At 69.0% G+C, this 57,671-nt stretch carries 40 protein-coding genes and 3 pseudogenes (1 of these 43 running past the window's edge); 35 read left to right on the top strand and 8 right to left on the bottom strand.

Annotated elements, in window-relative coordinates:
• The 6 genes and pseudogenes from ACFC0D_RS19600 to ACFC0D_RS19575 all read left to right on the top strand — a co-directional run.
• Positions 1–74, top strand: the final stretch of a protein-coding gene (locus ACFC0D_RS19600; RefSeq protein WP_376437250.1) for an LLM class flavin-dependent oxidoreductase. Its footprint begins 1,279 nt before the window's first position; only the last 74 of its 1,353 coding nucleotides appear in the window; the start codon falls outside the window, past its left edge; its stop codon occupies positions 72–74.
• Complete coding sequence (locus tag ACFC0D_RS19595) at positions 71–3,982, top strand: ABC transporter ATP-binding protein (protein ID WP_376437248.1); 3,912 nt, start codon at positions 71–73, stop codon at positions 3,980–3,982. The genes ACFC0D_RS19600 and ACFC0D_RS19595 overlap by 4 nt, the downstream gene beginning before the upstream one ends.
• On the top strand, positions 3,979–5,016 hold the full coding sequence (locus ACFC0D_RS19590; protein ID WP_376437245.1) for an aldo/keto reductase: 1,038 nt from the start codon (positions 3,979–3,981) through the stop codon (positions 5,014–5,016). The genes ACFC0D_RS19595 and ACFC0D_RS19590 overlap by 4 nt, the downstream gene beginning before the upstream one ends.
• A 554-nt stretch (positions 5,017–5,570) precedes the next feature.
• A complete protein-coding gene (locus tag ACFC0D_RS19585) occupies positions 5,571–6,149 on the top strand; it encodes an O-methyltransferase (RefSeq protein ID WP_376437242.1) in 579 nt (192 codons plus the stop codon).
• 543 nt (positions 6,150–6,692) lie between these two features.
• Positions 6,693–7,040: pseudogene (locus ACFC0D_RS19580) on the top strand (ABC transporter ATP-binding protein); the annotation flags it as partial.
• A 98-nt stretch (positions 7,041–7,138) separates the two neighbouring features.
• Positions 7,139–9,208, top strand: a complete 2,070-nt coding sequence (locus ACFC0D_RS19575; protein ID WP_376437240.1) for a SpoIIE family protein phosphatase — start codon at positions 7,139–7,141, stop codon at positions 9,206–9,208.
• Between the two features lie 25 nt (positions 9,209–9,233).
• Here the strand turns inward: ACFC0D_RS19575 and ACFC0D_RS19570 are convergent.
• Positions 9,234–9,569 (bottom strand): annotated as a pseudogene (locus tag ACFC0D_RS19570) (carboxylesterase family protein); the annotation flags it as partial.
• Positions 9,570–9,760: 191 nt separating this feature from the next.
• Positions 9,761–10,732, bottom strand: a pseudogene (locus ACFC0D_RS19565) (carboxylesterase family protein); the annotation flags it as partial.
• Between the two features lie 33 nt (positions 10,733–10,765).
• On the opposite strand from ACFC0D_RS19565, the gene ACFC0D_RS19560 reads away from it, so the two are divergent.
• The 3 genes from ACFC0D_RS19560 to ACFC0D_RS19550 are packed head-to-tail and all read left to right on the top strand — an operon-like array spanning position 10,766 to position 13,699.
• The gene (locus tag ACFC0D_RS19560; protein WP_376437237.1) at positions 10,766–11,689 is read left to right on the top strand and encodes an MBL fold metallo-hydrolase; all 924 of its coding nucleotides are present in this window, start codon (positions 10,766–10,768) and stop codon (positions 11,687–11,689) included.
• 3 nt (positions 11,690–11,692) lie between these two features.
• On the top strand, positions 11,693–12,586 hold the full coding sequence (locus tag ACFC0D_RS19555; protein ID WP_376437234.1) for a LysR family transcriptional regulator: 894 nt from the start codon (positions 11,693–11,695) through the stop codon (positions 12,584–12,586).
• Between the two features lie 57 nt (positions 12,587–12,643).
• Entirely contained in the window at positions 12,644–13,699 is a 1,056-nt protein-coding gene (locus tag ACFC0D_RS19550) for a tartrate dehydrogenase (protein WP_376437231.1), read from the top strand.
• A gap of 79 nt (positions 13,700–13,778) precedes the next feature.
• Here the strand turns inward: ACFC0D_RS19550 and surE are convergent, their stop codons facing one another.
• Positions 13,779–14,591 (bottom strand): 5'/3'-nucleotidase SurE, encoded by an 813-nt coding sequence (surE, locus tag ACFC0D_RS19545; RefSeq protein ID WP_376437228.1) that lies wholly within the window; start codon positions 14,589–14,591, stop codon positions 13,779–13,781.
• Positions 14,592–14,791: 200 nt separating this feature from the next.
• Here surE and ACFC0D_RS19540 point away from each other — a divergent pair, with 200 nt between their 5' ends.
• A complete protein-coding gene (locus ACFC0D_RS19540) occupies positions 14,792–15,799 on the top strand; it encodes a LacI family DNA-binding transcriptional regulator (protein WP_376437225.1) in 1,008 nt (335 codons plus the stop codon).
• Between the two features lie 5 nt (positions 15,800–15,804).
• Here ACFC0D_RS19540 and ACFC0D_RS19535 read toward each other — a convergent pair whose 3' ends face one another.
• Together ACFC0D_RS19535 and ACFC0D_RS19530 are read right to left on the bottom strand one after the other, a co-directional pair.
• Complete coding sequence (locus ACFC0D_RS19535; protein ID WP_376437280.1) at positions 15,805–16,011, bottom strand: phosphatase PAP2 family protein; 207 nt, start codon at positions 16,009–16,011, stop codon at positions 15,805–15,807.
• Positions 16,008–16,937: an alpha/beta hydrolase fold domain-containing protein gene (locus ACFC0D_RS19530; RefSeq protein ID WP_376437221.1), complete on the bottom strand. Its 930-nt coding sequence runs from the start codon at positions 16,935–16,937 to the stop codon at positions 16,008–16,010. Before ACFC0D_RS19530 ends, ACFC0D_RS19535 begins: the two co-directional genes overlap by 4 nt.
• Before the next feature lie 275 nt (positions 16,938–17,212).
• On the opposite strand from ACFC0D_RS19530, the gene ACFC0D_RS19525 reads away from it, so the two are divergent.
• From ACFC0D_RS19525 to ACFC0D_RS19485, 9 genes are all read left to right on the top strand, one after another.
• Positions 17,213–18,835, top strand: coding sequence for an AMP-binding protein (locus ACFC0D_RS19525; RefSeq protein WP_376437218.1), 1,623 nt, complete (start codon positions 17,213–17,215; stop codon positions 18,833–18,835).
• Positions 18,836–18,857: 22 nt separating this feature from the next.
• The gene (locus tag ACFC0D_RS19520; RefSeq protein WP_376437215.1) at positions 18,858–19,355 is read left to right on the top strand and encodes an acyl-CoA thioesterase; all 498 of its coding nucleotides are present in this window, start codon (positions 18,858–18,860) and stop codon (positions 19,353–19,355) included.
• Positions 19,356–19,458: 103 nt separating this feature from the next.
• Positions 19,459–21,861, top strand: a complete 2,403-nt coding sequence (locus tag ACFC0D_RS19515; protein WP_376437212.1) for a bifunctional salicylyl-CoA 5-hydroxylase/oxidoreductase — start codon at positions 19,459–19,461, stop codon at positions 21,859–21,861.
• Positions 21,862–21,873: 12 nt separating this feature from the next.
• Complete coding sequence (locus tag ACFC0D_RS19510; protein WP_376437210.1) at positions 21,874–22,908, top strand: carbon-nitrogen hydrolase family protein; 1,035 nt, start codon at positions 21,874–21,876, stop codon at positions 22,906–22,908.
• Positions 22,905–24,017 (top strand): cupin domain-containing protein, encoded by a 1,113-nt coding sequence (locus ACFC0D_RS19505; RefSeq protein WP_376437207.1) that lies wholly within the window; start codon positions 22,905–22,907, stop codon positions 24,015–24,017. The genes ACFC0D_RS19510 and ACFC0D_RS19505 overlap by 4 nt, the downstream gene beginning before the upstream one ends.
• A 190-nt stretch (positions 24,018–24,207) precedes the next feature.
• Positions 24,208–25,113 (top strand): fumarylacetoacetate hydrolase family protein, encoded by a 906-nt coding sequence (locus ACFC0D_RS19500; protein WP_376437204.1) that lies wholly within the window; start codon positions 24,208–24,210, stop codon positions 25,111–25,113.
• Positions 25,114–25,185: 72 nt separating this feature from the next.
• Positions 25,186–25,893: an Asp/Glu racemase gene (locus ACFC0D_RS19495; protein ID WP_376437277.1), complete on the top strand. Its 708-nt coding sequence runs from the start codon at positions 25,186–25,188 to the stop codon at positions 25,891–25,893.
• 112 nt (positions 25,894–26,005) lie between these two features.
• The gene (locus ACFC0D_RS19490; RefSeq protein ID WP_376437201.1) at positions 26,006–26,845 is read left to right on the top strand and encodes a PaaX family transcriptional regulator C-terminal domain-containing protein; all 840 of its coding nucleotides are present in this window, start codon (positions 26,006–26,008) and stop codon (positions 26,843–26,845) included.
• A 148-nt stretch (positions 26,846–26,993) separates the two neighbouring features.
• A complete protein-coding gene (locus ACFC0D_RS19485; protein WP_376437198.1) occupies positions 26,994–27,830 on the top strand; it encodes a class I SAM-dependent methyltransferase in 837 nt (278 codons plus the stop codon).
• Positions 27,831–27,970: 140 nt separating this feature from the next.
• Here ACFC0D_RS19485 and ACFC0D_RS19480 read toward each other — a convergent pair whose 3' ends face one another.
• Together ACFC0D_RS19480 and ACFC0D_RS19475 are read right to left on the bottom strand one after the other, a co-directional pair.
• Positions 27,971–29,551: a carboxylesterase/lipase family protein gene (locus tag ACFC0D_RS19480; protein WP_376437195.1), complete on the bottom strand. Its 1,581-nt coding sequence runs from the start codon at positions 29,549–29,551 to the stop codon at positions 27,971–27,973.
• Between the two features lie 12 nt (positions 29,552–29,563).
• Complete coding sequence (locus ACFC0D_RS19475) at positions 29,564–30,910, bottom strand: M20/M25/M40 family metallo-hydrolase (RefSeq protein ID WP_376437193.1); 1,347 nt, start codon at positions 30,908–30,910, stop codon at positions 29,564–29,566.
• A gap of 276 nt (positions 30,911–31,186) precedes the next feature.
• Here ACFC0D_RS19475 and ACFC0D_RS19470 point away from each other — a divergent pair, with 276 nt between their 5' ends.
• Complete coding sequence (locus ACFC0D_RS19470; RefSeq protein WP_376437190.1) at positions 31,187–31,966, top strand: class I SAM-dependent methyltransferase; 780 nt, start codon at positions 31,187–31,189, stop codon at positions 31,964–31,966.
• A gap of 83 nt (positions 31,967–32,049) precedes the next feature.
• Here the strand turns inward: ACFC0D_RS19470 and ACFC0D_RS19465 are convergent, their stop codons facing one another.
• Positions 32,050–33,675 carry a carboxylesterase/lipase family protein gene (locus tag ACFC0D_RS19465; protein ID WP_376437188.1) on the bottom strand — a complete coding sequence of 542 codons (1,626 nt, stop codon included), beginning with the start codon at positions 33,673–33,675 and terminating at the stop codon, positions 32,050–32,052.
• A gap of 409 nt (positions 33,676–34,084) precedes the next feature.
• Between ACFC0D_RS19465 and ACFC0D_RS19460 the strand changes: the two genes are divergently transcribed.
• The 15 genes from ACFC0D_RS19460 to ACFC0D_RS19390 all read left to right on the top strand — a co-directional run bounded on the left by ACFC0D_RS19460 (position 34,085) and on the right by ACFC0D_RS19390 (position 57,626).
• Complete coding sequence (locus ACFC0D_RS19460; RefSeq protein WP_376437185.1) at positions 34,085–35,143, top strand: ABC transporter substrate-binding protein; 1,059 nt, start codon at positions 34,085–34,087, stop codon at positions 35,141–35,143.
• Between the two features lies 1 nt (position 35,144).
• Positions 35,145–36,023: a branched-chain amino acid ABC transporter permease gene (locus tag ACFC0D_RS19455; protein ID WP_376437183.1), complete on the top strand. Its 879-nt coding sequence runs from the start codon at positions 35,145–35,147 to the stop codon at positions 36,021–36,023.
• The gene (locus ACFC0D_RS19450) at positions 36,020–37,024 is read left to right on the top strand and encodes a branched-chain amino acid ABC transporter permease (protein WP_376437180.1); all 1,005 of its coding nucleotides are present in this window, start codon (positions 36,020–36,022) and stop codon (positions 37,022–37,024) included. The genes ACFC0D_RS19455 and ACFC0D_RS19450 overlap by 4 nt, the downstream gene beginning before the upstream one ends.
• Entirely contained in the window at positions 37,021–37,782 is a 762-nt protein-coding gene (locus ACFC0D_RS19445) for an ABC transporter ATP-binding protein (RefSeq protein ID WP_376437177.1), read from the top strand. The genes ACFC0D_RS19450 and ACFC0D_RS19445 overlap by 4 nt, the downstream gene beginning before the upstream one ends.
• On the top strand, positions 37,779–38,486 hold the full coding sequence (locus ACFC0D_RS19440; RefSeq protein ID WP_376437174.1) for an ABC transporter ATP-binding protein: 708 nt from the start codon (positions 37,779–37,781) through the stop codon (positions 38,484–38,486). Before ACFC0D_RS19445 ends, ACFC0D_RS19440 begins: the two co-directional genes overlap by 4 nt.
• A 42-nt stretch (positions 38,487–38,528) precedes the next feature.
• Positions 38,529–38,945, top strand: a complete 417-nt coding sequence (locus ACFC0D_RS19435; protein ID WP_376437171.1) for a VOC family protein — start codon at positions 38,529–38,531, stop codon at positions 38,943–38,945.
• A gap of 502 nt (positions 38,946–39,447) precedes the next feature.
• Positions 39,448–40,002, top strand: a complete 555-nt coding sequence (locus ACFC0D_RS19430; RefSeq protein ID WP_376437168.1) for a GNAT family N-acetyltransferase — start codon at positions 39,448–39,450, stop codon at positions 40,000–40,002.
• Between the two features lie 743 nt (positions 40,003–40,745).
• The gene (locus tag ACFC0D_RS19425) at positions 40,746–41,654 is read left to right on the top strand and encodes a tyrosine-type recombinase/integrase (RefSeq protein WP_376437165.1); all 909 of its coding nucleotides are present in this window, start codon (positions 40,746–40,748) and stop codon (positions 41,652–41,654) included.
• Positions 41,651–41,809, top strand: a complete 159-nt coding sequence (locus ACFC0D_RS19420; RefSeq protein ID WP_376437163.1) for a hypothetical protein — start codon at positions 41,651–41,653, stop codon at positions 41,807–41,809. Before ACFC0D_RS19425 ends, ACFC0D_RS19420 begins: the two co-directional genes overlap by 4 nt.
• 2,089 nt (positions 41,810–43,898) lie before the next feature.
• On the top strand, positions 43,899–44,747 hold the full coding sequence (locus tag ACFC0D_RS19415; RefSeq protein WP_376437161.1) for a hypothetical protein: 849 nt from the start codon (positions 43,899–43,901) through the stop codon (positions 44,745–44,747).
• Positions 44,747–46,834 (top strand): CHAT domain-containing protein, encoded by a 2,088-nt coding sequence (locus ACFC0D_RS19410; protein WP_376437159.1) that lies wholly within the window; start codon positions 44,747–44,749, stop codon positions 46,832–46,834. Before ACFC0D_RS19415 ends, ACFC0D_RS19410 begins: the two co-directional genes overlap by 1 nt.
• A gap of 11 nt (positions 46,835–46,845) precedes the next feature.
• Positions 46,846–51,954 (top strand): hypothetical protein, encoded by a 5,109-nt coding sequence (locus ACFC0D_RS19405; protein WP_376437156.1) that lies wholly within the window; start codon positions 46,846–46,848, stop codon positions 51,952–51,954.
• 44 nt (positions 51,955–51,998) lie between these two features.
• A complete protein-coding gene (locus ACFC0D_RS19400) occupies positions 51,999–53,279 on the top strand; it encodes a hypothetical protein (RefSeq protein ID WP_376437153.1) in 1,281 nt (426 codons plus the stop codon).
• Between the two features lie 704 nt (positions 53,280–53,983).
• A complete protein-coding gene (locus ACFC0D_RS19395) occupies positions 53,984–54,748 on the top strand; it encodes a hypothetical protein (protein WP_376437150.1) in 765 nt (254 codons plus the stop codon).
• Positions 54,749–55,388: 640 nt separating this feature from the next.
• Complete coding sequence (locus ACFC0D_RS19390; protein WP_376437147.1) at positions 55,389–57,626, top strand: FG-GAP repeat domain-containing protein; 2,238 nt, start codon at positions 55,389–55,391, stop codon at positions 57,624–57,626.
• Positions 57,627–57,671: the final 45 nt, after the last annotated feature.

The following is a 57,671-nucleotide window of genomic DNA, read 5'->3' as shown; positions in this document are numbered from 1 at the left end:
TGCGCGAGCACTACGGACTGCCCCGCCCCGCTGACTCGTTCACGACCGCACCGGCCGTCGGAGCGTCCGCGTGACGGTCACCCCCTGTACGACCGCGGACCGTACGTCCCAGGCATCCCACGGACCGGGTGCTCCGGGATGGGCACGTCGGCTCACCCGGTACTGCCTGGCATACCGCGCCGACCTGGCATGGGCGTACGGCGCCGCGCTGGTCGCCGCGGTCGCCACGGCCGTACTGCCGCTCGTCCTGCGCCATGTCGTGGACGGGGTGGAGGCCTCGACGGCGCATCTGACCCCATGGGTCGTGCTGCTGCTCGGCATCGGCGCGCTGCGGTTCGGGGCGAGCTTCCTGCGCCGGTACTGCTCCGGACGGGTGTCCCTCGGCGTGCAGTACGACCTGCGCAACGACGCCTTCGCCGCGTTGCTGCGCCTCGGCGGCAACCAGCAGGACGATCTGCACACGGGGCAGGTCGTCAGCCGCGCCATCTCCGATGTGACGCTCATTCAGATGCTGTTGCAGTTCCTGCCGAACATGTTCGGCAACGCGCTGATGTTCGCCATGTCGGTGGCGCTGATGGCGTCGCTGTCGCCGCTGCTGACCCTCGTCGCCCTCGTCGTGGGGCCGGTGCTCTGGCTGATCGCGTTCCGCAGCCGCCGTGACCTGTTCCCTGCCAACTGGCATGCGCAGCAGGAGGCGGCAGAGGTCGCGTCGACCGTGGAGGCGGCGGTCGCGGGCGTCCGCGTCGTCAAGGGGTTCGGGCAGGAGCAGCGCGAACTGGCCGAGCTGGAACGGCGGTCGCGCAGCCTGTTCTCCTCCCGGGTCCGCGTCGCCCGGCTCACGAGCAAGTACAACCCGGCGCTCCAGGCCGTCCCGGCACTCGGGCAGGTCGCCGTGCTCGCACTGGGCGGCTGGCTGGCGCTGCACGGCAGGATCTCCCTCGGCACATTCGTGGCGTTCACCGCGTACCTCGGTTCGTTCGTGACACCCGTGCGCCAGGTGGCCATGCTGCTCACCGTGTGGCAGCCGGCGCGCGCCGGAGTGGAACGGGTGCTCGACATCGTCGACGCACCCTCCGACATCACCGACGCACCCTCCGACATCACCGACGCACCCTCCGACATCACCGACGCACCGAACGCCGTCGACGTGCCGGACGGGCCGCCGGCCCTTGCGTGGGACGGTGTGGTGTTCGGCCGCGACCGGACGGCCGACCCGCTTCTGGACGGGTTCACGCTGCGGGTCGAACCGGGGGAGACACTGGCCCTGGTCGGTGCGGCCGGGTCGGGCAAGTCCACGGCGGCATCGCTGCTGCCGCGGTTCTACGACCCCACCGCCGGGACGGTCCGGGTCGCCGACATCGACGTACGCGATCTGCGGCCGGCCGATCTGCGGGCCCGGATCGGCTTCGTGTTCGAAGAGCCGCATCTGTTGTCCGACACGGTAGGGGCGAACATCGCCTACGGTCGCCCGGACGCCCTGCCCGCGGAGATCCGTCACGCGGCGCGGCTGGCCCAGGCGGACGGATTCATCACCGCGCTGCCGGACGGCTACGACACCGTGATCGGCGAGCAGGGCCTCACGCTCTCCGGCGGGCAGCGCCAGCGGATCGCGCTGGCCCGGGCGATCCTGCACGACCCCGCCGTGCTGGTGCTCGACGACGCCACCTCCGCGATCGACGCCCAGGTCGAGGCGGCCATCCACACCGGCCTGCGCCAACTGGCCCGGCAGCGTACGACGCTGATCATCGCCCACCGGGCGTCGACGCTGGAGCTGGCCGACCGGGTCGCCGTACTCGAGCGCGGCCGGGTCGTCGACATCGGAACGGCCGCGGAGCTCCAGGCGCGCAGTCCGCTCTACCGGTCGCTGCTGTCCCCCGACGAACAACCCGGCGAGCTCGGCGTGGACGAGGCGTCCGCGGCACAGGCTCCGCGCCCGCGCGGCGTGACCGAAGAGCTCTGGCGCGGCGGCCCGGACACACCCACGACCGGCCGGGACATCGGCGTGCGGGTCGCCGCCGCCTACGCGCAGGCCGCCGCGACGTCCGGACCTGGCCGGACGGGGCACGGTGCGGGTCTGCTCGGCGGTGCCCCGCCGAGCGAGGAACTCCAGAACCGGCTGGCCGCGTTGCCGCACGAGGACGCCGACCCGAAGGTCACGCCCGAGCAGGCACGCGCCTGGGACCCGGACTTCGGGCTGGGGTCGCTGGTGCGCTCGTTCAGACTGCCGCTGTTCGCCGGTCTTGCGCTCGTCGGCGCGGACGCGCTCGCGCAGATAGCCGTCCCGGTGCTCGTCCGGCACGGGGTCGACAGCGGCGTCACCCGGTCCGCGCCGACGGCGCTGCTGCTGATCGCCGCTGTCGCGGCGGCGGTGGTGCTGCTCGGCTGGCTGGTCAACGTCGCGCAGGTGCGGGTGACCGGCCGCACGGGTGAGCGACTGCTTCACACCCTGCGGGTGCGCACGTACGCCCAGTTGCAGCGGCTCGGCCTCGACTACTACGAGCGCGAGCCGGCCGGGCGGATCATGACCCGGATGACCACGGACGTGGATGCGCTGTCGACGTTCCTGCAGACCGGTCTGGCGACCTTCGTGGTCTCTCTGCTGACGATCCTCGGTGTGCTCGCCGCCCTGCTGGTGATCGATGCCGGTCTCGCCGTCACCCTGCTCCTCATACTGCCGATCCTGGCCGCCGCCACGGCGCTGTTCCGCTCGCGGTCGTTGCCCGCGTACCTCGACGCGCGGGAGCGGGTCAGCGCGGTCAACGCGTACCTCCAGGAGAACGTGACCCTGATCCGGGTCACCCAGGCGTTCGGCCGCGAGGCGCACAACGCACGGGACTTCGCCGAGCTGGCCTGGGCGTTCCGCGACGCCCGGCTGCGGGCCCAGCGGCTGATGGCGACGTTCTTCCCGTTCGTCGAGTTCCTGAGCACGGCCGCGACCGCCACGGTGCTGGTGATCGGCGCCGGGCAGGTGCGCGACGGTCGGCTCACGGCCGGAACCCTGATCGCGTTCCTGCTCTACGTCGAGCTGTTCTTCTCGCCGATCCAGCAGCTGTCCCAGGCGTTCGACGGCTACCAGCAGGCGGTCGTGGGACTCGGCAGGCTGCGCACTCTGATGCGCGAACCGGTCGGCACACCGATCGCCGCGCGCCCCCTGCCCGTGCGCGAGCTGCGCGGTGCGATCGAGTTCGACCGGGTGTCCTTCGCCTACCGGGACGGCGAACGCGAGGTGCTCCACGAGGTGACCCTGCGCGTCGCCGCCGGGCAGACGGTGGCCCTCGTCGGCACGACCGGCGCGGGCAAGTCGACGATCGTCAAGCTCGTCGCCCGTTTCTACGACCCGACAACCGGGACCGTACGGGTCGACGGCACCGACCTGCGCGCACTGGATCCAGCCGGATACCGGCGTCGGCTGGGAATCGTCCCGCAGGAGACGTACCTGCTGGGCCGGACGGTGCGGGACGCGATCGCGTACGGCCGCCCCGACGCCACCGACGCGGAGGTGGAGGCCGCGGCGCGCGCGGTCGGCGCGCACGAGATGGTGGCCGGGCTGCCGTCCGGCTATCTGACCGAGGTCGGGGAACGCGGCCGCGGCCTCTCCGCGGGCCAGCGGCAACTGCTCGCGCTGGCGCGGGCCGAACTCGTCGACCCGGACATCCTGCTGCTGGACGAGGCCACCGCGTCTCTCGATCTGGCCAGTGAACGCCGGGTGGCCGCCGCGACGGCCGCGCTCACCCGGTGGCGCACCACCCTCGTCGTGGCGCACCGCCTCACTACCGCCGCCCGCGCGGACCAGGTGATCGTTCTGCGGGACGGCACGGTCGCCGAGGTCGGCACCCATCAGGAACTGCTCGCGGCACACGGCCCGTACCGCCGGCTGTGGGACGCGTTCCGCGCCACCGGCGCCGCAGCGAGCGTCGACCAACTCGCCGAATCCGGGGCAGTGCCCGGACGGCTGTCCATTCCCACGGAAGGAACGTCATGACCATCCCGTACCGACCCTTCGGCCGCACAGGCGTGCAGGTGAGCGCGCTCGCACTCGGCGCGATGAACTTCGGCGCCCGGGGCAACCCGAGTCACGAGGACGGGGTGCGCATCATCCACCGCGCCCTCGACGCCGGGATCAACATCATCGACACGGCGGACGTGTACTCGCAGGGCGAGTCGGAGACGATCGTCGGCGAGGCGCTCGCAGGCCGCCGGGACGACGTCTTCCTGGCCACCAAGTTCCACGGCCGAATGGGGGAGGACGTCAACCGGTTCGGCAACTCGCGACGGTGGATCTTCCGCGCGGTCGAGGACAGCCTTCAGCGGCTGCGGACCGACCACATCGACCTCTACCAGGTGCACCGTCCGGAGGACGACACGGACTTCGACGAGACCCTCGGTGCGCTCTCCGACCTCGTCCGCCAGGGCAAGGTCCGTTACCTCGGCACCTCCACGTTCCCGCCGTCCCGGATCGTCGAAGGGCAGTGGACCGCGGAGAAGCGAGGCCGCGAGCGGGTGGTGTCCGAGCAGCCGCCCTACTCGATCCTGACCCGCGGCGTGGAGGCCGAGGTACTCCCGGTGGCACAGCGGTACGGCCTGGCGGTGATCCCGTGGAGCCCGCTTGCAGGCGGCTGGCTGACGGGGCGCTACCGAGCCGGCCGGCCGCAACCGGAGTCCAGCCGAGCGGCCCGCCAGCCGGGACGCTTCGACGTCGACAGCACGGAGAACGCGGCCAAACTGGAGGCCGTCGAGGCGCTCGCCGTCCTGGCCGAGCAGGCCGGGATCACCCTGATCGAGCTCGCCCTCGGCTTTGTGCTCTCCCACCCGGCAGTCACCGCGCCGATCATCGGCCCGCGCACGCTGTCCCAGCTGGAGGAGCAGCTCGGGGCGGCGGACAGCCCGCTGCCGTCGGACGTGCTGGACGAGATCGACAAGATCGTCCCGCCGGGTGCCACCCTCTCGGCGCGGGACGCGGGGTACACACCGCCGGGCCTGCACGACACGACAGCACGACGGCGGGTCGGCCACTGACCGGCCAACCTGCGTCGTGTGCCGGCGCGGCGACAGTCGTGCTGATCCCGTGCCCTCGAAGCGGAGGGCTGCGGGACGGCGCACCCCACCGGCATGGTGCCGGCATCAGAAAGGTCGGCGATCAGTCGGCGTGAGCCCTGCAACACCTGGGGACAGCTGACCAGGCATGGATGCGTTGTACGCTCCGAAGAACGCCTTTGACCTGCGCGAAACAGGCAGGCAGGGAGCAGACAACTCGGGATCCAAGATCTAGCGTTTGAGTGTTTCCGCAGGTCAGTGCCCTCCAGAGCGCCGGTTCCCCACTTTTCGTGGTCAGGGGAACTGGTGCGGCTGGTACTGGTCGGCGACCTGCGGCGGGCATGTGGGCCATGAGTCGTGGCTGGAGCGCGACCATCTGATGCTGCTCGACTTCGATCCACTGATGACGGGCATTGCCAGGAGCCGAGTGAGACGCGACAGGGCAGGTCACTCGATACTTCCGCGGCCTGCAACTACCGGCACGGCGATGAGAAATGACCTTGCCCGCAGGGACATGGTCCTCGCATCATCTGCGGATGGACGACACGCCGTGCCGCCTCCCGACCACTCTGCCCGTGTTGCGCTCCAAGGCGCGCGACGCGGGCTTCATCATGTCCTGCGAGGACCGCACAGGAAGCCTCCTGGCAGCACTCGCCGCCGCCCGGCCCGCGGGCCGGATCCTCGAACTCGGCACCGGAGCCGGGGAGGGCACCGCCTGGCTCCTCAGCGGCATGGACCCCGCCTCCCGCCTGACCACCGTCGAACTCGACCCCACCATCCAAGCCGTCGCCCAAGAACAGTTGGGCGCCGACCTGCGGGTGACCTTTGTTTCCGGGGACGGTGGCACATGGCTGCAGGAGTTCGACGGCGCTCCCTTCGACCTCGTCTTCGCGGACACCTGGCCAGGCAAGTTCACACACCTCGACCGAGCCCTGGACCTCGTGGCTCCCGGCGGGACCTACCTGATCGACGACCTCTTCCCCCAGCCTGGCTGGCCGGAGGGCCACGAAGCCTCCGTCGAGCGCCTTCTGGCCGAGCTGGACGAGCGCGAGGACTTCCGATGCGTACGCCTGGCATGGGCAAGCGGACTACTGATGGCGGTGCGCACAGCCTGACGACCTGGAACCGACCCAGGCTTTCTCGCGATTGGATCGCTGGACTAGAGATGGGCGACGCCGTGGCTACCACCGGCCACCTGTCCCCGTAGCCAGCGCGTTGCCTTAGAGCGTCGGGCGTCTTCCAATGCGGCGATGGAATCCGTGACCAGCGCGGCGGGTTGTGGGAGCCCGTTCTGCGGCGGCCAGGAGTAGGCCGATGGCCGGGCTGTCGTCGTCGTATGAGGCGGTGGCCGCACGCAGGGCCTGCTCATACGCGACCAAGCACTGTCCCGCACCTGACGCGGCAGTCCGGTTCTGACAATCGACTGCCGGCCGCGTGGCCTGGTCAAACGGGTGCTCCGGATGCTCGCCCGATCCAGTGACTTCTGGGCTCGGCGACTGCTGGATCGCGGACTCCATCCTGGTGGCCTGCAGCATGTCCCAGCCCAAGCTGAAGCCCGCGGTCTGCTGATGGGCCCGGGGCCCGGGATGGCTGCGTGGCCTCACGCATCATGAAGCCGGAGCCTCCGACCCCATCGGAGGTGGCGGGGACGGGCCCGCGCGCTCATCGCCGACCCGTCCCTGATGCTCCTCGACGAGCCGTTCAACGCGCTCGACCTGGCCTCCCGCGAGGACCTGATCGACGCCCTGCACCGACTCGCCACCGGGCGCCCGGACCTGGCGACCGTCACGGTCACCCACCACGTGGAGGAACTGGCCCCGAGCACCAGCCATGCACTACTGCTGCGCGAGGGCCGCGTCCAGGCGACGGGCCAGGTCGCGGCCGTCCTGACCGGCGACCTGCTCACCACGTGCTTCGGCCGACCGATCGAGGTCAGCCGCCACGACGGCCGCTGGGCGGCCCGGTCCGGCCACAGGCAACGGTCACTGAGCGCCGAGGCGCGATGACCGGCCCGTAGCCCGAAGGGCACCTGGCGACGTCGCGCTGCGGGTCGCCGGGTCTTCCCTCGGGGACGATACTGAAGGTCACGGTGCGTGGAGGCGACATGCGTGAACCGGAGCATCGTGGCCCGGGGCCGACCTCGGTGCCCGTAAGTGAAACGGCAGCGGTCGTACTGGACGACGCAGGCGTCGTCGTCGCCCGTTCGGAACTGGCCGCGACGCTGCTGGAGTGCTCGCCGGGTCAGACTTGTGCGCCCTTGCTGGGGCTGTTGCCGCGAGCCGGAACCGATGCGGGACCGGTCGGGCACCTGGTGACCATTCCGGGTGGCGATCATGCGGGTCAAGAGGCCCCTCTGCTCTGCACCGTTGTCCGGCTGACGGCTCGCACCCCTGGCGATTCCGGCACCGACGCGCAGTGGCTCGTCCTGGTCACCCCGGCGGAAACCGAGGCGGAGGCAGCCGAGCGAGATGCGTGGCGACGCCGGAGCGGGCTGTCCCACGCCGCCGCCGCGGGCATCGGAGCCTCTCTGGACGTGACCGAGACGGCCGAGACCCTCGTGGATCTGCTCGTCCCTGATTTCGCCGACCTGGCGACGGTGGACATCGCCGAGCAGGTGCTGGTGGGCGACGAGCCCCCGCACCTCGACACCAGCGGCGACGTACGCCTGCGCCGGACCGCTGCCGCGCAGAGCCCGGAGATATCCGCCGAGGACCTCCTGGCGGTGGGAGAGGCGCTTCCTCCCGTACCGGACAGTTCGTTGATGCGTCCCCTCATGAAGGGGCTGCCCGTGGTGGTGCCGGACGTCGCGACCCTGCACGTGAAACTCGGTGTGGATCCGGAGACCCTGACGTTGTTCGTCCCGAGGGGGGCGCACTCCTCCGTAGCGGTGCCGCTCTACGCGCGAGGTCTGATCCTCGGCTGCGTCACGGTCTGGCGCAGTCAGTTGCCTTCCGCCTTCGGCGAGGAGGACGCCGCCCTGCTGCTGGACGTCGTCTCCCGGGCCGCACTCGGCGTGGACAACGCGCGCCGCTACACCAAGGAGCACCGTTCGGTGGTGGCCCTGCAACGGAGCCTGCTGCCGCGCGCGGCCCTGGACTCGGCCGCCGCGGAGACGGTGGGGGTCTACCAGCCGGCGAGCGGCGGCTTGGGAGTCGGCGGGGACTGGTTCGACGTGATCCCCCTGCCTTCTTTGCGCGTCGCGTTCGTCGTCGGGGATGTCGTCGGCCATGGCCTCGATGCCACCGCGGCCATGGCGCGACTGCGGACCGCGGTGCAGGCCCTCGCCGACCTCGATCTGGATCCGGGTGAGCTCCTCACGCACTTGGACGACCTGGTGCTCGGTCTCGCCGGCGAGGAGGTGACCGGCGATTCGCGCTCCGAGACGGCTGTGCTCGGAGCGACGTGCCTCTACGCCGTCTACGACCCGGTGACAAGGGAGTGCGCCGCCGCCACAGCGGGCCATCCGCCGCCGGCCGTGCTGTCACCCGGTGAGGAGCCGATCTTCGTCGACACGATGCCGGGACCACCCCTGGGCGTCGGCGGAATGCCTTTCGAGGTGACGGAGTTCGCTGCACAGCCCGGCAGCATGCTGGCGTTCTTCACGGACGGACTCGTCGAGAGCCGCGGCGGCGACATCGACGAAGGAATGGAGAGGCTGAGGAGCGCGCTCGCCGGCGCGAACCCGGACCTGACTTTGGGCGAGATCAGCCAGGGCATCTTCGACAGCGTGCTGCCTCAAGAACCCTCCGACGACGCCGCCCTGCTGCTCGCCCGCACCCACGCCCTCTCGTCCGATCAGGTCGCCGAGTGGGAACTCGAAGCCGACCTGTCCCTCGTGGCGCACGCCCGTGAGCTGGTGACGGGCCGGCTGTCCGACTGGCAGTTGGACGATCTGAGCTTCGTGACGGAGCTCGTCGTCAGCGAGCTCGTCACGAACGCGATCCGCTACGCAGGGGAACCGGTCGGGCTCCGGCTGATCCGCGACAGGGTACTCGTCTGCGAGGTGTCCGACCCCAGCAGCACTCAGCCGCGCCTGCGTCGTGCACGGGAGACGGACGAGGGCGGGCGTGGCCTGTTCCTCGTCGCCCAGCTCACCGACCGCTGGGGGTGCCGGTTCACCAGGACCGGGAAGACGATCTGGACGGAGCAGCCCATAGGCGGGCCCCTCGTCTAGGCCCTCCCGGTGCCGTGGCCTTCCGTCAGTGCGGCGTGAGATGTGAGACGGCCGTGGTGACGGTGTCGAAGCACATGGTGGTGCGGGACCGCCGGTCGTACCGGTCCCAGTGGGGCATGGTCGGGTGGTTGGGGTCGCCGGTGCGGATGAACGAGATCCACGCCCGGTGCACGGTCCTGGCAAGGCCGTCCCTGACGCTGGTGTCCATACCCGCCAGGAACGGCGCGTGCGACCACTTGTCGAAATTGTCGAAGACGAACGGCAGGTCCAGACAGTGCGGGGCGCCCAGGCGGCCGCCGTGCGCGGGCGTGGGGAAAGTGAACTCGTATGCCCAGACCGGGCGACCCCGCGCCGCCCGCGCTTCCGCGAACGCGAGGTCGGCTTCCTGAAGAGCTCGTCGGTGGTCAGAGCGATGAGGACATCGATCGGCTGGGCGCCCGGGCGGGCGGCCTCGTACACCGCGTACGCTTCGGCCGCGCCGTCACCGAAGCTGTCCCGTGCTCGGCGGAGCACCTGCTCCCTGGTCGCCGACGCGTACACCTCACCCAGCGCAAAGGTGAAAGCGGACTCTTCCCCGGTCCAGCCGATGAGGACGTCGATGTCCGCGCCCGGACCGTCGAGCAGGTTCTCGACCGGTTGCCGCGCCGCCGTCCCGCCGTCGAGCACCGGCAGGAACGGCGCGGTCCAGTGTCCCCATTCCATGGTGGCCGTGAGGAGTCCGGCGGTGGCCTCGACCAGTCGCGGCCACGGAACCGTGCGCAGTTCGTCCATGTCCTTCGCGCCGACGATCTCCAGATAGGCGGCGGTGCGGGCCAGGGACTCGGCAGGCGTGGCGAGGGGCATGGCGAGGGGGACGCTCTGGAGGATGGCTCGGCGGAACAGACGGCCGTCACCACCATGGCCCGCGAGTGCCGCGGTGGAAAGGGCGCCGGCGGACTGGCCGGCGACGGTGACGTTGTCGGGATCCCCGCCGAAGGCGGCGATGTTGTCCTGGACCCAGTGCAGCGCGGCCAGTTGGTCGGTCAGCCAGACGTTGTGCTGCTCCGAGCCGTCTTCCGTCGCACAGGACAGCAGGCCGAGCGGTCCGAGCCGGTAGTTGAGGTTCACCACCACCAGGTCTCCGGCCCGCGCGAAGGTTTCGCCGGAGTAGTTGGGCATCGCCCCGGACCCGGAGATGAAGGCGCCGCCGTGGATCCAGACCAGGACGGGACGGCGGGCGTCGTCGGTGCCGGGAGTCCACACGTTGAGTGTCAGACAGTCCTCGTCGAAGGGTGGGAAGCCGTGGCCGCCGAGTATCGGATCGCCTTCGCGGACGGCCTGCGGGGAACTGGGGCCGTGCGTCGTCGCGTCGAGGACGAGGCTCCACCCCTGGTGTGGCTGCGCGGGGCGCCACCGGAGGGGCCCGACGGGCGGCGCCGCGTACGGCACGCCCCTGAACACGGCCAGGTCGTCTTCGACGACGCCGCGGATCGGGCCCGAGCGAGTGTTCACGACGGGCGCGTTGCAGTCCTGAGCGAATCCCATCCAGTGCGTCCTTCCAGACCGGGATCGAGAGTCTTGGGCATCCGCAAGTTATTGCGATTTTGTGGCGGACGTCAATATTATTCGATCTATCATCAACTGGAGGCTCGCATGGCGACGTGGCGCATCGGTACGACGACGATCCACAAAGTGCTGGAGGCGGAGGTGCCCGTCCCTGTCATTGGGGCCTTGCGGACGGAGGACACCGCTCTCCTGAAGAGGTACCCGTGGCCCGCTTCCGACTTCAGCAGGGCGGACGGCACCTTCGTGCTCTCGGTCCACGGGCTCGTTGTGGACACCGGTACACGCAGGATCCTCGTGGACACGTGCGTGGGCAACGACCGGGAATCGGTGCCCTTCCTGCGCATGCTGGACACCACGTGGCTCGAAGACCTCACCGCCCTCGGCTACCCTCCCGAGTCGATCGACATCGTGGTGTGCACCCACCTGCACTTCGACCACATCGGGTGGAACACGCGCCTGGTGGAAGGAAAGTGGGTGCCGACCTTTCCCCGTGCACGCCACCTCGTCACACACGTGGAATGGGACCACTGGGAGGGCGAAGAGGATACGAACCTCCCCGACACCATGCAGCCGCTGATCGACGAGGGTCTCGTCGACTTCGTCGGAACCGACCACCAGGTGTGCGACGGTGTGCGCCTGGAAGCCGCTCCCGGACACACCCCGGGCCAGGTCGCGGTCGTGGTCGAGTCCGGCGGGGACCGTGCAGTGATCACCGGCGACCTCGTCCACCACCCGGTGCAGTTCATCGAACCGGACGTCGCCGGTGTCTCCGACGCAGACGCGGCGCAGGCCGCTGCCACCAGGCGGGCATTCGTCGACCAGTACGCCGATACGGGAACGCTCGTGATCGGCACCCACTTCCCCGCCCCCACGGCCGGCCTGCTCCGGCGCGGCGGCGACGGGTCCGTCCGGTTCGTCGCGGACGACCTACGCTGAACCGTGGACTTCCGGCAGCTGACGTACTTCCTCGCCATCGTGGACCACGGCGGCTTCAACCGCGCGGCTGCGGCACTCTACGTGTCGCAGCCGTCCCTTTCGCAGGCCATCCAGGGCCTGGAACGCGATGTGGGCAGCTGCCTGTTCCACCGGATGGGCAGGAGGGTGGTCCTCACCGAGGCCGGTACCGCACTGGTTCCACGGGCACGGGAAGCCCTGCACGCCCTGGAGCTCGCCAGGGCCAGTGTCGGTGCCGTACGTGAACTACGCGGCGGGCGCCTGGAGATCGCCACGATGGCCTCACCCACGATCGAACCCCTCAGCACGATGGTCCAGCGCTTCACCGAGCGCTATCCCGCGGTGTCGCTCAGCGTGCGCGTAGCCCTCACCCGCGAGGACGTGGTCGAGATGGTGCGTACGGGTGGCTGCGAACTCGGACTGCTGACGACCTCGTCGCCGCTGCCGAGTCGGGACGTCATTCCGCACCATGTCGGCGATGACCGGCTCGTCCTGGTCACCCCGATGGACGGCCCCTTCCCGGTCGGACAGGCAGTTCAACGCGAACAGCTCGCAGGACATCGGCTGATCGTCGGGCAGCGGGGGACCGGGATCCGCGCCTACGTCGACGATCTGAAAGCACTGGGTATCGACGTCCGCATCGCGGTGGAGACCGAACACCGCATGGCCTTCCTGCCCCTGGTGCTCGGGGGTGTCGGACTCGCGGTCGTGACGGCATCCTGGGCCGACCTGTCCGAGCGGGCCGGAGCTCTCGTCCTCGACCTGGAACCAGCCTCCCTCCAGCACAACATCCTGGTCAGCCGCAAGGCGCAGCTGACGCCGGCTGCCCGGGCCTTCCTGGAGGTCGCCGTCCCGCCGGCTCATAGGAGCAGCCTATGAGGGACATCGGGGATACGTGTTGGACCCGGACTGCGCCCGGTTGCTGGAATTCGAGCCATGACGAACCACAGCATCGCCCTCATACCCGGTGACGGCATCGGCACCGAAGTCCTCCCGGCGGCACGCGAGGTCCTCGACACCGTCGGGAAGCGCCACGGCATCACGTTCACCTACGAGCAATTCGACTGGTCCTGCGAGCGCTACCTCAGCCACGGATCGATGATGCCCGAGGACGGCCTGGAACAGCTCCGCCGTCATGACGCGATCCTTCTCGGCGCCGTCGGCTACCCGGGCGTGCCGGACCACGTCTCCCTGTGGGGGCTGCTCATCCCGATCCGCCGGGCCTTCAGCCAGTACGTCAACCTCCGCCCCATCCGCGTCTTCGACGGTCTTCCCAGCCCCGTACGCGCGGCGATGCCCGGAGAGGTGGACTTCGTGGTCGTCCGGGAGAACACCGAAGGCGAGTACAGCGAGATCGGCGGCCGGATGAACCGCGGGTGTCCCGATGAAATGGCCGTGCAGCAAGCCGTGTTCACGCGGGCGGGAGTGACCAGGGTCCTCGACTTCGCCTTCCGCCTCGCCGAACGGCGCGGTGGCCCCGTCACGTCGGCGACGAAGTCCAACGGCATCGTGCACACCATGCCGTTCTGGGACGAGCTGGTGGCCGAGCGTGCCGCCGAATACCCCACGGTCGAGTGGAACCAGGAGCACATCGACGCACTGGCCGCCAAGTTCGTCCTCGACCCCGCACGCTTCGACGTCGTCGTCGCGTCCAACCTCTTCGGGGACATCCTCAGCGACCTGGCGGCGGCGGTGGCCGGAGGCATCGGCATCGCACCGTCCGCCAACCTCAACCCGGAGGGCGAGTACCCCTCCATGTTCGAGCCGGTCCACGGATCGGCACCCGACATCGCCGGGCAGGGCATCGCCAATCCGATCGGCGCGATCTGGTCCGCCGCCATGATGCTCGACCACCTCGGCCACCCCGAGGCCGCGGCCGACATCACCGGCGCCATCGCCGGCGTCCTGGCCACCACCCAGGTGCGCACGCGCGACCTCGGCGGCCGCGCCTCCACCGCCGAATTCACCTCCGCCGTCCTTCGGCAGCTCTGACGGGGCGTCGGGGCCAGGAACCGTAAAACCGCGATGAGGGCGGAGCGCACGTGCGCTCCGCCCTCATCGATGATTCATGTCAGGGGCGCAGTCCGGTGAGCAGGGCGCTCGTCGAGGCGAAGTGGGCCGGCCCGGTGTTCCAGTTGGCGGACATGGGGCTGATCGCGATCTTGTCGGCGATCACGGCCTCCACGTCGCTGCCCTTGGCGGGAGGCAGCGGCGCGAACTTCACCGCCACCTTCCAGGTGCCATCGCCGGAATCGGTGAAGTCGGGCGTCAGCGGCTGCTGGGGGTCCTGGAAGGTCATGGCGACGCCGGCGGCCTCTCCTGTGCCGTCCGCCCCCACGACCGGGTGGTTGATGTTCAGTCCGACGCCCTCGGGCAGGAGGGGGCCGGAGTCCGCCCGGTCCCGCAGCCGGTTGATGAGCTTGACCGCGAAGTCGACGGTGGGGCGCATGGCGTTGACGGTGGCGACCGGGTCGGGGGCGGCGAAGCCGCCGGTGCTGAGTGCGATGGCCGGCACGCCGTACTCGAGGGCGGCGACGGCCCCGCCGACCGTACCGGAGTGGTTGGCGAGCCCCGCGAGGTTCGGACCGAAGTTGGTGCCGGACACCACCAGGTCGGGAGCCCGGCCCTCGAAGACCTCGGAGAGACCGAAGGCCACCGAGTCGCCAGGGGTGCCGTCGACGGCCCACACCTTGGGCTCGGGGTGCTTGACCGTCACGGTCGGGCCGCTGAGCATCTTCGTCCCGGTGCCGCTCTGGTTGGTCAGCGGCGCGACGATGGTGACGTCGTGCCCGGCGGCGGTCAGGAGCTGGAAGGCCGTACGGATGCCTGGGGCGTTGTAGCCGTCGTCGTTGGTGAGCAGGATCCGCAGCGGGCCGGTGGGCATCGTAGAAGCGGTGCGGAACCTGGGCAAGCAGGCCGCCGTGCAGTGGAACCAGACCGTCGTGTACCGGGACCGGGCATTCGTGCCGTGACTGGTTGCTCTGATCCATCGGGGTCCTTTCAGGCGTCAATGCGTGCGATAACGCGTGTAACCTTTGAAGGGGAGCGGTCGGCCGACCGGAAAGGCGAGCGAAGAAGGACGTCATGGCGAGAGAAACGCCCGGTGCTGTCTCGGTCACGAGCGCGGACGTGGCCAGCCTGGCGGGGGTGTCCCGTGCCACCGTGTCCTTCGTGCTGAACGACACCCAGGGCCACCGGGTCAGCGACGGAACACGAGCCCGGGTGTTGGCCGCGGCCAAGAACCTCGGATACGTGCCGCACGCAGCTGCCCGCTCCCTGCGTGCCGGGCGTAGCAACTTGGTGCTGCTGCCGGCTTCGGTCTCCGCGATCGGCAGTTTGGTCAGCAGTTGGGTGGACGACCTGCAAAGCGAACTCGACCGCCACGGCTACACGACCGTGCTTCACACGGGCCGATTCCCCGACGCGGCGACCGCCGCGCGCTCGTGGGCGGAACTGAGGCCCGCGGCGGTGTTCGCCATGAACGGTGACCGGATCACCGGCGAGGCCGGCGACATCCTGCGCCGCGCCGGTGTGCGCGGGCTGCTCGCCGTCGCCGCCGGTCCCGTGGAAGGAATCCACACCATCGTGTTCGACCACGGGCGTATCGGTGAGGCCGCCGCAGAGCATCTCATCGCCCGTGGACGCAGCAGGATCGGTGTGGTCATGCCGCAGGAGCGTGGCCTGGACGCCTTCGGCCAACCGCGGCTTGCCGGCGCCCAAGTGGCCGCCGCCCGGCACATGGCCACCATCACGCCGGTGGAACTCGCCTATACGCGCGAGTCCGCCACGGCCCTTGCCGCGCGCTGGGCGGACCTGGGTCTGGACGCAGTCTTCGCCTTCAACGACGAATACGCCGCACTCCTCATGCACGCACTGCGGAGTGCGGGCATCGCCGTCCCGGACGAGGTCGCCGTCGTGGGCTGTGACGACCTCGTACCCTCCGCCCTGCAGCAGCCGCCGCTCACCACGGTCCGCCTGCACCTTCCTGCCGCGGCGACCATTGCCGACACCCTCCACGCGCTGATCGAGAAGGGTGCGGAACCGCGAGTGGCGGGCGTTGAGGTCGAGTTGGTGCACCGGCTGAGCTCCTGAACTTCTCACTCCCGGGAGGCGGCGCCCTCCCGGGCCAGCCCCCGCCTGAAGAGCCACCAGAACAACAAAGCGGCCCCGGCGCCGACCGAGGCGCCCGCCACGGTGTCGCTGAGCCAGTGGGCGTACAGCCAGGTACGGCTCCACATCATGGCCAGGGTGAACAGCGCGCCCCAGATCCACCATGCGCGCCGCCGCGCCCGGAGTGCCGTCAGGCGCCGAGGTGGCGGGCGAGGAAGGCGACGCTCTGGGTGACGATCGGAGTGACGTCGGGGGCGCCGAGGAAGATGTGGTCGGCACCGTCCACGGGCTGGAGGGTGACGTCGCCGCCGGCACTCCTCAGCGCCTCGGCGAGCACCTCGCTCTGGCTGTAGGGCACGAGCTTGTCCGCAGTGCCGTGAATCAGCAGGAACGGCGGGGGAGTCGCTCCGTCCGCGTAGGTGACGGGGCTGGCGGTCCGGGCCAGTTCAGGGTGCTCCTCGGGGGTGCCTCCCAGTAGCGCGGTGAACGGGTTGGGGAATTCGTCCCCTGGCGGCAGGGGATGGGAGAGCAGTGATGCGATCTCGGACACGCCGTACCAGTCCACCACGGCGAGTACCGCGGTGTTCCCGTCGCGCACACCCACGCTGCCCTCCAGGGCATCACCGGCCGGGCTGTCAGGGCGGGTGAGCCCGGCGAGCGCGGCCAGGTGGCCGCCCGCGGACTCGCCCCAGACCCCGATCCGGTCCGGGTCGATGCCCAAGGTGTCGGCGAACTGCCGGACGTAACGGATGGCGGCCTTCACGTCGTGCAGCTGTGCGGGGAAGGGGGCCTCGAGGCTGTGTCGGTAGTCGATCGAGACCAGGGCGAGCCCGGCCCGCAGCACCGCTCCGTGCAGCAGGTCGACGGGAATGGTGGGCGGAGGACAGCGCCGGTCACCGTCCAGCCAGGCGCCGCCGTGTATCCAGATGACGGCCGGGACCGGACCGTCGCTCGCGGGCACGTGGACGTCGAGCAGTCGGGGCCGGTAGCCAGGGGTGGTCGCGTAGGTGACCCCGTCGAAGTGACGTACACCGTTCTCGGCCACCACGGGCGCCGTAGGGGCCTGGTATCGGGGCGGAGGCCACCCCAGGTCGAGCCCGGCCGGAAGTGTCTGCGGCATCGAAGCCTTCTCCAATCGACAGTGATCCAGAAGCTCACGCTTCGTGATGTTTGTCCGAAATGCTTGAACTTCTTGAGGGGGATGCCTAGCGTGATGCCTGGCATGTTACACGTGTAACTGCATCCGGGTCAGGGGTGCGGGCACTCCCCGGTGTTCGCGAGTGACTGCGCAACGCGCTGTTAACAAAATCAAGTATTGCGCATCATTGACGGTCGCAAGTTTATCGAGATACTTGCTTCACTCTCCCCGCTGCCCCGAGATTGAGGTGCCGCCCCATGGAGCTCTCCCCGTCTGCTCATGTCGATACGTTCTGTCGTGATCGACTCCCGCCCTTCGACCTCTGGCCCGAACTGCACTTCGATCTACCGGAGTTGCGCTACCCGAACCGGCTCAACTGCGCCCAGCGGCTGCTGGACGACGCCGTGGCGCGCTGGGGGGCCGACCGGCCCTGTCTGCTGACTCCCACGGAGCGGTGGACCTACGGCGACCTGCTGGAGCGTGCCAACCAGGTGGCCCAGGTGCTGACCGAGGACTTCGGCCTCGTTCCAGGCAACCGGGTGCTGTTGCGCGGCCCCAACAACCCCTGGCTCGTGGCCACATGGCTCGGGGTGCTGAAGGCCGGCGGCGTCGCCGTCACCACCATGCCGTTGCTGCGGGCCGGTGAGCTCGCGGAGTTGAACGGGATCAGCCGGCCGGCCGTCGCTGTGTGCGACCACCGCTACCTCGACGAACTCACCGCCGTCGGCGCCGCCGGCCCTGCCGTGCTGGCCTACGGCGGCGCCGGTGAGGAAGACCTGGTGGCGCGCTGCGGCGCGAAGGACGGGCGGTTCTCCAACGTCGCCACGGCGGCGGACGATGTCGCACTGATCGCCTTCACTTCGGGAACGACCGGACGGCCGAAGGCGACCCTGCACTTCCACCGGGACGTACTGGCCAACGCCGACACCTTCTCCCGTCATGTCCTGCGGCCTCGCGAGGACGACGTCTTCACTGGAACCCCGCCCCTGGCCTTCACGTTCGGGCTCGGTGGACTGGTGGTCTTCCCCCTGTCCGTGGGTGCGGCCACCCTGCTGATCGAGCAGGCCGCTCCGCAGCAGCTGGCCGACCTCGTGGAGGAACACGGAGTCACCGTGCTCTTCACGGCGCCCACCGCATACCGGGCGATCATGGCGGCAGGCGCGGTGCGTCAGCTGGCGGGCCTGCGCCGCTGCGTGTCCGCCGGAGAGGCGCTGCCGACGGCCGTGTGGGAGGAGTTCCACGCCGCCACCGGACTGAGCATCATCGACGGCATCGGCGCCACCGAGATGCTCCACGTGTTCATCTCGGCCTCCGACGACGAGATACGTCCCGGCTCGACAGGCAGGCCGGTCCCCGGATATCGCGCCCGCGTGGTCGACGAAGCGGGCGAGCCCGTTCCCGACGGGCAGCCCGGTCTCCTCGCTGTCACCGGCCCCACGGGCTGTCGGTACATGGAGGACCCGCGCCAGACCGTTTACGTCCGGAATGGTTGGAACATCACGGGCGACACCTACATCCGGGACGCCGACGGCTACTTCTGGTACGTGGCCCGGAGCGACGACATGATCGTCTCCTCCGGGTACAACATCGCCGGTCCCGAGGTCGAGAAGGCACTCGCCGCCCATCCCTACGTCGATGAATGCGGCGTCGTCGGAGCCCCGGACGACAAGCGCGGAATGCTCGTCAAGGCGTACGTGGTCCTGCGCCCCGATGTCGCGCCCGACGCGGCGACGGTCAAGGAACTCCAAGACCACGTGAAGCAGACCGTCGCGCCCTACAAGTACCCACGCGCCGTCGAGTTCGTCACCGACCTCCCGCGTACGAGCAACGGGAAGCTCCAGCGCGCCGAGCTGCGCAAGCGTGCGCAGCACACCCCTTAGCGGCCGAACGAAAGGCACGACCATGGACACCTCCAGCCCGCGGCAAGCGGCCCCCGCACCGACGGACAGCTGCGCCGCAGGATGTCCCGAAGCCCTCGCGCAGAACCTGCCCAGCGTCGTCATCGAGCGACGCGTCGAATGGCCCGACACGGACGCGGCCGGCCACTACCACCACTCCACCGTGGTGCGCTGGGTCGAGGCGGCAGAGGCGGTCCTGCTGCGGCGACTGGGACTGGCCCATCTCTTCGGCAGCACGCCCCGCGTCCACTTCGAGGCCGACTACCGGGCCCGGCTCTGGTTCGGCGAGACCATCCGTACCGAACTGACGATCACCAAGGTCGGAACCAGCTCTCTGCACTACGCCTTCACCGTCCGCGGTGAGGGGGAGGAGCCGGCCGCCACCGGGCGCATGGTCATCGCCCACTCGGCCTCACGCGCCACCGGATCCACGGCCTGGCCCGATGACGTTCGGGAGGTCCTCACGAAGGCCGGTCCGCAAGCCCCCGAGCTCTTCGCGTGACCCGGGGCGACGAGTCGAACGCACTGCGCAGAATGTGTTGGATTCTTGACGATCGCCAAATCTCCAGCATATTCTGCTGTCTGGAACCACTAGGAGGAACACCGTGCGTGTAGCAGTCATCGGAGGAGGGCCCGGCGGGTTGTACTTCGCGGCGCTGGCCCAGCAGCTCTCACCGGAGTGGGAGATCACGGTCTGGGAGCGCAACGCCCGCGACGACGCGTTCGGCTTCGGCGTCGTCTTCTCCGACGAGACGCTGGACGGAATCGCGCAGGCTGATCCCGCCGTGTTCGCCGCGATGTCCGCGGAGTTCGCCCGGTGGAGCGACATCGACGTCCGCTTCGGCGGCGAGGTCCACATCTCCGGTGGCCACGGTTTCGCCGCCCTGGACCGCAACCGACTGCGCGAGATCCTGCAGCAGCGCTGCGCCGAGCTCGGGGTGGAGGTGCGCTACGGCACCGAGGCGCCGCCCGTCGAGGAGCTCTCCGCCGGCTACGACCTGGTGGTCGCCGCGGACGGAATCCGCTCCACGGCCCGCGAGACGTACGCCGACAGCTTCCGCCCGGATCTGGACGAGCGCCACTGCCGCTACATGTGGCTGTCCACCGACCGCGTCTTCGAGTCATTCACCTTCATCGTCGAGAAGGGGGACTTCGGCAGCATCCAGGTCCATGCCTATCCCTACGACGACAAGCGAAGCACGTTCATCGTGGAGATGGCGGAGGACGACTGGCGGCGGGCGGGCTTCGAGGCGTTCGCCGACCGGGAGTTCGCACGCGGCGAGAGTGACGAGGCGAGCGTACGACTGTGCGAGGAGATCCTGGCCGACCACCTCGGCGGCCACCGCTTGATACCCAACGCCTCGAAGTGGATACGCTTCACGACCGTCCGCAACGCCTCCTGGAGCCACGGCAACGTCGTCCTGCTCGGCGACGCGGCCCACACGGCCCACTTCTCCATCGGCTCCGGCACCAAGCTCGCCATGGAGGACGCCCTCGCCCTGGCCGCCTGCGTGCACGAACACCCGGACGTGGCCTCGGCGCTCGCCGCTTACGAGGCCGAGCGCCGGCCGGTGGTCGAATCCACCCAGCGAGCCGCACAGGCCAGCCTCGAGTGGTTCGAGAACATCGGCCGCTACACGGCTCAGGAGCCCCCGCAGTTCGCCTTCAACCTCCTCACCCGCAGCCGCCGCGTCACCTACGACAACCTGCGCGTACGGGACGAGCAGTTCACCACCGCGGTCGACTCCTGGCACGCCGACGGGAGCGCCCTGACGGTCACCCGGCCCGGCACCGCCGCCACCGTGCCACCCATGTTCCGCCCCTTCCGGCTCGGCGGACTGCTCCTGCGCAACCGGGTCGTCGTACCGCCCACCGCGCTCTACACCGCACGCGAGGGAGTCCCCGGCGACTTCGACCTCGTCCACCTGAGCACCCAGGCGCTGGGCGGCTCCGGGCTGGTCTTCGCAGGAATGACCGCGGTCAGCGCGGACGGCCGGGCCTCCGCGGGCTGCCCCGGCCTGTACACGGACGAGCAAGAGGCCGCCTGGCGGCGCATCACCGAATTCGTGCACGGTCAGTCGGACGCCTGCCTGGGCATCCAGCTCACCCATGCCGGCCGCCGTGCCGCGACGAGCGTGCCCCGCCCCGACGGCAGGTCCGTGCCGCTCGGAGCCGAAGGGTGGCCGCTCGTCGCCGCCTCCCCGCTGGCCTGGACCGAGGGCGCCGTCGTCCCACGGGAGGCCACCCGGCAGGACATGGACGACATCGCACGCGACTTCGTCGCCGCGGCCGAACGCGCCCACCGCGCCGGCTTCGACGTGCTGGAACTCCAGTACGGACACGGCCACTTGATGTCCGGGTTCCTCTCGCCGCTCACCAACGTGCGGACGGACGAATACGGCGGGAGTCTCGCCGGCCGGCTGCGCTTCCCCCTGGAAGTGCTGCACGCGGTGCGCGCCGTCTGGCCCGAGGGCAAGGCCCTCGTGGTCCGCATATCCGCCGCGGACTGGGCCGACGGGGGCACCAGCGAGGCCGATGCCGTGGAGATCGCCCGCGCGCTGGGCGAGGTGGGCGCCGACGCGATCGACGTCTCCACCGGCGAGGTCGTCGCCCATGAGCGACCCCGGTTCGGCCGCAGCTACCAGACCCCGTACGCCGACCTGATCCGCAATGCCACGGACATCCCCACCATCGCCGTCGGCGCGATCTCCACCTACGACGACGTGAACTCGATCATCCTGGCCGGCCGGGCCGACCTGTGCGCCGTCGGACGCGCCCAGCTCCACGACCCCCTGTGGACACTGCACGCCGCCGCCGCCCAGGGCTACCACGGCCCGGCGGCACCATGGCCCGCCTCCTGGCGGGCGGGCAGCGGACGCCCCCCGGGTGCGCGAACCGACCGCGTTCCGCCCCGCCTTCAGCTGCTCCGCGTGGCCCCCGCCCCGGTGCACCAGCGCTGGGTTCCGCACCTCCCCGCCGCTGCGACCGCTGCCGCATCCGCCTGCTGACCAGGAGAACCGATGGACAATCTGCCACGCTTCACCGCCGCAGCCGTACAGGCGGCTCCCGTGTACCTGGACGCCGCGGCGACCGTCGACAAGGCGATCGCCCTCATCGCCGAGGCGGCGACCGCCGGCGCCGAACTGGTCGTCTTCCCCGAGGTGTTCGTCCCCGGCTATCCGTACTGGAACTGGACGATGAACCCGGTCCAGGGCTCTCCCTGGTTCGAGCGCCTCTACCGCTCGGCCATCGATGTTCCCGGTCCGTACGTCGATCAACTGCGCGCTGCCGCACGCCAGTACGGGATCGTCCTCGTCATGGGCGTCAACGAACGCGGCCCGCACAGCCTCGGCGTCCTCTACAACACCCTGCTCACCATCGGCCCGGACGGCGAACTCCTCGGAGTCCACCGCAAGCTGGTGCCCACCTGGGCCGAGAAGCTCACCTGGACCGGCGGGGACGGCAGCTCACTCAGGGTGCACCAGACGCCCGTCGGCCCGCTCGGCGCCCTCGCCTGTGGCGAGAACACCAACACCCTCGCCCGCTTCACGCTTCTCGCGCAGGGTGAACTGGTCCACGCCTCCTGCTACATCGCCCTGCCGGTGGCACCCGCCGACTACGACATGGCCGAAGCCATCGCCGTCCGTACCGCCGCCCACAGCTTCGAGGGCAAGGTCTTCTCCGTCGTCGCCTGTTCGACGATCTCCCCGGAGATCGTCGACGCCATCGCCGGCGACGACGAGGAGTTGCGCAAGCAGTTCACCCGCCCGCGGAGCGCCCTGTCCGGGATCTTCGGCCCCGACGGCCGCCCGGTCACCGAACCGCTCGTCGACGACGAGGGAATCGTCTACGCCGAGATCGACCTGGCGCGGTGCATCCAGCCCAAGCAGATGCACGACATCGTCGGCCACTACAACCGGTTCGACGTCTTCCAGCTCCACGTCGACAACCGCCCCCGCACCCCGGTGACCTTCGCCACGGATCCGGCGCACACCGCGGCACCCCATTCCACAGACACCACCGGCATCACCGGCATCACGAAGGAGGACGCATGACCACCGAGTACGACGACAGCCAGCTGGGCCGAGCACGGGTATCCGACTCCCCTGAACTCGCCGCGTTCTACGGCGAACTCGCCCAGCTCGAGGCCGGCGCGCTCTGGACCGTGGCCAACGACATCGAGCCCTGGTACCCGCAGCCCAAGTCCGTTCCCGTGCTGTGGCGCTACAGCGAGCTGCGGCCGCTGGTCCGCAAGGCCCTCGACCTGGTCAAGGCCGACGACGCCGGCCGCCGCGTCGTGATGCTCGTCAACCCGGGCCGCAAGGACGTCAGCGCCGCCGTCGGTCTCCTCTACACCGGGCTCCAGATCATGGGCCCGGGGGAGGCCATGACCGCCCACCGCCACCAGGCCGCCGCCCTGCGCTTCGTCCACGAGGGCACCGGTGCCTGGACGATCGTCGACGGCCAGAAGCTGAAGGTCGGACCCGGCGACTTCGCGATCACCCCGAACGGCACCTGGCACGAACACGGCAACGAGGCCGACGACGCCCCCGTCATCTGGCAGGACGGCCTCGACATCCCGCTGGTCAACGCCCTGGACGCCGGCTTCTACGAGGTCCACCCCGAGCTCTACCAGACCCCCGGAAAGGTCATCAACTCCTCGGTACTGACCTACGGTGCGAACCTCCTGCCCTACGGCGTGGAGAAGTGGACCAGGCCCTACTCGCCGTTGCTCGCCTTCCCCTGGGAGCCCACCTACGAGGCCCTGCGCAACCTGGCCAAGGCCACCGAGGGATCCCCGTACGACGGGGTGATCGCGGAGTACACCAACCCGGTCACCGGCGGTTCCGTCATGCCCACCATGGGCGCCCACATGCAGCTCCTGCGCCCCGGCCAGGCCACGCAGGCGCACCGCCACACCGGGTCGGTCATCTACACCGCCGCCAAGGGGCACGGTGTCTCGGTGATCGCCGGACAGCGCTTCGAGTGGAAGAAGGGCGACATGTTCTGCGTCCCCTCCTGGGCCTGGCACGAGCACCACAACCTCGACCAGTCCGAGGACGCCTGCCTCTTCTCCTTCAACGACTTCCCCGTCATGCGCTCGCTCGGCTTCCACCGCGAAGAGGCGTACACGGACAACGGCGGGCACCAGCCCACCGCCTGAACCGCTCCGCCGTACCGGACGCCGCCGGCCCTGACACCGGCGCCGGTACGGCGGGGCACCTAGCCGGGTGCGGTTTGCAGCCCCCGTACCGCCCCGGAGAGCGGCGGCGGTGGAGCGACCTGAGTTCCGCCGCCGCCCTCTACCCCCTCTGCGTCAACCCCCTTGTCCCATCACACGCAAGGAGCACCCCATGCGACTGGTCACCTACACCTTCAATGACTCTCCCGAGCGCCTGGGAGCCCAGGTCGACGACCTCGTCGTGGACCTCGCCACTCTGGCCACCCTGGCCGACGTGCGACTGCCTCTGGATCTGCTGTCGTTCATCCAGGCGGGCGCGACCGCTCAGGACACCGCGCGTGGCCTGCTGGCCGGCGGTCCCGCGGCCTGGCCGGCCGAAGCCGTGCACCGGCTCGACGACGTGTCGCTGCGGGCTCCGCTGCGTCCCGGCAAGATCATCGGTGTCGGACTGAACTACGTCGAGCACGTCGAGGAGTCCAGCCGAAGCCTGGACACCGACAAGGACCTGCCGCCGCGCCCCGTCCTCTTCAGCAAGCCCGCCACCGCGGTCACCGGTCCCGGGCAGCCGATCCTGCACAACGGAGACCTCACCCAGCAGCTCGACTGGGAGTGCGAACTGGCCGTCGTCATCGGCCGTACCGCCTTCCGCGTCAGCGAGGAGGACGCCTACGACCACATCTTCGGCTACAGCATCGTCAACGACATCAGCGCCCGCGACCAGCGCCGCTCCGGCCAGTGGTTCTTCTCCAAGGGCCAGGACTCCTACGCCCCCTTCGGCCCCGCCGTCGTCACGGCCGATGAGATCCCGGACCCCATGGCCCTGGACCTCTCCCTGCGCGTCAACGGCGTCACCAAGCAGAAGTCCAACACCCGCCACATGCTCTTCCCCATCGCCCGCCTCATCGCCGACATCTCCTCCGGCGTCACCCTCGAACCCGGTGACGTCATCGCCACGGGATCGCCCGCCGGTGTCGGAGCGGGCATGGTCCCGCCGGAGTTCCTGCACCCCGGCGACACCGTCGAGGCCACGGTCGAAGGCATCGGCACCCTGACCAACCCCGTCGTCGACGCCCGCTGAGGAGCGACCGTGCCCGACCGTAACCCCCGCACCTACCGCATCGGCCAGATCGTGCCGAGCTCCAACGTCACCATGGAAACCGAGGTCCCCGCGATCCTGCGCGCCCGGGAAACCATCGCGCCGGAACGCTTCACCTTCCACTCCAGCCGGATGCGGATGACCCACGTCACCCCGGAACAGCTCAAGGCCATGGACGCCGACTCGGACCGCTGTGCCGTCGAGCTCTCCGACGCACACGTCGACGTACTGGGCTATGCCTGCCTGGTCGCCATCATGAGCATGGGACTCGGCTACCACCGCACCTCCGAGGAACGCCTGCACGTCCGCACCGTGGAGAACGACGCCCCCGCCCCCGTCGTCACCAGCGCCGGCGCCCTCGTACACGGTCTCAACACCCTGGGAGCGAAGAAGATCGCCCTGATCGCCCCGTACATGCGCCCGCTGACGAAGACCGTCGTCGACTACCTCACCCACGAGGGCATCGAAGTGCTCGACTACGCAGCCCTGGAGATCCCCAATAACCTCGACGTCGCCGCGCACGACCCCGCACGTCTTCCCGGGCTTGCCAAGGCCCTGGACCACAGCGACGCCGACGCCGTCGTGCTCTCCGCCTGCGTCCAGATGCCCTCACTGGGCGCCATCGAGGAAGCCGAACAGCTCCTCGGCAAGCCCGTCGTCTCGGCGGCCGTGTGCACGGCCCACCAGATGCTGCGCGCGCTGAACCTTCCGGCGGTGGCTCCGGGAGCGGGTCACCTCCTGTCCGGCGCCTACGCGGAATGAAGATGGCGCGCCGCCCCGTCGTCGCACACCCGGCCGGCAGTGAACCGGACCTGGACGGTGCTCCGTCCGTCCGGCTCGGTAGGATCGCGACCGCTCACGACGGAAGGCGATCATGGCGGACAGTCCCCTCAGGCCCAGCTCGTTGATCAACACGGTCTACGGGGCGTTCCTGCGCCGTCTCGGCGGCTGGATCTCCGTCGCCGACCTGATCACCCTGATGTCGGAGCTGGACATCGACGGTCCGGCGGCGCGCTCGGCGATCTCCCGGCTCAAGAAGAAGGGCGTACTGGAACCGGAGCGCCGCGGCGCCACCGGCTACCGGCTGAGCCCCGCCGCGCACCCCGTCTTCGACGAGGGTGACCGGCGCATCTTCGGCAGCCTGGAACCGGCGAAGCTGAGCGACGGCTGGGCCATGGCCGTCTTCTCCGTACCCGAGTCCGAGCGGTCCTACCGCTACCAGCTGCGCACCCGTCTCACCTGGCTCGGCTTCGGGAACATCGCCCCGGGCGTCTGGCTGGCGCCCGGCCGGCTCCTCGACGGCGCCCGCGAGATGCTCATCCGGCGCGGTCTCAGCGACTATGTCCACCTGTTCGCCGCGGACTACGCCGCCTTCAGTGACTTGCCCGAGACGGTGAGCTCGTGGTGGGACTTCCCGGCGATCCAGGCGCAGTACGCCACGTTCACCGATGTGTACGGTCCCGTCGCCGCGGGACTCGCGCAGCAGCGCGGCATCGAGGGCGGCGAGGCATTCCGTCACTACGTCCCGATGCTCACCCAATGGCGCCGCCTGCCTTACCTCGACCCCGGCCTGCCCAGCGAGCTGCTCCCCGCCGACTGGAACGCGGTCGCCGCGCGCCGGATCTTCCAGCAGCTGCATGACGTACTCGCCCCACCGAGCCTGCTGCACGTCCAGCAGGTCACCGGCCTGGCAGAGGCCCCGCCCGAGTCCTAGCGGCTCAGGCTGAGCGAGGTGTGCATTCGTTGCCGAATCACAACTCGAAGGCGCTTCCGAAATTTTTGTTTTTGTGGTATTCTGTCCAAATATGTAGGTAATCTCTGCTGTCATGGTGAACAACGGACAGCCAAGCCGGACAGCTCTCATGGCGGCCGCAGCGCGTGCGGCGCATCTGCTCGTTGACGAAGCCCCTTCGATCTTCGCCGACACGATGGCGCATACCTTCCTGGGGGAGCGCGCAGATGAACTTCTCAGCTACCACCGGTCCTACGGAGACCATCCCGTTCTGTCCGGCGCGCGGACGACGGCCGTCACCCGCAGCCGCTACACCGAGGACCGGTTGTCCGAGCTGGCCGCTCGCGGTATCGACCAGTACGTGATCCTCGGCGCGGGGCTGGACTCCTTTGCCTACCGGTCCGCACTGGCCGACCGAGTCAGGGTGTTCGAGGTCGACCAGCCCGCGACCCAGGACTGGAAGCGGGCGCGGCTGGCTGCGACGGGGACGAAGGTGCCGGCATCCGTCGTCTTCGTCCCTGCCGACTTCGAGCAGGAGTCCACCCTGTCGCTCGCCGACCATCTCGTCCGGGCCGGCTTCGACCGGAGCCGACCCGCGCTGGTGAGCTGGCTCGGGGTCACGATGTACCTCACCCGGGAGGCGATCGGCCAGACCCTGGCCGCGGTCAGCGGCTTGGCACCCGGCACCGAGCTCGTCGTGGAACACCTTCTCCCGGCCGAACTGCGCGACGAGGCGGGCCAGTCGTATGCGGAGCTGGTCATGGCCGCGGCGGCAGAGCAAGGCGAGCCCTGGCGGACCTTCCTCAGCTGCGAGCAGATGGATGGCCTCCTGTTCGAGCACCGGCTCCAGCCGGTCGAACGTGTTCGGCAGCGCGAGACGATCGACCCTGCGGGCTGGGAACGTACAGACTCGCTCCGCCCGTTCGATCTGTCCGTGCTCGCCCGTGCGAGAGTCCCTGTCCGTTAGTGCTGTGACCGCGTGGGTCACCGGGTTGGGTCCGTGCGCTTGGAGGTGTCGCCGCGGCATGGACATGCAGGCAGGCGCCGGCAGAACAGGGCCACCGTGTTCTGCCGACGTGGTCCGGTCCGGGAATCGCTTCCCGCTCGTCAGAGACCGGACTCCTTGTGCCAGATTCGGCGGGATGCCGAGAGCTGGTCCTCGACGACAGACGGTTCGACGTCCCAGAGGCGAGTCGTCGGCTGCTGCGTCGTGAAGGGGGCCCAGCCGGGATCGCCCGAGGCGGCGAAGGAGATCCAGGAGGCACGGAGCTGTTCCGACAGCTGCGTGAAGTCCTGGGACGGGGCCTTGCCGCCGAACAGGAAGCCCGACAGAGGCCCTCGTGTGTGGCCGAACGTCGCGGGGATGTCCACGGTGTGACAGGCGCCGAGGGCCCCGCCGAAGGCCGGACTGCTCCACGTGAAGTCATACAGCCACGCTCGTCCGCCCGCTGCGGCGTGTGCCTCGGCCAGCCACGTCGAGGGCATCCGGAACAACGCGTCCGAGAACATGGTGACGTACAGCTGAGAGTCGGTCAGGTCCGGGTGAGCGGCCCGGTAGTCGGAGGCGGCCTGACGGCCGAGCTTCAACCCCTCGGTGACGTCATGGAGGTCGAGGTCGCGAATCTTCGCCGAGCGCTGCGCCGGAATTCGCGATGCCCGCTCACGAAATCCCGCGCGTGCCGCCGCGAACATCATGGGCATGGCCTGGACCATTGCGCCCAGTTTCATCTTGACGAGGCCGCGTTGCATGGCGAACAGAGTGAACTCGTCATGCGTGTATCCGGAGATGAGGTCGACGTCCCGTGCGCAGCCCGAACGGATGGCCAGCCACGGCTTGTCGACCACGGTGATGCCGTCGATGACGGGCGAGAACGCGGTGATCGCCTCGGGAGTCGTCCAGTTCGCCGGCTCCGCTCGCATGGCGGGCAGGGCCACGTCCTGTACCGCCAGCAACGCCTCGGGTGACACGGAAGCCAGACCGTCGAGGCCCACGCCGACCGCTTCCCCCATCATCACGGCGGTCCGCCGGGCTTCCTCCTCGGGCAGGAAGCGCCCGGCCATGCTCTGGACGATGGCGCGGCGGAACAGACCGCGCGCGGCGGGCGCGGACAGGAGGGCGGCGACGGACGCACCTCCGCCGGACTCGCCGAAGATCGTCACGTTGTCCGGGTCGCCACCGAAGGCCGCTATGTTCTCGCGTACCCACGTGAGTGCCGCGGCCTGGTCGAGGAAGCCCCGGTTGGCGGGCGCCCCCGGTACGAATCCGAATCCTTCGAAGCCGACGCGGTAGTTGAACGTCACCATGACGACGCCGCCCTGGGCGAGTACCTCGCCGTCGTAGCTGGGATCCGCGGAGTAGCCGGTCTTCCACCCGCCGCCGTAGATCCACACCATGACCGGCAGCCGGTCACCCGTACCCCCCGGGGTCCATACGTTCACGCTGAGGCAGTCCAGGCCGTCTTCAGGTCGCCAGGCGGGAGGCATTCCGGGAACCAGCGGCAACTGTGGGGGTGCGGCGCTGAAAGACGTCGCCGGGCGGACACCGTCCCATGCCGGGACCGGGGCCGGCGCCTGGAACCTCAGAGGGCCGGCCGGTGGGAGGGCGTACGGGATGCCCTTGAAGACCGACAGCCCGTTCTCCGTTGTGCCTTCGACCTTGCCGGTCAGGGTTTCGATGACAACACCCATGGGGTGGCTCCTTCATGTGGAGAGTCTGAGGACCGCGTCGAGCAGGCATTTCCCGCCGAACATCAGGTCGGTGATCCGGGCATGCTCGTCGGGCGCGTGGATGAGCCGCATGATGTTCGCGTCGCTCGCGGAGGGGAAGAATCCGACGACCTTCGTGTCGGGGAAGGCGCGGGCGTCCGTGGCCGCCGGATTGATGTACGGCAGGATCCGCGCACCCGGTTCGTGGGCCGCGACCGTATCGCCCAGAACCCGCAGGATCTCCGGGTCGTCGTGGACGGCGTGGCTCGCTCTGCCGTGCATCAGTGAGACTTCGACACGGTCTCCGGCGGCTCGTTGAACCTCCTCGACCCACCGATCGGGCAGCTCACCGGGCAGGAGGCGGCCGTCCAGCACCACGCTCGCCTCGACGGGCACCACGTTCTGCCGGTGCCCTGCGGACAGCTTGGTGGGCGTGGCGGTGTTGTGCAGCCCGGCGACGACGAACTCCCGCAGGACAGGATCGATGGGCAGGCTGTTCGCACGGGCCCAGGTCGGGTCCTTCAGCAGCCGCTCGATCGCCTCCGCGCCCGCGCCCGGGTGCAGGTCAGCCAAGGTGCTCAGCATGCGGCGCGAGGCTGGATGCAGCACCGACTTCGGAGCGAACGCGCGCAAGCGGAGCAGGGCCCCGGCAAGCGCGAAGACCGCAGACTCCGTCCGCGGGACGGAGGCATGGCCGCCCGGCCCGCGAGCGGTGACCCGCATCCGGGCGCTGCCTTTCTCGGCCACCTGCACGGTGTACACAGGGCCGCCGGGAGTCATGAAACGCTGGCCGCCGCCTTCGTTGAACGCCAACTCCGCCTCGACGAGACCGCGGTGGTTCTCCCAGAGCCAGTACGCCCCCAGTCGGCTGCCGGCTTCCTCGTCGGCGGTGACCACCATCACCACATCACGGGTCAGCCGGATCCGGTGCGCGGCCAGAAGCTGCATCACCAGCAGGCTCGCGGCGACCTGGCTCTTCATGTCGAGCGCCCCGCGGCCCCACACGCGGCCATCGGCCACCTCGCCCGAGAACGGCGGACGACTCCACCCGTCGGGCCCCGCGCCGACCACGTCGGCGTGGCTCAGCAGCATGAGCGGCGGCTTCTGTCCCGACCCGGGCAGCCGGGCGACGAGGTTGGCTCGTCCGGGCTCGGACTCCAGGATGGTGTGCGTGATATCGAAGTGCGTCAACTCGCGGGAGAGGTAGCGCGCGACAGCGATCTCGTTGCCCGGTGGGTTCGAGGTGTCCAGGCGGATCAGCGCCGAAAGGTGGCTGACGAGGTGGTGTTCCTGGTCGGCCCAGGAGAAGGGCAGCGGCATCGGCTCGGGTGAGGGGGACATCTACGCTCCGGAGTTCTTGGAACGGCGCAGGCAACCGTGTTACACGTGTAACCATTCCTGGTTCTGTCTACCATCTGCCTGTGTTCTGCGCCAGTCCCTGCTTCTCGTTGCGCGGTGAATCGTGACGATCGCCCACTTCTCGTAGGGCGCGTCTTGCCAACCGGGCCCCTGTGGCGGGCCCCGGCCGCGAGCCGGTGTGCGCGCACGATCGCGGGGGTTCCCCAGGCCGGCAATTCTCTGTTGCTGGACCCGGGCGGGTGTCCCTAGCCTCCGGGCATGACAGCTGCCGGGTATGACGAGTTGGTCGCCGCCGCGATGGCGGCTCCGATCGAGGGTTGGGACTTCAGCTGGTTGTCGGGACGGGTGGAGGGCTCGGAGCCGTCGTGGTCCTATCCGGAAATCGCCCGGGAGCACGTCGCCACTGCTGATCGCTTGCTGGACGTCGACACGGGTGGTGGCGAGCTACTGGCCTCCCTTCAGCCCTTGCCCCGGCACACGTGGGCGACCGAGGGTTGGCCGCCCAATGTCGCCGTTGCGCGTCGTCGCCTGGAACCGCTTGGGGTCACGGTCGTGCCGGCCCCCGTCCGGGAGCGGCTGCCGCTCCCGGACGGGTCGATCGACGTGATGCTGAATCGCCACGGAAGTCTGGACGCGCACGAAGTCCGGCGCACCCTGCGCCCCGGTGGCATCCTGCTGACACAGCAGGTGGGCAGCGAGGACTGCGCCGATCTCAACGAAGCTCTCGGTGCTCCGCCCCTGCGAAAGTCAGGCAGCTGGACTCTCCGGACGGCAAGTGAAGCCCTGTCCGCTGCAGGCATGAGGCTGACCCGGACGGAGGAGGAGACCCCGGTGCTCACCTTTTACGACATCGGCGCCGTGGTCTACCACCTGCGCCTTGTCGCTTGGCAGATCCCCGACTTCAGCCCCGAGCGCTATGAATCCGCCCTGCGCCGCCTCCATCGCCGGATGTGCTCTGAAGGACGTCTGGACGTGCACGCGCACCGATTCCTGATCGTCGCGGAGCGATCGGACGAGCCTGTGCCTGCGCGCCCTTGAACCGGGCGATGGTTCGACACATTGAGGATGTGCACGCATCGGGGTCCTCCGGTGTGGCCGAGTGACTTGGCGCCGCATGTTCATCACCGACGGTGGTGCAGGCGCCGCCAGTAGCCCGCGAGGTCGCCGACCGCGGTGGTGACCGAGTCGAGGGCCATCGTGGTGCGGGATTCCCGGTCGTAGCGATCCCACTGGGGCATGGGGCCGTGGTTGGGGTCGCCGGTGCGGATGAAGGAGATCCAGGACGTGTGCATGGTCTCGGCGAGACCGTCACGGACCCTGGGGGTCAGCCCCGCCAGGAAGGGTGCCTGCGACCACTTGTCGAAGTTGTTGAATGCGAACGGCAGCTCCAGGCAGTGCGCCGCCGCGAGCTGACCACCGTGCGCGGGAGTCGGGAGGTTGAACTGGTACGCCCAGACCGGCCGCCCGCGGGCCGCCCGCTGTTCGGCCAGCGCCAGGGCGGGCATTCGGAACAAGTCGTCGGTGATCAGATCCATGAGCACGTCCACCGGGCGGGCACCTGGCCGGGCCTCTTCGTACGCGGTGTACGCCTGCTCCGCCCGGCTCCCGAAGGTGTCCCGCGCTCTGACGATCACCTGCTCCCTGGTCGCGGCGGCGTACGGCTCGCTCAGCGCGAAGGCGAAGTTGGCCTCCTCCCTGGTCCAGCCGATCAGGACGTCGATGTCCGCCCCGGCGCCGCTGAGCAGCAGATCGGTGGGGTCGCGGTCGAGGGTGACCCCGTCGAGCACCGGCAGGAACGGCGTCGACCAGTAACCCCACCGCCCGGTGCGCCCGAACATCTCGAAGGCCGCGGCGATCAGGCGGGGCCAGGGCACGGCGCGTAGTTCCGCCACATTCTTCGCGCCGACGATGTCCAGGTAGGCGGCGGTGCGCTGGAGGGACTCGGCGCGGGTGGGGATCTTCAGCCCGAGCGGAGGGCTCTGCAGGATGGCACGCCGGAACAGCGGGCGGCCCTTGGGCCGAGCCCCGGCCAGCGCCGCGACCGACAGCGCGCCACCGGACTGTCCGGCGAGGGTGATGTTGTCCGGGTCGCCGCCGAACGCGGCGATGTTGTCCCGTACCCAGTGCAGCGCGGCGAGCTGGTCGGTGAGCCAGAAGTTCCCCCCGGCTCCGTCCTCCCCGAAGTAGAGGTAGCCAAGCGGCCCGAGGCGGTAGTTGACGGTCACGACGACGAGGTCGCCGTTGCGCGAGAAGGTCTCGCCGGAGTAGTTCGGCATCGAACCGGATCCGGAGATGAATCCGCCGCCGTGAATCCACACCATCACCGGCCGCTTGGCGTCATCGGCTCCTGGGGTCCAGACGTTGAGCGTGAGGCAGTCCTCGTCGAAGGGTGGAGAGCCGTGGGTGCCGAGCACCTGGTCGCCCCCTTCTCGGTAGGGCTGCGGTGCACTCGGGCCGAAGGCGGTCGCGTCGCGCGTCCCCTGCCATCCGGGATGGGGCTGAGCCGGCCGCCACCGGAGGGCGCCGACCGGCGGCGCCGCGTAAGGCACACCCTTGAACACGGCGAGACCTCCTTCGGTGCCTCCGCGAAGTCGGCCCGCGGGCAGCTCCACGACGGGCGCGGACTCGCCCGTACGCGGGGCGGCCGCCTGCGCCGTGTGCCCGCCCGGCAGGCCGGAGAGCAGTGCGGCGCCGGCCAACACCCCGCTGTTCTTGAGGACTTTGCGCCGTGATGGATCGTCGGTCATGGTGCTCACTCCCTGACTGGTCAAGAGCCCGGTCGCTCAAGCGACATTGCGTAAATCTGACGATGGCCAGTGTTCCGCTATGCGCCTGGGTGGGGTCAAGGGGTTGCGACCCACTATCTCGCGATCTCTTGACGGTCGTCGCGATTGCGCGATAGATACGTGTCACCTTCGATGCTCCTCAACCGGCGGCCAGGTCACTCCTGAGAGCTGGACCTTCCTCGCCTGGGACCCCTCAAGGCAGCCCTATCAGCAACATCCGGCCCTCCAGGGCTGGTTGACAACGTTCGGAGTTTCCATGACAGGTCGGTTTCGTCCCGTTGGTCTGATCGCCGCGACGGCGGCCCTCTCGCTCGTTACCGCATGTGGGGGTTCCAGCCTCGGATCCGGCGGCGACAAGCAAGGCGGGCCCGTGAAGATCGGGCTCCTCGTCCCGCAGTCGGGGATCTACAAGGCGCTGGGCGACGACATGAAGCAGGGCTTCGAGCTCTACGTCGAACAGCACGGCGGCAGGCTGGGCGGGCGCGAGGTGGAGATCGTGGTCGCGGACGAGGGAGAAACGGCCGACTCGGGCAAGGCGGCGGCGGAGAAACTGGTCAAGCAGGACCGGGTGCTGGCGGTGAGCGGTGTGGTGAGCTCGGCCACCATCAACGGGGTCAAGGACCTGTTCGAGACCAGCAAGGTCCCGCTCGTCGGCTCGAACGCCTCACCCACGACGCTGACCGGGACCACGTACATCTGGCGCACGTCGTACGTCAACGACGAACCCGGCAAGGCACTGGGCAAGCACGTTGCGGAGAAGGCCGGCGGCCCGGTCTTCCTGATCGCCGCGGGCTACCAGGCGGGCAAGGACGAGGTGGAGGGCTTCAAGTCCACGTTCCTCCCGGCGGGCGGCAAGATCGCGGGGGAGGAGGTCTACACACCGTTCCCCGGTACCAAGAACTTCCAGCCGTATCTCGCGCAGATCGAGAGATCCGGTGCGAAGGCCGTCTTCTGCTTCTACGCCGGCGGTGCGGCCGTCGATTTCGTGAAGCAGTACCGGGACTTCGGCCTGGCCGGCAAGATCCCGCTCTACGCGCCCGGCTTCCTCACCGAGGGCGGCGTACTGAAGGGGCAGGGAGACGCGGCCACCGGGATTCTCACCGCGCTCAACTACAGCGCGGACCTGGACAACGCCGCCAACAAGCAGTTCGCGCCGGCCTACCAGTCCGCCTATGGCGTGGCTCCGACCACGTACGCGATGGCGTCATGGGACGCGGCGCAGGTGCTCGACAAGGCGATCAAGACGGCCGGTTCCACGGTGACCTCGGAAGCGGTCAACGCCGCCATCGCCAAGGTGGGGGACATCGACAGCCCCCGAGGAACCTGGCGGTTCAACAGCGGCGGTACGCCGATCCAGCCCTGGTACCTGCGTCAGGTCAAGCAGGGCGCCAACACCGTCAGCTCCGAGCTCGGCCGGCTGGGCGGCTGACATGGCCGGATGGTTGGACGGCAACTTCGTCAGCGTCATCGACGGGGTCGCCTTCGGTCTGCTGCTGTTCACGATCGCGGTCGGCCTTTCCCTGGTCTTCGGCATGATGGACGTCCTCAACCTGGCGCATGGCACCCTGTACCTCGGCGGGGCCTACATCGCCTACACCCTGTCCGACGGCAGCGTGGCGGGTCTGCTCCTCGCCCTGACGGCAGGCGCCCTGACGGGTGCCCTGGGGGGAGCGGCCCTGACGCTGCTCACCCAGCCTCTGGCCCGGCGTGGGCACCTGGACCAGGCGGTGCTCACGCTGGGCATCACGTTCATCGTCGCCGACCTCCTTGCCGCGGCCTTCGGCGGCGAGGTGCTGCCCACGGACCCGCCGGCGCCGCTGCGCGGGACGGTGGACCTCCTCGGCCACACCTATCCCGTGTACCGGCTGGTGTTCATCGCCGTCGCGGCAGGTCTGGCGATCCTCGTGTACCTCGTCTTCGAACGCAGCTCCCTCGGCGCACTGGTACGGGCCACCGTCGCGGACCGGGACATGGTCCGCGCACAGGGGGTAGACATCCGCAAGGTGCTCTACGGAGTCTTCGCGTTCGGCGCCGCCCTGGCGGCGGTCGGCGGAGTCCTCGGCGCACCGATCCTGGGCCCCGGGCCGGGCGTCGACGAATCCGTCCTCGTACTCTCGCTCGTCGTCGTGGTCGTCGGCGGTCTCGGCTCCGTCCGCGGTGCGCTCGTCGGGGCGCTGCTCATCGGCCAGGTGCAGACACTCGGTGTGGCCCTGCTCCCGGAGTACGCTCCCTTCCTCCTCTTCGGCACCATGCTGGTCGTCCTCGTGGTACGCCCCCACGGCCTGGTCTCGTCGGCGGTGCGCACATGAGCACTCCCCGAACCGTCCGCACGACCGGTACCTCCGGCGCTGTCGGTACCGTCGTACGGCGCCTGCCGGTGGTCGCCGTCCTCCTGGGGCTCACGCTGGCCCCCTTCCTCCTCGGCCCGTATGCCATCGGCACCCTGTCGCGGATCCTGGTGTTCGCCCTGCTCGCCATGAGCGTGAACCTCCTCACCGGCCTGACCGGACTGCCGACCCTCGGCCAGTCGGCCTACTTCGGCGTCGGCGCCTACACCGGGGCGATCGTCGCCACGAGACTCACCGACGTCGGGACACTCCAACTCCTCATCGCCGCGGGTGTCTCCGCGCTGGTGGCCGTGCCGACCGGGTGGCTCGCCGTCCGAGCCCGCGGTGTGGTGTTCCTGATGCTGACGCTTGCCATCGGCGAGATCGCCTACAGCGCCGCGGTCAACTGGAAGTCGCTGACCAACGGCACCGACGGACTGTCGGGCATCCCGCCCGTCGTCCCGCTGCCCGGCATGACAGCGCTGGAACTCGACGGGCTGGTCTACTTCTATGTGCTGGCCGTGTTCCTGCTGCTCTTCGCGGCCGTCACCCGCCTGGGCAGGACACCGTTCGCCCTCGCCCTGCGCGGAATCCGCGACAACGAGGCCCGCATGAAGGCGATCGGCTACCCCACCCAGCGGTACGCGCTAACCGTCTACTGCGGCGCCGCGGCGCTCGCCGGCGCCGCCGGGTCGCTGTGGGTCTCGGTGCAGCGCTTCGTCTCGCCTGGCGACGCGGGATTCGAGATCGCCGCCCTGGCCCTGCTGGCCGTCGTCATCGGCGGATCGGGCTCGATGCGGGGGACATGCGCCGCGGCCGCCCTCATCTGGCTCACCCGCGACTACCTCGGAAACCTCGAGGCCGTCGCCGGACGCGGACCGCTGCTGCTCGGGCTGCTCTTCGTCATCGCCGTCTACACACTGCCCCGCGGACTGGCCGGCATACGGCTTCCGCGCAGGCCGACCCGGAAGAGGACGGCGTGACCGATCGCGATCTACTGGAACTACGTCAGCTGTCAAAGCACTTCGGGTCGTTCAGGGCTGTTGACGAGGTCTGCCTCACCGTGCGGGCCGGCGCGCGACACGCTGTCATCGGACCGAACGGCGCGGGCAAGTCGACACTGTTCGGCCTCATCTCCGGCGCCCTGCCCGCCAGCGCCGGATCCATCCTCCTCGACGGACAGGACGTGACCCGGCTGCCCGTGCACCGCAGGGTCGGGCTCGGCGCCGCCGCGACCTTCCAGCACTCCAGTCTCTTCATGCGCGAGACCGTGCTGGAGAACGTCCTGCTCGCCGCGTTGCGCCGGACCGGGACGGGACTCGGCGGCTGGCGGAAGGTGAGTGGCAACGCGGCGGCGATCGCGCAGGCCCGCACGCTGCTCGAGCGCGTGGGCCTGCCCACCCGGCACGACCTCGCGGCGGCCGCGCTCTCGCACGGTGAACGGCGGCAGCTGGAAGTCGCCGTCGCGCTGGCCACCGAACCCCGGCTGCTGCTCCTGGACGAACCGGCCGCCGGCATGTCGCCGGCGGAGACGGAGCGGCTCACGGAGCTGATCGCCGCCCTGCCCCGGGAGGTGACGGTACTCCTCATCGAACACGACCTCGACATGGTCTTCGAACTGGCCGACAGCGTGAGCGTCATGCACCTCGGCAGACACCTCAAGACCGGCTCCCCGGACCAGGTGCGGGCCTCCGCCGAGGTCCAGAGCGCCTACCTGGGCACCGTGGAGGTCTCCTCGTGAAACCGTTCTTCAGCGTGCGCGACCTGCGCTCCGGCTACGCCGGGGGTGTCGTCCTCGATGGCGTCGATCTCGACCTCGAACCGGGCGGGATCCTCGCCGTACTCGGGCGCAACGGGGTCGGGAAGACCACCCTCATCTCGACCGTCATGGGATTCGTCCGGCCGTACGGAGGCAGCGTCACCGTCGACGGCCGGGAGATCGCCGGGGCACGCGTCGATGTGATCGCCCGGGCCGGCGTGGGTGTCGTTCCGCAGGGGCGCCGGGTGTTCGCGCCGCTGACCGTGGCGGAGCACCTCGCGATCGCCGCGCGGCGCCCCGCACGGGGGCCGTGGACCCGGGCGCGGATTCTCGACCTGCTGCCGAGACTGGGGGAGCGGCTCGGGCATCGCGGTGACCAACTCTCCGGAGGAGAGCAACAGATGCTCGCGATCGCCCGGGCCCTGCTGGGAAATCCGCGGCTGCTGCTCCTCGACGAGCCGTCCGACGGCCTCGCTCCCGCGATCGTCGCCCAGGTGGGCGAGGTGATCCGGGAGGTGAGTGCGGAGGGCATGACGGTTGTCCTCGTCGAGCAGAACCTGGGCCTCGCCCTCTCGGTCGCCCAGAACGTGGCCGTCATGCAGAAGGGGCGCATCGTCCACCGGGCGCCCTGTGCGCAATTCGCATCCCGTCCCGACGACCGGCGGCGCCTGCTGGGCGTCGAATGACCGGTCGACGCAACGCACCGCCCTCACCCGGAGGTTTCACCCATGGCTCCCTCTCCCGATCAGAACCCGCTCTTCTCCGCGCTCGGCCGCATGGTGGTGCTCGTCGCGGACACCGAAGCCGCCCTGGCCTTCTACCGGGACGTCCTGGGCTTCGAGGTCCTGCACGACCAGACGGCTGACGGCTACCGCTACCTGCACATCGGCCTGCCCGGCCGGGCCCCGGCGGGCCTCTGGCTGATGCCCGCGACGACGGACCAGGAGCGCGAGCTGATCGGTCGTCAGTGCGGCGGCCAACCCCTGCTCGTCCTGTATACGGCCGACGCGCAACAGACCGCCGATCACCTGCGCGCACACGGCGTGCGGGTGTGGGACGAGCGGGAGGGGGTCGACAGCCGTTCTCTGCACTTCGAGGACCTGTACGGGAACGTCATCGTGGCGGCGCAACTGCCCGTCCGGTAGCGGTCGCGGATCAGGTGGTAGGTGGCTGGCCCCATGAATCGAGCGTGGCCGCGGTTCGTAGCCCATCGCGCGCCGAACGCGGTGGGCGAGTTCGTTGCCGTCCAGCACCATCGCGTCGTCCACTCAGCGCAGCGAACCGCTGCTCCATAGCTGTCGGCAGCGCCGCGGCCAGCCGTGCCGGCGGTGCGCGGGGTGGATGGCCAACCGGTACAGGTGGCACCGTCGGCCGTCGGGGCCTTCGGCTCGATGCACGGCGGCGCTGTCCGGGATCCGGTGAAGGCGGACGTGCTGCCGTCGCGGTACCGGCGCCGGGCGGTGGTGCCGCTGTCCGGGCGCTGCCCGTACCGCGGTCCGGCTGGCGGTGCCCGCGGCTGCGGTGAAGGGCCGCTACGGGCGGGAGTGAACTCCCCGTCGGTGCAGCCACAGCCGACCGCGATGTCCAGCAGCCGGTCGCGCTCCAACTCGTCCACCGGACACCGCCCGCTGGTGGCAGACTCATCGGGTGTTTCCATTGCGCCCGTTCGTCCTGTCCGGCCCATGTGTCCGTCTGGAACCGCTGTCCCTTGAGCACGCTGAGGGGTTGTGGTCCGTAGGCGACGACGAGGTCTTCGCCAAGCTGCCGTACGACCGTCCGCCGACGGTGGATGCGATGCGGGAGTGGATCCGGGCCGCACTGAGCCGTGAAGCGCTGCGCCTGCCTTTTGCGGTGCTGGTCGATCGGCAGGTGGCAGGGACCACGTCGTACTGGTACCCGGATCCGGTGCGCAGGCAGGTGGAGATCGGCTCCACATGGCTGGGGCGGGCCTGGTGGGGTGCCGGCATCAACCGGGAGGCGAAGCGTCTCCTGTTGGACCATGCCTTCACTGGGCTGGGCTGCGACAAGGTGATGTTCCGTACGGACCCTGAGAACATCCGGTCGCAACAGGCATTGGAACGTCTGGGAGCGGTGCGCGACGGTGTGGTTCGTCGTGACTGGCCACGCCCGGACGGGACGTGGCGCGACAGCATTTACTACTCGTTGTTGCGTGACGAGTGGGATTCGGCGCGGGGCGGATGACCTTGTTGCGCAAGGTCGTGGCATTGCCCGATCTACGGTTCAGCACGCCGCGTGTGCTGGGCGTGGGCGACTTCGCGATCTGTCGCGTCTAGACCTACTCCACGGTCTTGGCCAGCGTCGAGACCATCGCGTAGGTCGGCCCGGGTTGCTGTTGGTGTGCGCTGTTCGCGTGACTGACGGGAGCGGCTCGTCCGCTGATATCCGTGGCCGTGCCTGACGCAGAGCCGATGGCAATGGCCACGTAGGTCATGGCTGGCGGGCACTTCACCGCTCCGTCCTCGGCTGCAGCCCCGGATCACGATCCGCGTTGCCCGTTGGCCGCGGAGCAGTGCGTGGCGCCGTTGGCGTCCTCGCACGGGACGTGCGGATGGGCCAGGCCGAGAGCGTTTGGGCCTCTCGTGGTTTCTCGCGGGGCGTCAGAGAAGTCAGCGATCGGTCGGCGTGAGGTCTGCAACACCTGGGGACAGCTGACCAGACATGCGAATCGTTGTAGCCTCCGAAGACCGCCTTTGACCTGCAGGAAGCAGGCAGGGAGCAGACATTTCGGGAGTTTCTTCATGTTCCGGACAATGTTCAAGTCCAAGATCTGACTATTTGGGGTTGCCGCAGGTCAGGGGCATCATGTGCCCCCATCAGGTCAGCAAACGGTCAGCACGCGTCCCAGCCGTGTCCCCGCTTGCTGACCATCGACCCGCAGTAGGCGCCTGAGCATGATTCTTGGGCTGGATCGGATGGTTCGCTACATGGCCCGACAGCTCGCCCGCGGCATGGGTTCCTTCTTCAAGGACTGCGGCTGCGCCAAGCCCACCCGCTGCCCTCACCCGTACTCGATCCGTTTCCGTGACGCGCTGGGCAAGCAGCGCGAGGAGTCCGGATACGACACGCAGGACGACGCGATCGAGCGCCTCACACAGCTGTACGCGGAGAAGAAGACCACGGCGCCGTCCGTGGCGGCGGCCCGCCGCGAACTGGGCCAGCTGACGGTCGAGGAGTACGCGAAGCAGTGGCGGCCGCGGCAGCGCCGGATGACGGAGTACTCCACGGGCGAGCACATCGACAGCTCGATCAACGTTCACATTGTCCCGCGCCTGGGATCGCGGACGCTGAACTCGGTCACGCCGATGGTGGTCGAGCGGTTCCTGGACGAGATGGAGAGCGACGGGGTCGGCCGGGGAAATCAGGTAAACATATTCCGGGCCCTGAAGACGATTCTTCGCGACGCGTATGCTAAGGGGGCTATGGCCGACGACCCGGTGAAGGGGGTTCAGGAACCGGAATACGTGCGTGAGCAGGTGGTCATCCCGTCGCTTGCCTACGTAAAGAGGGCGCTGCTTGTCGCCGACGAGGACTTGGCGCTGGAGATCGTCATGATGGCGGGATGCGGCCTGCGGAACGGCGAGGCGCGGGCGGTGAACGTCAACAACGTCGTGGCGCAGGACGTGTACCGGGTGCGTGAGCAGATCCACTCGAACACGCTGAGGCCGGCGAAGCTGAAGCACCGCAAGGTGGGTGAGTTCCGGGAGGTGCCTCTGCCGCGGTCGGTGCGGGAGGCGATTGAGCGGTACGAGGAAAAGCACGGCACCACGAAGGACGGTTACCTGCTGCGGGGCCCGGGCGGCTACTTCACTGAAGGCATGAGCGGCGCCGGGTGAAGAAGCTCTTCGCGAACCTGCCGCCGGAGGAAGGGGTGGGGATGTACGGCTTCCGGCACTACTTCGCCTCGAACGCCGTCGGCAGCGGCATCCCCATTACCGACGTGGCGGAGTGGATGGGGCACAAGTCCATCGAGGAGACGTACCGCACGTAACGGCACCTGATGCCGGGGAGCATCACCAAGGCCGCCCGGATCCTGGATGCTGGACTTTGGGAGGCAGCCAGAGGAGCGGCAGGGAATGTGCTGCCTCCGAGGGCGAGGAGATCTTCTTGAAGTCGTCGCCCACAACGCGCTGACCTGTGCAGATTGCTCTACGAGCAGTGCTGACCTGCGATTTTGCTCGTCTCCGGGGCTTTCGCGGTGATGTCGTCTTGCGTGGTCGATTCTCCCCAGCCGCTCCCCACCGGACATTCATTCTCCCCAGCCGCAGCCCGTTCCTGGCAGCGTTCCTGCGGTCACCTAAGCAGTCGCTGTTAGCTTTGCTCCGGAGCCACGACGCGTCATGTCGCTCGTAGGCTTGCGGAAGGCAACCGAGGCGTCGGATGCGAGCTCCGGAACAAGTCGGCCAAGCGTTGGGGGCAAGGTGCGGGCAGGCGCTCTGGCGGCAGTCGCAGCGGTCGCGCTTCTGGGATCGGGCTGCGCTCGATCGTCTCCGCACAAGGAGCAGGAGCTCTGCCCGCGAGAGGTCGCGGCGCAACCCCTCAAACCACTGAAGAGCGTCGCACTGGCCGAGGATGTCCAGCTGGGCCCCGTGCAATGCGCCGATCCCGAAACAGGCATGTCCTCGGTCGAGGTCAGCGTGACCAACGGCCACCCCCGGCAAGCCGCTTGGTACGAGGTCACGCTGCGCTTCATGACGTCCGACGGCCACGTGTTCGCCACGGATACCACCCGCTTGGACAAGGCAGATGCCGGGAGACGCGTCGCATCTGTCGTGAACGTTGCCCGGCCGCTAGCTGGGCAAGGCATCGCAGCGCAGCTCATCAAGGTCGACCGCCGGCTGGACGAGATGCCTCTCGCCGAAGATGCAAACCCGCCGGCTCCATCGTCCTTGGAAGCTGCGATGCGGGTCTTCGTGCAGGAGGGGCTGGTTCCTGCCCATACACCGTACGGAGTGTGTCCGGCTGGATCGCCGCAGGAGTGGTGGATCGGGGCACAGTCCAACTGCTGGGTCAGACCACGTGTGCTGCCTGCCCCTGCGCCATCCGCACAGGCGCCGAGGTACGGCGGCACTGTTTGCATCGACGGCTGGATATCCCACTCGACGGGGCGAGGAACCTGCTCACACCACGGCGGAATCGCTCACTGACCAAGACTTATCGACCTCGCACCAACTTCTCCAACCAACACTGCAATGCGCGGTCGCCGCCTCTCCGGGCGATGCACTCATTCGGATGACTTCGGCGTGTGCCGCCCAGGCATTCCACCGGTTCCGCCCATTCCGTCGGCTGCAACCGGTCCGCGGAGGCCTGGTAGGACGTAGCGGGTCGCCCGGGTTTCCTGGCTCGTCCAGGGTGCGGCGCGCCCACTTCGCGACTGATGCCCGGTTGCCAGGGCTGGTTGGGCAGGCGGGCGATGCCGACGCAATAAGGCGTCGGCGCTTGGCCCGCTAATTCCTTGGCTCCGGGATGGTGTGCTTGATCTGGTGTCGCTGCAGGTGCAGGCGAATGCGGCGGGATGAATACCCTTCGTCTCCACAGACGCGGTCGAGTCAAGTCCGTTCGCATCCGCCGCCGGTCCGATGACTCGGACTCTGTTCCACTACTGGGACCAACTGCGAGGCATCGCCCCACGGAGTGACCGCACGAGTTGCTCGTGTGATCGCGAACCGGACGGGCCGCGGCTTCGGCCCAAGTTCGGCCGGTGGAGGAGGCTCAGAGCGTCGCTATGCGGCCCCGCCGCCGGCCGTGGACAGACCGGCGGCGGGGCCGCACCAAATGTATAGTAGAGATTAGCTGTTCTGGCACTTCGAGTGATTTCGGCTCCCATGTGAGGATGCTTAGAGTCAGGAAGTGTTGAGCTCGTTCCGCTGGCGTTGGCTTGACGGTGGGCGCCGTTTCTTTGATCAACTATTGCATCTGCGAAAATTGCGCCATGCTCCGATTGATAATCGAAGTATGCGTATATCGGAACAGCGATTGTCCGGCCGTTTGTTGGGTTGGTGAGACGGTGCAAGGCTCACCGTAGTCGCTGGCCCCACCTCGACCGGCCGGATGGATCCGGATGGTTGGGGTGGTGCCTGATGACTGAGACGTACGATCTCTACAGAGATGCGATGAGTGACCCGTGGAGGGGCTGGTGGGTCACCTGGCCTCTGTCGCGTCAGGTGCGGCTCGGCAGCGTGTACGACGTACAGGACGGAGCAGTTCGGACCGCGGGTAGTCTCGCCAAGCGAGGCATCTCTTTGGCCCGCGAGCGCGGCGCTCCTCCTGCAGCGTTCACGTATGACTCGAACGGCGCGGTGACTGTGCGGTTCAAGGCCGCGGGCAGCAGTCCTGATGGATTCGCTGCCCTCGCCGTGGCGGACGCCGGCGCACTGGTCGAATTTCAGCGGAATAACGCGACTCTCGTGGTCTATCAGGGGTTGAGCCAGTTGGGGACGGCTGATGTCAAAAGCCTTGCCGGTGAGCTCGTCAATCAATGGTGGAACGGGAGTTGGACCGCAACGATGCTCGCCGTGACCGAGGTGGTATCCGCTACCAGCGGTACGGTGCTGTCCGCGGCAGGGTCGGGTGCGGCCGCGGAGCTGAAACTGTCGGCGACAGCCGGTCCGGGCGGACCGGCCGCGCTTGGGGATGTGGCGCTCGGCGCGTCAGTGATGCGCTCCAACGCTCTTGGAATCAAGTGGACCGGCTCCGACGTTACCCCGTTCTACCACGTAATTAAGCTGAAAGAGAGCTGGTGGGGCCGGGTGTCGGCCGACTACGGGCCGCGCCAACCGGGCCGTGGTGCTCAGCCTGGCAAGGTGCCCCCGGTCTTGGTCGAGGAGGCGCAGGACGACCCCCACGCCGTCTTGATGATCGCGTCGACGGACGATCAGGCCCCCATCGAAACGGTCCACGACGACCGGGACGAAGCGCGGGAGGCTTGATGACCACTGCGCACTTCCACATCGAGGCAGCCGAGGGCGGGGAGCAGGCAGGCGACAGTTATCACGTCCGACTGCGGATCGAGGGGGGCGCTTCCGAGTCGAGGGAGGCAGTGGCCCCACTGGGGCCCGAGCTGGTCGCGGCCCTTGACCAACCCTCGGATGCCAGTACCGAACCGTTCTCCTCCGCACTGGAACTGGGCACTTCAGAGGCGGCCCGGGAGGGGGTGGGCGACCTGCTGTTCTCTGCCCTGGTAAGCGGCGGGGTAGGTGAACTGTGGCGGAGCGTACGTCCCATCGGTGCTGGGCTCCAGCCTCTGCGGGTGTGCCTGGAAATCGAACCGCGTCCGCTCCGCGTGCTCCCCTGGGAACTGCTTCGACAGGACCACAAGTGGCTCTTCCGCGATCCCAATCTGCTCTGGTCGCGAGGGCGCATCCGAGAGGACGACGGTGCCCAGCGTTCAGCTGAGCAGGGGCCGCTGCGCGTGCTTCTGGTGGTGTGCAACCCCAGCGAGAAGAAACTGCTGGCGGACACCGAACTAGCGCTAGTGGGAGGCGCACTTGGCAGTGCTCCTGGTCGGGCGGACGTCCAGCTTCTTGACGGCCCGACGATGCCCGAACTCTCACACGAGTTCGACCGGCTGCGGCCTCATGTCCTGCACTTCATCGGCCACGGCATGCCGGCGGTGCCGGGTGACCCCGCTGCTCTGCCGTTCAACTGGCTGACGCCAGGCCTTCCGCGTGGGGCTGCCCGGCCGGCTGCCTGGACGCTGACCTCGACGGATATCGAAGAGCTTCTAGGGAGCTGGCAGCCTCCTCTCGTCGTGCTCAACGCTTGCCGCACCACGGCTGATCCGATGGATCGTCTCGGTGGGCTGTCGGATGCGTTCATGGCTGCGGGCGTCGGGATGGTGGTGTCCATGCAGGCGGACGTCGAGTCGGAGGCGGCCGTACAATTCGCCAAGGTGTTCTATAAAGGATTGGCGTGCGCCGATCCGGTGGACCTGTCGGTGGCCAAAGCCCGCCAGGAGCTGCGATTGGAGTTCCTGGATACGGGCGAGTGGGCACTGCCGGTGTTCCACACGCGCCTGGACCCGGCGTCCGCGCTGACCGTCAGTTTCAAACCGTCGGAACAGTCCATCACCAGGCTATGCAGCCGGGGAGGGTTCCGTGACCTGAAATCCTTCCTGGACCGGGCGCCCCAGCGTCGCGACGCGTGGTGGGCGCTCGACGCCTTGGACCAGGCCGACCATCGGTCGCTGCTGGTCGTCACTGGCTTCTCAAGTGCGGGGGAACCCAAGACGGGGAAGACCTGGTTCACCCTCAGCTGCCTTCTGACGTGCTTCCTGCGTGGTCACCGGATCACCTACGTCAACCTCGCCGACGTGCTGAAGCACCCCGATCCCGGCCACGAGGACCGCCAGGTGAAGGCCAAGGAGTGGCTGGACGTGCTGCGCGCGATCCGCGAGGCGTGCGTGGCTCCGGAACAGCCCGAGCCGCTGCCACAGTCCGCGTTCTTCGGATTCAACAACGTGCTCAACTCGCTGCTCGTCAGCCGTCCGGTCCCCGATGCCGGCCCGGCGGCTGGTGCTGCGGCAGGGAGTGGCCTGGACGAGTGGCGCACATTCGATGATGACGTGGGCGTTGCCGATGAGCGAAGGCAGGGGATCTTCCGGGCCTTTCTCGGCGCGCTGAAGGACGCGTCGGGTACCCGTAGCCATGTGGTTGCGCTCGATCAGGCCGAGAACGTCATTGGGGACTCGTTCAGCCAAGTCGTCTACCCCCAGCTGATCAGGCCGATCGCAGAGGGGGAAGTGCCGCCTCTCAAGCTGATCCTGACGGCCGGCAAAGACTGGACCGATGCTTGGCTACCGCCTGCGGACGGCGGAGTGTGGGGGCCGCCTGTGACGCTTGTCGACTTCGAGAAGCGTGAGTTCGTACGCCTCGCCCACGAGTACTGCGAGCGGGTCGGGCTGGATTTCAAGCTCGTCAGGTCCGTGTTCGACGCGCACGGGAGCCTTCCGGGGGAGCGTGTGCCGGTCGAGATCTTCCACCGGATCGCCCGCGCGGTCCGAATGGCCGATCTATAAGGGGGTGGATCGTGAAAGCGCACCTCAACGCCATCATCGATCAGCTCGGATCCGGCGTGAGCCTTACCGAGATCCGCCGGTCGCTGCTCCCGGAAGGGTGGGAGCAACTGCTCCGGGGCTGTGCGGCCGCATCTGTCTTCGACGGTGAGATCTTCGATGGCCTGCTGCGCCCGCTGGCCGGATCTGGCGCACCCCCGCTGTCCGAGCTGGTTGACCTGGGTTTGATCGAAAATGTTGCCAATCGGCCGGACCTGTATCGACTGCATGATGACGAGCGAGGCGCCTACATGCAGGGCTGGCTGGTCGGATGGAAGGGCGGCGCACCTCCCGATGATTTGGTTGCTCTCGAGCATAAGCTCGCCGACCTCTCCCGCGAGAGGCGGGACCACATAGAAGAGTTGCGGCACCTGCTGGTGGCGAACAGCGAGCAGGCTCGGAACCTGTTCGAGAAGCTGTTCACCGAGGCCAGCGGCCGTCGCGACTTTCCACGCTGTCAGGATCTGCTGGACGTACTCGCTGATCCGGACCGGGTCACCCTGTCCGGCCCGGAGATCGCCCGGTTGCGGCTGGACCGTGCGGGGTATGTGCGCGCGCAGAGCCACTGGGCGGTGGACTATGCCCGGTGCGCGCAGTACCTCTCGCCACCAGGCCTGCGCGAGCACGCCGACGCCTTGCTGGCCGGCTCCGGCAGTAAGGTCTGGCAGGTATTCGCCTCGCCCGGCATGGGTAAGACCATGCGGCTGCGATGGCTGGTCACGCGCCACTGCATCTCGGCCGAGCGGGACGTTCCTTGTGCCCGGATCGACTTCGACCTTGTCTCTGTTGCGAATATCGGGCGCCATCCCTGGCTGGTCCTGCTGGAGGCGGCCGCTCAGTTCGACTACCGCTGGTCGCAGCGGAGCTTCGGGAAACTGGATGAGTACGCGTCGTTCCGCAGTCTGCTCGACCGGCTGCCGTCCACGCTCGCCGAGACAGCGGCCCAGAGCATCGACACCCTGGATCCCGGCGGGCTGGAGCAGACCATCACCGACGTCTTCGTCAGCCGCTTCAACGATGCCGCTGCGGACGGGCCGGCGCTGCTCGTCGTCGACACACTCGAGGAGCTCCTGTTGCGCGGGAACCAGGAGGCCGACCGGCTCCTGCGGCTGCTCGGCCGCGTGCGACAAGCGTGCCCCGGCCTCCGGTTGGTCCTCGCCGGGCGCTACGACCTCCGCGAGCGCGTACCCGACGCGTTGGAGTCCCTGGGTGAGGTCGACCATGTGCGGGTCGACCCTTTCACGCCCCAGGAAGCGGAGATCTACCTGCGGGACATGCGCGGCATCGCCGATGCCGAGAAGCGCGAGGTGGCCCGGCGTCGCGCCAACGGTCGGCCGCTCACGCTCGCGGTGTTCGCGGACGCCATCGAGCAGGATCCCACCCTCCGTCCGGACGAACTCGCGGCGTGCCCGAATCCCGCGATGCCGCTCCTGATAGACCGGGTAGTACGTCGGATCGACGATCACGCCGTGCGCTGGCTGCTGAGATACGGAGTCGTACCCCGGCGCCTGCGGGAGCAGGATCTGCGCACGGTGATGCGTACCTTCCTGGTACGGAACATGGCGCGACCGAACGCGAGTGACGACCCCGGGCGCGATCTCCATGGTCTACCGGGCGAAGAGGCATTCCCGTTCACGACGCCCCCCGACAGCGACGCCGCGCTGCACGAGGCCTGGCTGCGATTGCTGACCTACGTCGGCAGTTCCTCCTGGGTTTCGCAGGCGCCCGGTGACCCTTCCGCCGTCATCTTCCACCCTGACGTGCTCGGCCCGCTGCGCCAGCTCGTCTCGGACCAGCGCGTCTACCACGAGCTGCACGAAGCGTTCGCCCGTCACTTCGAACTTCTCGCCGCGGAAGACCCCGAGCAGTGGGTGGCGTACACGCGGGAGGCTTTGTACCACCGGTTCCAGATGGCCGACCCGGGTGCGGGCGACGCCTGGCGCACCGCGCTGCGCCGGGCCCGGGACGCAGGAGCGCTCGACGACCTCCACGAGATCGCCACCGAAGTCATGGGCCCCGACTACGTGGAGGACGGCGAGCCGTTGCGCACCAGGGACGGGCGCCGATTGATCTCGTACGGTGATCTGGCCGATGCCTATGTGCAGGAGGCTTACGTCTGGAGCCGGCGGGCCCTTCACGACCGGGCCGGCCTCTCGGATCCACACTGGGCCGAGGCGGAGTACGCCCTGAACCACGTGGAACGGCTCCGTCTGCGCGCACCGGGCTCGATACCTGTGTCCGGACAGGAGAGCGCACTGCAGGCCGCCATGCTCACCGTCGAGGGCCGGGCCGAAGAGGCTGCGATGCTTGCCGAGGCGGCCCTCGCCGCGGTCGGCGAAGGTGAGCAGGCCGACCTGCTGCGTGTCCTCGGAGACTGCAGGGCGGCGGTCGGTGATCCATCCGCGAGCGAGGTGTACGCACGGGCCTTCGAGCTGACCGTGGCCGCAGGCCGGTTCCGGCAGGCGGGCGACATCGCCCTCGCGTACGCCAGGGATCGGGAACGGCACGGGCGGCTGGACGAGGCACTCATCTGGTCGGAGCGAGCAGCGGGACTTGCCGCGGGGACGGCGGACGCGGACGCCGCGAGGCTGCTGAACGGCCGGCTGCTGCTGCGTTGCTACCGGCCCGCGGCCGCCCTGCACTCACTTGCCCGATCCGGGTGGGCGACCGCGGACCACGCCGCCGAGGTCGCGCTGGTGCGCGCCGAGGCCGAGTTGCTCCTCGGCCGGGGGACTCGGGCCCTGACGGCCCTTGACGAGGCCTCCGGCCTCGCCGAGAACGTTCTCGGCCTCTCCCGCTTCCGTCTGGAGGCCTGTGCACACCAACTGCGCGGGGTGGTGCTGGGGGAGCTGCTCGCCGTCGACGAAGCCGATCTGCGTTTCCGCCAGGCAGCGAGCATGTGGCAGGAGTTCGGATTCCGCTCCGGCCATCCCGAATGCCTCTTCCTGCACGCCCGATTCCTGATCCGCGATGTCGGAGATCTCAATGAGGCGGCGGGACTGCTGAACATGGCTCGCATCCTTCCGGAGAACACCTCAGGCCGATGGATCACGTCCGACAACGAGTTCGTGATCCGCACCGACCTTCTGGCGGAGGAGCTGGCCACTGCCCGAGGAACGCGCTCTGCCGGGCACACGCACGTCGAGCCTCCGGGCACCGCCGGGGATACGGGCCCGAGGCCGGACCGGGACGTGCCACCGACGATCACAGCGATTCGCGTGGTGCACCAGTTGGTCGAGTCCTGGTGGCGCCACAACGAACTGGTTCCCGTCCTCGCAGATGCGCTCGCCGCCCTGGAGCCTCCGTCCGCTCGGCTCTTCGTGCTGGAGGAGCTTCGGCGCTGCCCGACGCCGAGGGGCGCCTCAGAGGCGGCGGTGGCACCACTACGGCGCGTCCTCACCACGCCGGACCGGACCGCACACGACGCCGAGTACGAACCCGCGGACGACGCCCTGCACCGTGCCCTCCTGGGCGAAATCGACCGACTGGCCGGGGCGCGTGACCGGGCGATGCAGGCGGTGGACGGGATCACCGCTGCTGCGGAGTGGGACGCCGAACTGGCCCGGTGGCGTTGGCTCCAGGCCATGGCCCGCCTCGGTGGCGCGTTGAATCCCGCTGACGCGGCGGTGGGTGCCGTCAGCTCCGATCGTCCTCCGCTGCTTCACGCGGCCGGTCTGCTGCTGACGGCCACATCTCCGCCGTCCAGCGCCGAACGCGGTGTCTCGATCCCCCTGCTCGTGGAGGCCATCAAGGCATGCAGGCTCGTGGGCCGGCCGACCCGCTGGGCGGCTGACGTGCTGCACACCTACGCCATGGTCGCGGACGAGGAGGCGGCCTACACGGAAGCCAGCCACCTCTACCGGCGCCTCGGTCAGAAGCAGGAGCCGGAATCCACCATAGACGGGAGGCTGCTGATCGCCGACCGCCACGGTGAGGAGGCTGTGCAGCTGACGGCTCCACGCGAGCTGCCGGTGGGCGACCTGGAAGCGTTGCAGCGGCTGCTGCTCGTCGAGGACGGGCTTGCTGTGGTGCGCGCTCTTCAGGAGGCTCTTCCGGACGCCTTCCGAAAATCGGCTGGGCACGGCACCACCGCGCTGCGCCTGGAGTCGGACGATCCGAACATCCAGGCCCTGCCCTGGGAGCTCGCCCTTTCCGGCCTTGCCGAAGCTGAAGCTCCGCGAACTCTCTTCGCATACCGCAGTCTGCCGGCCGCCGCCGCAGGAGCCGATATCCGCTACGTCCAGGCGGCACTGCGCGGCTCCGTCGACCCGGATCTGCCCGTCGACGGTATCCTCGGCCCACGGACCAGGCTGGCCATCGCCCGACTGACCGCTTCGCTGGGCCTGGATGAGTCGGCGCCGATCGAGCGCGGCACTCTGGAGCGACTGGCGCGCGGGCGGCCGCGGTTGCGGACGGAACAACAGCCGCTGGCCGTGATCGTAAGGCCCTCGTCGGCCATCCAGTCCCAGTCTCGGGGGAGTCACGAGGCCTTCGGGGTGGACGTGGCCGACATCTACGCTTCCCACGGGTTCGACATCCGGAGTGTCGGGTCGGTGCACCTGGACAGGCCCAATCCATGGGTTCCCCGCGCCTCGGTGGTGCATGTCACGGCGCCGCTGGAGGCCATTGGTCGTTCCCCGTACCTCGACCTGTCGCCCTCGTACTCGGAGTCGCGGTTCGAGCTGAAGTCGCGCGGGGCCGACCTCTCGGCAGGGTCTCTCGCAGGCTGGCTGGGGATGATGGAGCCGGGCAGTTCCCCGCTGGTGGTGCTCGATCCGCCCTTCCCCGGGTCGTCGGCGGACATTCCCGAGCAGCTGCTGCGGCGCAACCTGTTTGCCGCGCAGTTCTTCACGGAACTTCCCACAGCGGCCGTCCTCTGTATGGGATTGAGCATGTACGAGACATACCCGGCCGTGGACCACTTGGCCGAAGGTGTGGCGGAAGGGCGGTCGTTGGCGGCGATGGTGGCCGGTCTGCGCGCTCGATCGGCTCGGGACAGCGCGGCCGGGCCGGGCCGTCCGGACTGGCTGGCGGCCCGGGCGATAGCTCTGTTCGCCGCACCGACCACCTACACGCTGCCATGACTGGCTCAACGTACGAAGAACGCCGCAGGGTCGAACTCGACCACGTGATCGCGAGCCTGCGGGGCGATCTCGAGCACTGGGAGGCCGACGTTCAGGAGAACGGGCCGCTGGAGAAGCACTTCACACAGGTGCACCGACTGGCGCTCCAATTGACCACGACCATCGAGGATCTGGCCGGCCTGCTGGATTCCGGTGGAGCTGTCGCCGATCTGGCCGAGCAGGTACTCGACCTGCACCATGTGTGGGACTTCTTCCGCAGCAAACTGGTGCTGCGCTGCATGCCCGCCTATCGCGACTTCCTGGACGCGGCGGATGAACTGGCCTGGTCTTGCTACAAGCCTGCGCTGGACCCGGTTGGCACGGCGCTCAAGCTACCACCGTTGGTCTTTCTCAATCGGAACGTTGCCCCGTTCGCCGTAGCGCGCGGCAGCGACTACCGAAGTCTGCTGCCACGTGACATCTACACCCTCGTCGGCCGAGACGCCGTCCGACAGCTCCCGTTCCCGATCATCGGGGTGCCGTGGCACCAGAGCGAGCATCTGCCCGGCACGCTCGCCGTTGCGCATGAGGTCGGACACCACATCGAGGACGACTGTCGGCTTTCCGAGGAGCTGAGAGCACGATTGCGGGGAAGCGGGTTGCAGCCGGAGCGTGTCCAGGTCTGGGAGACCTGGCTGGGCGAAGCCTTCGCTGACGTCTGCGCGTGTCTGGCCTGCGGACCGGCCTACGCGCTGACGCTCGCTGATGCCATGGAGGCCAACGGGTCGGCGGGAGCTGGGTCCGACCGTTACCCGCCGGCGCAGGTTCGGGTGCAGATCTGCGAGGCGACGCTCGGGAAGACCGGCCGAGCGGGCTCCGCGGCGGCAGACCCCTTCAGGCGTGGCCGGTTCCGCTCCTCGGGGCAGTCGGGAAGCGTCCACGATGCGGGGGGCGAGGCGGCCCTCGTCGTGGACGCCTGGATGACGGGTGGCTACCCGGGACTCCCCGGCAAGGCCCTATCGGTGCTCAGCTGCCCTGATGCGCAGGATCCGACGCTCGGTGCCGCGAAGTTCCTTCAGGGCCTGCCATCGGGTGCGCGCGATGCGCGCGCGGTGCTGGCGGCAGCTGCCACGGCGTTCCTCGAGGACCCGATCAAGTACGACACACTTCAAGTGGGTCCGGTGGCGATTAGCGAAGTATTGGCCCTGCGGCCCAAGGGGCTCAGGCGTGACCTTGCCGACCTGCATGCGACTGACGAGCGGGACATTGCGGCCGGTCACACGCTGACCAGCCTGCTGTCCAAGTCGCGTGCAACCGCTGACAGCGCTCGGCCCGGGCAAGACTGACGGCACCTGTCGCCGGGGATGGTGACCCTGGCGGCGCGGAATGCTGGCAGAGGGAAGTGCGTGCAGGACGGGATCCTCTTGTCGCTGAGCGGCACGATCTACTCTCACAGCTTCCAGGCGTTGGTGCAGCCCTCATGCCACCGGTCGTCTAAGTACTTGTAGTCGCGGACTGCTTGACGGTGCGGTAGGTCATGCCGAGCGTCCGCTGGACCGAGCGCGGGCTGTGTCCTGCTTCTAGCAGGGAGTGGACGGCGGCGTGCCGGGCCTGGGCGCGGTCGGAGAACCGGTGTCCTCGCGGCCATGGGGAAGCGGCCGGGTCCGCGGCCGGAATGAATTGTTCGCTCCGAAACCAGAATCGACGGAAGAAACCCCTCGACCGACGCGACGGACCCGCCTCCCCGTAGAGCACGTGACAGAAGTGTCGCGATGGGGAGGGACCGGAGGGATGGCCGGGCGGATTTCAAGGCAGTGCATACGGAGAGGTGTGGTGGCCACGGCGGTCGCCGCGACGGCCATGGCGGCGCTGACCGGTGCACAGGCAGCGGGCCTCGTGGCGCGGCATGAACGGGAGGCCTCGTGTACTCCTCACGCACGCGGCCCGGCCGCTGCGCGCTGAACGGGCGGCGCGGCAGCCGAACGAGCCCGCTACCCCGGAGCCCCAGCCGACCTCCCGGACGGGCGTTCGCCCAGGCCGGCTCGGCGCGGTGCTCGCCATCCTGGTCGTACTCGGCGTGGTGGCCACCGCCATGCTCGGCTGGAAGTACCGAGAGGCGGAACGCACGGCCCAGGCACGCACGGCCGCGCTCACCGCGGCACACAAGGCCGCCCCGACCATCCTGTCGCACGACTACCGCCACCTAGACCGCGACTTCGCCGCGGCGCGCTCCCACCTCACGGGCCCGTTTCTCGACCAGTACGGCAAGACCACCACGACCGCGGTCGCCCCCACAGCCAAGCAGTACCGCGGTGTGGTCAAGGCCACGGTCGCGAAGCCCCCGAGCGGCGACGCCGCCCTGACGGCGTCGGTGGTGTCGGCCTCCGCGGACGAGGTCGTCGTCCTGCTCTTCATGAACCAGCTCGCCACCAGCACCCAGGTCTCCACCCCGCGCCTCGACCTCAACCGTGTGCGGATGACCCTCGTCCGCGGTCCGCAGGGGTGGAAGGTCAGCGCTCTGAGTGCCGCCTCCGGGTCAGCAAATGGTCAGCATCGGGCCGGACAGTGTCCGGGCTTGCTGACCTGCACCCCGGTGGGATGCAGTCCTTCTTCAAGGACTGCGCCAAGCCGACCCGTTGCCCGTGCCCCTCACGATGCGGTCCGGACCGCCATTCCACACGGACGGGCGGCGAAGCTGAAGCATCGCAAGGCGGGAGAGTCCCGGGAGGTGCCTCTGCCGCAGCTCGGTGCGGGAGGCGATGGAGCGGTTCGTGGAGAAGCGCGGCACGACGAAGGACGGTCATCTCCTGCGTAGTCCGAGCGGCCTACGCGGAGCCGATGGAATTGCCGTCGCTGTCCTGTGCGGTGATCCGGTACGAGGCGAAGCCCGCCGCGTCCGGCATCTTGGCCACGGACGCGCTGTGGTCGCCGATGCGAGCGACCGGGACCGTCTCGTAGGTCTGCTCGACCGCCTATTGTTCCGGGACCAGATGAAGTCCGGGGCTGCCGGGCGCGTTGAACGATTTGCAGGTCGATGCGGAGAGTGGCTCCGTGCTCGACGCAGCGCGTACCTGGCGCATCGTCAGGTATGTCAGCATCAGTTCCCGAACATCCTGAAAGGCTGCCCGAACAGGTGCCTGGTCGGTGGCGCCACAACGGCCTGGTTGGTTCGGAAGCCCAGGCAGGGGGCCCTATCCCCAATGAGAAGCGATGTCCTTCACAATCATCGACTTCGACGCGTGCCCGTGTAGAGAAGCCCGCTCTCCTTGCGCTCCCGTCCGTGGACGCACTCGACGCTGACGTCGACGGTTCCTCGGACGAGGTGGGCACCCGCCGCCAGATGTTGGAGGCCGTCCCCTGGAAATCCGCATGCGTACCGTACAACCTTTTCCTTGATCGAGAGTCTGACCGTGCGTTATGCATGGTGTGTCTGGTCTTCCTGAGGAGAACACACTTTGTCCCACGCACGTCCCGCCCGTAGGCAGCTGGCCGCAGCCGTTGTTACCGTGCTCGCCGTCACCGTGGGCTCGACCGCGCTGGCCGCCCCGGCGATCGCCGTACCGGTTACCGAGGGCACGACGGGGGCGGCCGCGACCACGACGAGCGTCGCGCCGTTCCCGAAGAACAGCACCATCATCGGCGCGGGTGCCACGGGCTATCTGGCCCTGACGAAGACCGCGCCCACTGGTGAGGAGCCTTACTCCCAGACGCGGTACTGGGTTCCGGCGGACGGATCTGCTGCCACGGAAATCAATTGGTCCGCCAAGGTCGAGAGCACCGGCTCGGGCGACATCGTGGCCTCCAACTGGGCTACTGGTGCTGACCTTACCGACATGGCGACCGGCCAGAAGCTGGCCTCGGTGTCCCTTGGCGGTGAGACCGAGACCGAGACCGCGTACGCGGGAGCTGCGGGCAACGCGCTGTTCACCACCCTATTCAACGAGGACGGGGACTGGATCACCCAGATGCACAGCACGACCAGCGGGTCGGCCAAGATGACGGCCGGTCTTCCTGGGGAGGCTTATGGCGTCAGGGTTACGCCCGGAACGGCCGACCACGCCCTGCTGACCTACAGCACCCAGACGGGCACGTCGTACACGAAGTACGCGGCCACGCTCGACCTCGCCGCCAACACGGTGACGGAGACGTACGAACTCCCCAAGACCCATGGTGACCTCGCCGTCTCGGCGACGCACTTCGCCTGGGTCGAGTACGATGCGGCGGCCAACGTCACGGTGGTGGTAGTCGACCGCGCGACCAAGGCAGCGCAGAAGTTCAAGGCCGGCACCGCCGGAGGGCGCGACGTCGAGGTCGGTCTGGTCGGCGACTGGGTCACCTACGGCACGCGCAGCGGACTTGAATCCTGGGCGCCGGACGCGTTGAACGCCCTGACCGCGCGCAGCCTGAAGGACGGGACCACCACCCGCAAGCTCCTCGACCACACCCTCACGGCCGCTGTCGCACCCGACGGTGCCCAGGTCGTGCGCGGCGGCACGGTCGAGCAGGGCGAGGGCCTCTACCGGATCGCCCCCAGCGCCGACGGTAGCCCGGCCGCCACGCTCGTCGCGAGCAGCGGCGAGTCCACCAAGGTCGCCCTGCTGGGCTCCAAGGTCCCCGCCGTGATCGACCTTGACCAGAACCGCGGCCAGGCACAACTCGATTGGACGCTGTCCCGGTTCAACGTGCGGGCCATCGTCACCCTGCGCCACGTCCGGACCGGCAAGATCATCTCCCAGGAAGTCATCCGGCCGACGGACGCGGTCGTGCACTTCGACTGGAAGGGCGATCTCGGCCACCAGTACGAAACTGCGTACAACGGCGACTACACCTGGAAGATCAGCGCCGAGCCCCTGAACGGCATCGGTCCGGTCCTGACCTCCTCCGGCACGTTCAAGGTCGTCCGCAAGCCCGCACCGCACGACTACAACGACAACGGCACCCCCGACGTGCTCCTGCGCGATGGGTCGGGCCGGCTGTGGCGCGCCGATTCTCACTTCGCCTACTACAACCCCTGGCTGGCGTCGGCGGAGCAGAAGCTCATCGGCAGCGGCTGGAACATCTACAACCAGATTGAGGCCACGGGAAACATCGCCGGCGCCGCCCATGCGGACATCGTTGCCCGGGACAAGGACGGCGTCCTGTGGCACTTCCTCGGCAAGGGTGATGGCACCTTCGCCGGCCGGTACAAGATCAGCTCGGGCTGGGGCGGCTACACCAAGATCGCCGCGGGCAGTGACCTCAACGGCGACGGGAAGCCCGACCTCGTGGCCACCGACGCCGCGGGTGCCATGTGGCTCTACAAGGGCACCGGCAGCTGGCGGACGCCGTACACGACCCGCGTGAAGATCGGTACGGGCTGGCAGGGCTACAACCTGATCACGGCCACCGGCAACATCGCCGGAGCGACAGCTGGAGACCTCGTCGCCCGCGACACCGCCGGCGTCCTCTGGCTCCACCTCGGCAAGGGCGACGGCACCTTCGCACCGCGCATCAGGATCGGCGCCGGATGGGGCGGCTACAGCCACATCGTCGGCGTCGGCGACGCCGACCGCGACGGCCGACCCGACCTGTTCGCCACCAACGCCGGCGACACCAACACGTACCTGCACAAGGGCACGGGAAGCTGGAGCACCCCCTTCGGCCAGCGGCAGGCCACCAGCCTGCCCAACAACAGGCCCACCTCCGTGGCCTAATCCGCGAGCACACGAGCCCCGGGGCGGGACGTGGTGTCCACGTCC

The sequence above is a fragment of the Streptomyces sp. NPDC056222 genome (assembly GCF_042264065.1).
Lineage (GTDB): Bacteria > Actinomycetota > Actinomycetes > Streptomycetales > Streptomycetaceae > Streptomyces.
The sequence above is the reverse complement of the archived record's forward strand: the minus strand, read 5'-3'. Positions and strand labels throughout refer to the sequence as shown.

Excerpts from the sequence above, each read along its gene's own strand:
- ACFC0D_RS19575 (WP_376437240.1), top strand. The coding sequence starts at position 7,139 with ATGCGTGAACCGGAGCATCGTGGCCCGGGGCCGACCTCGGTGCCCGTA.
- surE (WP_376437228.1), bottom strand. The coding sequence starts at position 14,591 with ATGCCCACCGGCCCGCTGCGGATCCTGCTCACCAACGACGACGGCTAC.
- ACFC0D_RS19520 (WP_376437215.1), top strand. The coding sequence starts at position 18,858 with ATGGACACCTCCAGCCCGCGGCAAGCGGCCCCCGCACCGACGGACAGC.
- ACFC0D_RS19425 (WP_376437165.1), top strand. The coding sequence starts at position 40,746 with ATGGCCCGACAGCTCGCCCGCGGCATGGGTTCCTTCTTCAAGGACTGC.
- ACFC0D_RS19530 (WP_376437221.1), bottom strand. The coding sequence starts at position 16,937 with ATGCCGCAGACACTTCCGGCCGGGCTCGACCTGGGGTGGCCTCCGCCC.
- ACFC0D_RS19505 (WP_376437207.1), top strand. The coding sequence starts at position 22,905 with ATGACCACCGAGTACGACGACAGCCAGCTGGGCCGAGCACGGGTATCC.
- ACFC0D_RS19490 (WP_376437201.1), top strand. The coding sequence starts at position 26,006 with ATGGCGGACAGTCCCCTCAGGCCCAGCTCGTTGATCAACACGGTCTAC.
- ACFC0D_RS19485 (WP_376437198.1), top strand. The coding sequence starts at position 26,994 with ATGGCGGCCGCAGCGCGTGCGGCGCATCTGCTCGTTGACGAAGCCCCT.
- ACFC0D_RS19415 (WP_376437161.1), top strand. The coding sequence starts at position 43,899 with ATGACTGAGACGTACGATCTCTACAGAGATGCGATGAGTGACCCGTGG.
- ACFC0D_RS19525 (WP_376437218.1), top strand. The coding sequence starts at position 17,213 with ATGGAGCTCTCCCCGTCTGCTCATGTCGATACGTTCTGTCGTGATCGA.
- ACFC0D_RS19495 (WP_376437277.1), top strand. The coding sequence starts at position 25,186 with ATGGAAACCGAGGTCCCCGCGATCCTGCGCGCCCGGGAAACCATCGCG.
- ACFC0D_RS19480 (WP_376437195.1), bottom strand. The coding sequence starts at position 29,551 with ATGGGTGTTGTCATCGAAACCCTGACCGGCAAGGTCGAAGGCACAACG.
- ACFC0D_RS19510 (WP_376437210.1), top strand. The coding sequence starts at position 21,874 with ATGGACAATCTGCCACGCTTCACCGCCGCAGCCGTACAGGCGGCTCCC.
- ACFC0D_RS19590 (WP_376437245.1), top strand. The coding sequence starts at position 3,979 with ATGACCATCCCGTACCGACCCTTCGGCCGCACAGGCGTGCAGGTGAGC.
- ACFC0D_RS19410 (WP_376437159.1), top strand. The coding sequence starts at position 44,747 with ATGACCACTGCGCACTTCCACATCGAGGCAGCCGAGGGCGGGGAGCAG.
- ACFC0D_RS19550 (WP_376437231.1), top strand. The coding sequence starts at position 12,644 with ATGACGAACCACAGCATCGCCCTCATACCCGGTGACGGCATCGGCACC.
- ACFC0D_RS19500 (WP_376437204.1), top strand. The coding sequence starts at position 24,208 with ATGCGACTGGTCACCTACACCTTCAATGACTCTCCCGAGCGCCTGGGA.
- ACFC0D_RS19435 (WP_376437171.1), top strand. The coding sequence starts at position 38,529 with ATGGCTCCCTCTCCCGATCAGAACCCGCTCTTCTCCGCGCTCGGCCGC.
- ACFC0D_RS19475 (WP_376437193.1), bottom strand. The coding sequence starts at position 30,910 with ATGTCCCCCTCACCCGAGCCGATGCCGCTGCCCTTCTCCTGGGCCGAC.
- ACFC0D_RS19585 (WP_376437242.1), top strand. The coding sequence starts at position 5,571 with ATGGACGACACGCCGTGCCGCCTCCCGACCACTCTGCCCGTGTTGCGC.
- ACFC0D_RS19450 (WP_376437180.1), top strand. The coding sequence starts at position 36,020 with ATGAGCACTCCCCGAACCGTCCGCACGACCGGTACCTCCGGCGCTGTC.
- ACFC0D_RS19465 (WP_376437188.1), bottom strand. The coding sequence starts at position 33,675 with ATGACCGACGATCCATCACGGCGCAAAGTCCTCAAGAACAGCGGGGTG.
- ACFC0D_RS19540 (WP_376437225.1), top strand. The coding sequence starts at position 14,792 with ATGGCGAGAGAAACGCCCGGTGCTGTCTCGGTCACGAGCGCGGACGTG.
- ACFC0D_RS19455 (WP_376437183.1), top strand. The coding sequence starts at position 35,145 with ATGGCCGGATGGTTGGACGGCAACTTCGTCAGCGTCATCGACGGGGTC.
- ACFC0D_RS19470 (WP_376437190.1), top strand. The coding sequence starts at position 31,187 with ATGACAGCTGCCGGGTATGACGAGTTGGTCGCCGCCGCGATGGCGGCT.